Source organism: Azospirillum sp. BE72 (genome assembly GCF_031455875.1).
Classification (GTDB): Bacteria; Pseudomonadota; Alphaproteobacteria; order Azospirillales; family Azospirillaceae; genus Azospirillum.
Window position 1 is genome coordinate 113,020 of record NZ_JAVDTO010000006.1, and the last position, 56,072, is coordinate 169,091.

The 56,072-nt window shown below is 68.6% G+C and carries 52 protein-coding genes (2 of these 52 only partly in view); 15 read left to right on the forward strand and 37 right to left on the reverse strand.

Annotated elements, in window-relative coordinates; genetic code table 11:
* The 6 genes in view from J2Y49_RS17890 to J2Y49_RS17915 are tightly spaced (at most 13 nt apart) and all read left to right on the forward strand, a layout consistent with a single transcriptional unit that may run on beyond the window.
* A protein-coding gene (locus J2Y49_RS17890; protein WP_310116218.1) for a proton-conducting transporter membrane subunit crosses the window boundary here: on the forward strand, positions 1-984 show its 3' portion. 210 nt of this gene lie to the left of the window's left edge; only the last 984 of its 1,194 coding nucleotides appear in the window; the start codon falls outside the window, past its left edge; the stop codon is at positions 982-984.
* A complete protein-coding gene (locus J2Y49_RS17895) occupies positions 981-1,460 on the forward strand; it encodes an NADH-quinone oxidoreductase subunit NuoB (RefSeq protein ID WP_310116219.1) in 480 nt (159 codons plus the stop codon). Before J2Y49_RS17890 ends, J2Y49_RS17895 begins: the two co-directional genes overlap by 4 nt.
* Entirely contained in the window at positions 1,457-2,365 is a 909-nt protein-coding gene (locus tag J2Y49_RS17900) for a complex I subunit 1 family protein (protein ID WP_310116220.1), read from the forward strand. The genes J2Y49_RS17895 and J2Y49_RS17900 overlap by 4 nt, the downstream gene beginning before the upstream one ends.
* A 13-nt stretch (positions 2,366-2,378) precedes the next feature.
* Positions 2,379-2,903 (forward strand): 4Fe-4S dicluster domain-containing protein, encoded by a 525-nt coding sequence (locus J2Y49_RS17905; protein ID WP_310116221.1) that lies wholly within the window; start codon positions 2,379-2,381, stop codon positions 2,901-2,903.
* The gene (locus J2Y49_RS17910; RefSeq protein ID WP_310116222.1) at positions 2,893-3,390 is read left to right on the forward strand and encodes an NADH-quinone oxidoreductase subunit C; all 498 of its coding nucleotides are present in this window, start codon (positions 2,893-2,895) and stop codon (positions 3,388-3,390) included. The genes J2Y49_RS17905 and J2Y49_RS17910 overlap by 11 nt, the downstream gene beginning before the upstream one ends.
* Before the next feature lie 12 nt (positions 3,391-3,402).
* The gene (locus tag J2Y49_RS17915; RefSeq protein WP_310116223.1) at positions 3,403-4,482 is read left to right on the forward strand and encodes a nickel-dependent hydrogenase large subunit; all 1,080 of its coding nucleotides are present in this window, start codon (positions 3,403-3,405) and stop codon (positions 4,480-4,482) included.
* Positions 4,483-4,547: 65 nt separating this feature from the next.
* Here J2Y49_RS17915 and J2Y49_RS17920 read toward each other — a convergent pair whose 3' ends face one another.
* The 3 genes from J2Y49_RS17920 to J2Y49_RS17930 form a co-directional block, all read right to left on the reverse strand.
* A complete protein-coding gene (locus tag J2Y49_RS17920) occupies positions 4,548-5,003 on the reverse strand; it encodes a hypothetical protein (protein WP_310116224.1) in 456 nt (151 codons plus the stop codon).
* Between the two features lie 143 nt (positions 5,004-5,146).
* The gene (locus tag J2Y49_RS17925; protein ID WP_310116225.1) at positions 5,147-5,923 is read right to left on the reverse strand and encodes a class I SAM-dependent methyltransferase; all 777 of its coding nucleotides are present in this window, start codon (positions 5,921-5,923) and stop codon (positions 5,147-5,149) included.
* Positions 5,924-5,955: 32 nt separating this feature from the next.
* Positions 5,956-6,828 carry a MipA/OmpV family protein gene (locus J2Y49_RS17930; RefSeq protein WP_310116226.1) on the reverse strand — a complete coding sequence of 291 codons (873 nt, stop codon included), beginning with the start codon at positions 6,826-6,828 and terminating at the stop codon, positions 5,956-5,958.
* Between the two features lie 427 nt (positions 6,829-7,255).
* On the opposite strand from J2Y49_RS17930, the gene J2Y49_RS17935 reads away from it, so the two are divergent.
* From J2Y49_RS17935 to J2Y49_RS17945, 3 genes are read left to right on the forward strand one after another with little or no spacing between them, the layout of a single operon-like run.
* Positions 7,256-8,566: an NAD(P)/FAD-dependent oxidoreductase gene (locus J2Y49_RS17935; protein WP_310116227.1), complete on the forward strand. Its 1,311-nt coding sequence runs from the start codon at positions 7,256-7,258 to the stop codon at positions 8,564-8,566.
* Entirely contained in the window at positions 8,515-9,297 is a 783-nt protein-coding gene (locus J2Y49_RS17940; protein WP_310116228.1) for a lysophospholipid acyltransferase family protein, read from the forward strand. The genes J2Y49_RS17935 and J2Y49_RS17940 overlap by 52 nt, the downstream gene beginning before the upstream one ends.
* Positions 9,294-10,079, forward strand: coding sequence for a glycosyltransferase family 2 protein (locus J2Y49_RS17945; RefSeq protein WP_310116229.1), 786 nt, complete (start codon positions 9,294-9,296; stop codon positions 10,077-10,079). Before J2Y49_RS17940 ends, J2Y49_RS17945 begins: the two co-directional genes overlap by 4 nt.
* Here the strand turns inward: J2Y49_RS17945 and fabG are convergent.
* The 15 genes from fabG to ccoG form a co-directional block, all read right to left on the reverse strand.
* The gene (fabG, locus tag J2Y49_RS17950) at positions 10,060-10,779 is read right to left on the reverse strand and encodes a 3-oxoacyl-ACP reductase FabG (RefSeq protein ID WP_310116230.1); all 720 of its coding nucleotides are present in this window, start codon (positions 10,777-10,779) and stop codon (positions 10,060-10,062) included. The genes J2Y49_RS17945 and fabG overlap by 20 nt on opposite strands.
* The gene (locus J2Y49_RS17955) at positions 10,776-11,225 is read right to left on the reverse strand and encodes a phosphotransferase (protein ID WP_310116231.1); all 450 of its coding nucleotides are present in this window, start codon (positions 11,223-11,225) and stop codon (positions 10,776-10,778) included. The genes fabG and J2Y49_RS17955 overlap by 4 nt, the downstream gene beginning before the upstream one ends.
* Positions 11,219-12,028, reverse strand: a complete 810-nt coding sequence (locus tag J2Y49_RS17960) for a beta-ketoacyl synthase chain length factor (protein WP_310116232.1) — start codon at positions 12,026-12,028, stop codon at positions 11,219-11,221. Before J2Y49_RS17960 ends, J2Y49_RS17955 begins: the two co-directional genes overlap by 7 nt.
* Positions 12,028-13,221, reverse strand: a complete 1,194-nt coding sequence (locus J2Y49_RS17965) for a beta-ketoacyl-[acyl-carrier-protein] synthase family protein (RefSeq protein ID WP_310116233.1) — start codon at positions 13,219-13,221, stop codon at positions 12,028-12,030. The genes J2Y49_RS17960 and J2Y49_RS17965 overlap by 1 nt, the downstream gene beginning before the upstream one ends.
* A 40-nt stretch (positions 13,222-13,261) precedes the next feature.
* Complete coding sequence (locus J2Y49_RS17970; RefSeq protein WP_310116234.1) at positions 13,262-14,041, reverse strand: class I SAM-dependent methyltransferase; 780 nt, start codon at positions 14,039-14,041, stop codon at positions 13,262-13,264.
* Positions 14,034-14,858: a polysaccharide deacetylase family protein gene (locus tag J2Y49_RS17975; protein ID WP_310116235.1), complete on the reverse strand. Its 825-nt coding sequence runs from the start codon at positions 14,856-14,858 to the stop codon at positions 14,034-14,036. The genes J2Y49_RS17970 and J2Y49_RS17975 overlap by 8 nt, the downstream gene beginning before the upstream one ends.
* The gene (locus J2Y49_RS17980; RefSeq protein WP_310116236.1) at positions 14,851-17,223 is read right to left on the reverse strand and encodes an MMPL family transporter; all 2,373 of its coding nucleotides are present in this window, start codon (positions 17,221-17,223) and stop codon (positions 14,851-14,853) included. Before J2Y49_RS17980 ends, J2Y49_RS17975 begins: the two co-directional genes overlap by 8 nt.
* Positions 17,220-17,834: a LolA-related protein gene (locus tag J2Y49_RS17985; RefSeq protein ID WP_310116237.1), complete on the reverse strand. Its 615-nt coding sequence runs from the start codon at positions 17,832-17,834 to the stop codon at positions 17,220-17,222. Before J2Y49_RS17985 ends, J2Y49_RS17980 begins: the two co-directional genes overlap by 4 nt.
* On the reverse strand, positions 17,818-18,780 hold the full coding sequence (locus tag J2Y49_RS17990) for a hypothetical protein (RefSeq protein ID WP_310116238.1): 963 nt from the start codon (positions 18,778-18,780) through the stop codon (positions 17,818-17,820). Before J2Y49_RS17990 ends, J2Y49_RS17985 begins: the two co-directional genes overlap by 17 nt.
* On the reverse strand, positions 18,777-19,070 hold the full coding sequence (locus J2Y49_RS17995; protein ID WP_310116239.1) for a hypothetical protein: 294 nt from the start codon (positions 19,068-19,070) through the stop codon (positions 18,777-18,779). The genes J2Y49_RS17990 and J2Y49_RS17995 overlap by 4 nt, the downstream gene beginning before the upstream one ends.
* 11 nt (positions 19,071-19,081) lie before the next feature.
* The gene (locus tag J2Y49_RS18000) at positions 19,082-20,446 is read right to left on the reverse strand and encodes an AMP-binding protein (RefSeq protein ID WP_310116240.1); all 1,365 of its coding nucleotides are present in this window, start codon (positions 20,444-20,446) and stop codon (positions 19,082-19,084) included.
* Between the two features lie 25 nt (positions 20,447-20,471).
* Positions 20,472-21,128, reverse strand: coding sequence for a hypothetical protein (locus J2Y49_RS18005; RefSeq protein WP_310116241.1), 657 nt, complete (start codon positions 21,126-21,128; stop codon positions 20,472-20,474).
* Positions 21,128-21,403, reverse strand: coding sequence for a phosphopantetheine-binding protein (locus tag J2Y49_RS18010; protein ID WP_149224164.1), 276 nt, complete (start codon positions 21,401-21,403; stop codon positions 21,128-21,130). The genes J2Y49_RS18005 and J2Y49_RS18010 overlap by 1 nt, the downstream gene beginning before the upstream one ends.
* A 450-nt stretch (positions 21,404-21,853) precedes the next feature.
* Positions 21,854-23,350 carry a PLP-dependent aminotransferase family protein gene (locus tag J2Y49_RS18015; RefSeq protein WP_310116242.1) on the reverse strand — a complete coding sequence of 499 codons (1,497 nt, stop codon included), beginning with the start codon at positions 23,348-23,350 and terminating at the stop codon, positions 21,854-21,856.
* A gap of 271 nt (positions 23,351-23,621) precedes the next feature.
* On the reverse strand, positions 23,622-25,112 hold the full coding sequence (gene ccoG, locus J2Y49_RS18020) for a cytochrome c oxidase accessory protein CcoG (RefSeq protein WP_310116243.1): 1,491 nt from the start codon (positions 25,110-25,112) through the stop codon (positions 23,622-23,624).
* 325 nt (positions 25,113-25,437) lie between these two features.
* Between ccoG and J2Y49_RS18025 the strand changes: the two genes are divergently transcribed.
* Positions 25,438-25,785 (forward strand): DUF1289 domain-containing protein, encoded by a 348-nt coding sequence (locus J2Y49_RS18025; protein ID WP_310116244.1) that lies wholly within the window; start codon positions 25,438-25,440, stop codon positions 25,783-25,785.
* Between the two features lie 39 nt (positions 25,786-25,824).
* Here J2Y49_RS18025 and J2Y49_RS18030 read toward each other — a convergent pair whose 3' ends face one another.
* From J2Y49_RS18030 to J2Y49_RS18040, 3 genes are all read right to left on the reverse strand, one after another.
* A complete protein-coding gene (locus tag J2Y49_RS18030) occupies positions 25,825-26,628 on the reverse strand; it encodes an alpha/beta hydrolase (RefSeq protein ID WP_310116245.1) in 804 nt (267 codons plus the stop codon).
* Positions 26,629-26,662: 34 nt separating this feature from the next.
* Complete coding sequence (locus J2Y49_RS18035; RefSeq protein WP_310116247.1) at positions 26,663-27,517, reverse strand: transporter substrate-binding domain-containing protein; 855 nt, start codon at positions 27,515-27,517, stop codon at positions 26,663-26,665.
* A gap of 180 nt (positions 27,518-27,697) precedes the next feature.
* Positions 27,698-28,141 carry an Lrp/AsnC family transcriptional regulator gene (locus J2Y49_RS18040; RefSeq protein WP_014189061.1) on the reverse strand — a complete coding sequence of 148 codons (444 nt, stop codon included), beginning with the start codon at positions 28,139-28,141 and terminating at the stop codon, positions 27,698-27,700.
* Between the two features lie 138 nt (positions 28,142-28,279).
* Here J2Y49_RS18040 and rocF point away from each other — a divergent pair, with 138 nt between their 5' ends.
* Together rocF and J2Y49_RS18050 are read left to right on the forward strand one after the other, a co-directional pair.
* Positions 28,280-29,230: an arginase gene (gene rocF / locus J2Y49_RS18045; RefSeq protein WP_310116250.1), complete on the forward strand. Its 951-nt coding sequence runs from the start codon at positions 28,280-28,282 to the stop codon at positions 29,228-29,230.
* 19 nt (positions 29,231-29,249) lie between these two features.
* Positions 29,250-30,314 (forward strand): ornithine cyclodeaminase, encoded by a 1,065-nt coding sequence (locus J2Y49_RS18050; protein WP_136701796.1) that lies wholly within the window; start codon positions 29,250-29,252, stop codon positions 30,312-30,314.
* Positions 30,315-30,321: 7 nt separating this feature from the next.
* Here the strand turns inward: J2Y49_RS18050 and J2Y49_RS18055 are convergent, their stop codons facing one another.
* The 7 genes from J2Y49_RS18055 to J2Y49_RS18085 form a co-directional block, all read right to left on the reverse strand.
* Positions 30,322-31,035, reverse strand: coding sequence for a response regulator transcription factor (locus J2Y49_RS18055; protein ID WP_310116253.1), 714 nt, complete (start codon positions 31,033-31,035; stop codon positions 30,322-30,324).
* Positions 31,032-33,785: a sensor histidine kinase KdpD gene (locus tag J2Y49_RS18060; RefSeq protein ID WP_310116255.1), complete on the reverse strand. Its 2,754-nt coding sequence runs from the start codon at positions 33,783-33,785 to the stop codon at positions 31,032-31,034. The genes J2Y49_RS18055 and J2Y49_RS18060 overlap by 4 nt, the downstream gene beginning before the upstream one ends.
* Before the next feature lie 31 nt (positions 33,786-33,816).
* Positions 33,817-34,392, reverse strand: a complete 576-nt coding sequence (gene kdpC / locus J2Y49_RS18065; RefSeq protein ID WP_310116256.1) for a potassium-transporting ATPase subunit KdpC — start codon at positions 34,390-34,392, stop codon at positions 33,817-33,819.
* 13 nt (positions 34,393-34,405) lie between these two features.
* Complete coding sequence (gene kdpB, locus J2Y49_RS18070; protein WP_310116258.1) at positions 34,406-36,526, reverse strand: potassium-transporting ATPase subunit KdpB; 2,121 nt, start codon at positions 36,524-36,526, stop codon at positions 34,406-34,408.
* A 14-nt stretch (positions 36,527-36,540) separates the two neighbouring features.
* Entirely contained in the window at positions 36,541-38,250 is a 1,710-nt protein-coding gene (gene kdpA / locus J2Y49_RS18075; RefSeq protein ID WP_310116260.1) for a potassium-transporting ATPase subunit KdpA, read from the reverse strand.
* 12 nt (positions 38,251-38,262) lie between these two features.
* On the reverse strand, positions 38,263-38,352 hold the full coding sequence (locus J2Y49_RS18080) for a K(+)-transporting ATPase subunit F (RefSeq protein ID WP_310116261.1): 90 nt from the start codon (positions 38,350-38,352) through the stop codon (positions 38,263-38,265).
* Between the two features lie 325 nt (positions 38,353-38,677).
* Positions 38,678-38,887 carry a hypothetical protein gene (locus J2Y49_RS18085; protein WP_310116263.1) on the reverse strand — a complete coding sequence of 70 codons (210 nt, stop codon included), beginning with the start codon at positions 38,885-38,887 and terminating at the stop codon, positions 38,678-38,680.
* 511 nt (positions 38,888-39,398) lie between these two features.
* Between J2Y49_RS18085 and J2Y49_RS18090 the strand changes: the two genes are divergently transcribed.
* Positions 39,399-41,069 carry a cache domain-containing protein gene (locus J2Y49_RS18090; RefSeq protein ID WP_310116264.1) on the forward strand — a complete coding sequence of 557 codons (1,671 nt, stop codon included), beginning with the start codon at positions 39,399-39,401 and terminating at the stop codon, positions 41,067-41,069.
* A 10-nt stretch (positions 41,070-41,079) separates the two neighbouring features.
* Here J2Y49_RS18090 and J2Y49_RS18095 read toward each other — a convergent pair whose 3' ends face one another.
* From J2Y49_RS18095 to J2Y49_RS18125, 7 genes are all read right to left on the reverse strand, one after another.
* Positions 41,080-43,059, reverse strand: a complete 1,980-nt coding sequence (locus J2Y49_RS18095) for a BCCT family transporter (RefSeq protein WP_310116265.1) — start codon at positions 43,057-43,059, stop codon at positions 41,080-41,082.
* Between the two features lie 310 nt (positions 43,060-43,369).
* Positions 43,370-45,046, reverse strand: coding sequence for an ABC transporter ATP-binding protein (locus tag J2Y49_RS18100; RefSeq protein WP_310116266.1), 1,677 nt, complete (start codon positions 45,044-45,046; stop codon positions 43,370-43,372).
* 55 nt (positions 45,047-45,101) lie between these two features.
* Entirely contained in the window at positions 45,102-47,096 is a 1,995-nt protein-coding gene (gene fhuB, locus J2Y49_RS18105; protein ID WP_310116267.1) for a Fe(3+)-hydroxamate ABC transporter permease FhuB, read from the reverse strand.
* Complete coding sequence (locus J2Y49_RS18110) at positions 47,089-47,916, reverse strand: iron-siderophore ABC transporter substrate-binding protein (RefSeq protein ID WP_310116268.1); 828 nt, start codon at positions 47,914-47,916, stop codon at positions 47,089-47,091. The genes fhuB and J2Y49_RS18110 overlap by 8 nt, the downstream gene beginning before the upstream one ends.
* A gap of 62 nt (positions 47,917-47,978) precedes the next feature.
* On the reverse strand, positions 47,979-48,773 hold the full coding sequence (locus J2Y49_RS18115; protein WP_310116269.1) for an ATP-binding cassette domain-containing protein: 795 nt from the start codon (positions 48,771-48,773) through the stop codon (positions 47,979-47,981).
* A 4-nt stretch (positions 48,774-48,777) separates the two neighbouring features.
* A complete protein-coding gene (locus J2Y49_RS18120) occupies positions 48,778-50,913 on the reverse strand; it encodes a TonB-dependent siderophore receptor (RefSeq protein ID WP_310116270.1) in 2,136 nt (711 codons plus the stop codon).
* Between the two features lie 191 nt (positions 50,914-51,104).
* On the reverse strand, positions 51,105-51,971 hold the full coding sequence (locus tag J2Y49_RS18125) for an AraC family transcriptional regulator (protein WP_310116271.1): 867 nt from the start codon (positions 51,969-51,971) through the stop codon (positions 51,105-51,107).
* A gap of 158 nt (positions 51,972-52,129) precedes the next feature.
* On the opposite strand from J2Y49_RS18125, the gene J2Y49_RS18130 reads away from it, so the two are divergent.
* A complete protein-coding gene (locus J2Y49_RS18130) occupies positions 52,130-52,867 on the forward strand; it encodes a siderophore-interacting protein (protein ID WP_310116273.1) in 738 nt (245 codons plus the stop codon).
* A gap of 27 nt (positions 52,868-52,894) precedes the next feature.
* Here the strand turns inward: J2Y49_RS18130 and J2Y49_RS18135 are convergent, their stop codons facing one another.
* On the reverse strand, positions 52,895-53,707 hold the full coding sequence (locus tag J2Y49_RS18135) for a class I SAM-dependent methyltransferase (protein ID WP_310116274.1): 813 nt from the start codon (positions 53,705-53,707) through the stop codon (positions 52,895-52,897).
* A 226-nt stretch (positions 53,708-53,933) separates the two neighbouring features.
* Here J2Y49_RS18135 and J2Y49_RS18140 point away from each other — a divergent pair, with 226 nt between their 5' ends.
* Positions 53,934-55,952, forward strand: coding sequence for a BTAD domain-containing putative transcriptional regulator (locus J2Y49_RS18140; RefSeq protein WP_310116275.1), 2,019 nt, complete (start codon positions 53,934-53,936; stop codon positions 55,950-55,952).
* Here J2Y49_RS18140 and J2Y49_RS18145 read toward each other — a convergent pair whose 3' ends face one another.
* A protein-coding gene (locus J2Y49_RS18145) for an FAD-binding oxidoreductase (RefSeq protein WP_310116276.1) crosses the window boundary here: on the reverse strand, positions 55,953-56,072 show its final stretch. The gene runs 1,314 nt beyond the window's last position; 120 of the gene's 1,434 nt are visible here — the last part of the coding sequence; the start codon falls outside the window, past its right edge — the gene reads right to left on this strand; it ends in the stop codon at positions 55,953-55,955. It abuts the gene before it with no gap.

The following is a 56,072-nucleotide window of genomic DNA, read 5'->3' on the forward strand; positions in this document are numbered from 1 at the left end:
GGCGGGACGCCTGAGGCCCGCGCCGCCGCCCGCAAATACCTGACCGCGGTCGCTCTCGCCGCCTTGTGCGGCTGGACGGCGCTGGCGTTGATCCAACTTGGCGCGTCGCGCCCGGCCGCGCCGTGGGACAGGCTGGCGGTGGCTCTGCTGCTGGTCAGCGTGGCGCTGAAGCTTGGTCTGGTGCCGGTCTATTTCTGGCTGCCGGCGGTCGCCCGCGCCTCTTCGGCGATGACGACGGCGCTGATCGTCGCGGTGGTCGATGTCGGCGCCTTCTGCGAGCTGCTGGCCCTGCGTGACGCGGCGCCGTGGATCTTCGTGGATTTCGCGCCGCTGTGGATCGGGCTGGCGGTGCTGTCGTTGCTGGGGGCGGCGCTGCTGGCGCTGGCCCAGCGGGAACTGAAGCCGATGCTGGCCTTCTCCTCCATCGACGACATGGGCTATCTGCTGTTCGGGCTGGTGGCCGGCGGGGCCGACGGCATGGCCGGGGCGTGGTTCGGCATCCTGGGCCACGCGATGGGCAAGATCGTGCTGTTCGGCGCTGTGGGGGCGGCGGAGTGGCATCTCGGCCGGGCGGTGACGCTGGACGACCGAGGCCTGTCCACCCCGCTGCCGGTGGCGAGCGCCGCCTTCATGCTGGGGGCGCTGGGCTTCATCGGCATCCCGCCGACGCTGGGCTTCATCGGGCATTGGCGGCTTTATCTGGCAGGGGCGGAGTTGGGCGGGCCGCTGCTGCTGGCCGTGCTCTATGCGTCGTCCGCAATGGCGCTGCTCTGCTATGTCCGCGCCATCCACCGGGTGTGGCTGGGGCCGGTGGAGTCTCCCGTCGCCGGGCGGCCGCTGCCGCGTGCCGCAGCTTTGGTGCTGCTGTCCTTCGCCATCGCCCCGGTGCTGTTCGGGTTGGCCCCCAACGGGCTTCGTCCGGCGGCTGAGCCGCATCCCCATGTCGCCGCACTGCCGACTGAAACGGCGGAAGGTGTGAAATGAACCTGATCGAACGGGTCATCGCGATCTCGCGCCGCCGGTCGCCCTGGATCTGCCGCCTGAACGCCGGGTCCTGCAACGGCTGCGACATCGAGATCACGCCCCTGCTGAGCCCGCGCTACGACGCCGAACAGCTGGGAGTCGAACTGCACGGCACGCCCAAGCATGCGGACATCGTGCTGATCTCGGGCACGCTGACGCTGCGGTCTCGCGAGGCCATCCTCGACATCTATGCGCAGGTTCCGAACCCGAAGGCGGTGGTGGCGCTGGGGTCCTGCCCGGCGTCGGGCAACGTCTTCGCCGGCAGTCCGCTGGTGCTGAGCGAATCCCTCGACAGCATCGTTCCGGTCGACGTCTGGGTGCCCGGCTGCCCGCCGCGGCCTCAGGCCATCCTGGACGGCATCGCCCGCGCCGCCAAGCTGCTGGAGGACGGCGCCACCAAAAGCCAGCTGGAGTGCCGGCGGGGGAGGCTGTCATGAACGCCGTCTGGTCCTATCTGATCGCCTTCGCCGTCTGGCCGGGACTGCTGCTCGCCGCCCCGCTGGGATGGCTGGAGCTGTGGTTCATGCGCAAGCTGGTGGCGCGGCTGCAGGGGCGGCAGGGACCGCCCTTCTTCCAGCCCTTCTTCGACTTCATGAAGCTGCTGGGCAAGGAGACGGTGATCCCCCGCGGCGTCAACCGCGGCATCTTCCTGGCCTTGCCGGTGGTGTCGGTGGCGGCGGTGACGGCTGCGCTCGCCATCGTGCCGCTGCCCGGCAACCCGGCGCCGTCGCTGCCGGGCGACGTCGTGCTGCTGCTGTACCTGATGGAGGTGCCGATCCTGTGCGAAGTGCTGGCCGGCTATGTCAGCCGCTCCATCTACGGGCAGGTCGCGGCGATGCGCGAGGCGCTGCTGTCGCTGGCCTACAACCTTCCCTTCCTGGTCGCCATCATCGCAATGGCGCAGGAGGCCGGAAGCTTCCAGATGAGCGCGCTGCAGGCCGCGCCCTATGGGATCGTCCATCTGCTGGCGGCGGTGACCTTCCTGCTGGCGCTGCCGGCGCGGATGAAGCTGAACCCCTTCTCCATCGCCAATGCCGAGCATGAGATCGTCGCCGACAGCCACATCGAATACAGCGGTCCGCCGCTGGCCCTGTTCAAGCTGTCCCATGCCGTCGAGTTGGTCCTGCTGACCGAGCTGTTCGCCGTGGTCTTCATTCCGGCCACGCCCTGGCCGCTGGTCAACCTGCTGGTCTATCTGGCGGCGGGCGTCGCGGTGCTGGGCGGGGTGACGCTGCTGGCGACGGCGACGGCACGGTTGCGGCTGACGCAGGCCTTCCGCTTCTACTGGGTCTGGGGCGGGCTGGCGTCGGCCGTCACCATGGCCGCGACGCTGGTCCGTTGAGGGAGGATGCGCCATGGCCATGCTGAAAACCATCCTCGGCAACCTGTTGCGCCCCTCGCGCACGCGGGAACCTGCCGACATGCCGGAGGTGCCGCCGGTCTATCGCGGCGCGCTGGCCCATGATGCCGCCCGCTGCACCGCCTGCGGCACCTGCGCCTTCGTCTGCGCGCCGAAGGCCATCACCTTCACCCAGGATCCCGGCGTGTCGGTGTCCTGGCACTTCTTCATCGGCCAGTGCTCCTTCTGCGGGCTGTGCGCGCAGAACTGCCCGATGCAAGCGATCAGCCTGCAGGCCGACGCGCCCGTTGCGACGAACAGCGCGGCGGGCGATGGACTGCGGCTTGAAAGCGTCATCCGGCTGCAGCCCTGTACCCGCTGCGGTGCCGCCCATGTGCCGCTGCCCGATGCGACCATCGAGGCACTGTGGGGCGTGGAGGAGGCCGAGCGCGGCTATTGCCCGGAGTGCCGGCGCCGGGCGGCGAGCGAGAAGCTGCGCGCCGCCTTCGTGCCGGCGGAGGAGGCCCATCATGACCGCTGACCGCACCCCCCGCCGGCTTGCTGATGCGCTGCAGGCGATCCCCGGCGTCCGCAGCGTCGCCGAACGCAACGGCGCCCTGTGGGTGGATGCCCCGCTGCTGGAAGTGGAGGCGATGGCCGCCGCCATGGCGGACCTCGGCATCCGGCTCGGCACCGTCACCGCCATCCCGCATGCCGAGGATGCCGAATCGACGGTGATCTACCACTACATCGACGAGCATCGCGTCATCAACATGAAGACCTGCACCCGCAACGGTGCGCTTGCCTCGCTGGCGCCGGCCGTCCGCGCGGCGTCCTGGGCGGAGCGGGAGATCCGCGACCTGTTCGCGGTGGAGTTCCCCGGCCATCCCAACCCGGTGCCGCTGATCCGGCCCGAAGGCATCGACACGGCCACCCTGCGCGCGGCGATGTGCCGCCCGGCGGAAGTCCCGCGCAAGCCTGTTTCCCCGCTGGCCTCGCCCTCGGCCACCGATCCGGCCCGTTCCTAGGAGTTTCCGGCCATGCCCTACAGCTTTCCGCTCGGCCCCTATCACCCGGCGCTGGAAGAGCCCTTCAAGGTCAAGGTCCAGTGCCGCGGCGAGGTCATCGACAGCGCCACCGTCGAGGTCGGATTCAGCTTCCGCGGCATCGAGCTGCTGGCGCAGAAGCGCAACTGGGTGGAGGTCATCACCCTGATCGAGCGTGTCTGCGGCATCTGTTCCAACACCCATGCCATGACCTTCTGCATGGCGGCGGAGACCATCGCCGGGATCGAGGTGCCCAAACGCGCCGCCCACATCCGCACCATCATTGCCGAACTGGAGCGGCTGCACTCCCATCTGCTGTGGGCCGGGGTGGGGGCGGAAGACATCGGCTTCCATTCCCTGTTCATGGAGGTCTTCACGCTTCGCGAACTGGTGATGGACACGCTGGAGGCGATCAGCGGCAACCGGGTCAATTACGGCATGAACTGCATCGGCGGAGTCCATCGCGACATTCCCGATCCGACGCGGTATCTGCCGGCGCTCGACACCCTGTCCAAGGGGCTGGCGGAAATCGTCATTCCGACCTTCACCGAAAATCCGACGGCGCTCGCCCGGACCCGCGGTGTCGGCCGGCTGAGCCGGGAGCAGGCGGTGGAATGGGCGGTGGTCGGACCGGTCGCCCGCGCCTCCGGCCTCGACATCGACGTGCGCAAGGACCAGCCCTACCTGTCCTATGCCGACCTCGGCTTTGAAAGCGTCGTCCGGCCGGAGGGCGACGTGCTGGCGCGGGTGGTGGTGCGGGCGCTGGAGATGGTGGAGAGCATCCGCCTGATCCGCGAGGCGCTGCTGTCCCTGCCCGCCGGGCCGTTGCGGGCGACGCAGGGATTGCCGGAAATTCCGGCCGGCGAGGCCACCATCCGCACCGAGGCGCCGCGCGGCGAGGCCTTCTACTATGTCGCGTCGGAAGGCGGGGCCACCCCGGCGCGGGTCAAGATCCGTACGCCGTCCTTCGTGAACATCCCGGCCATCGAAGCGATGGTGGCGGGGCAGCCGCTGGCCGACCTGTCGATCATCCAGGCCTCCGTCGATCCTTGCATCTCCTGCACCGACAGGTAGCGGGAGAGAAGCCGGAACCACCCTTCGAGAGCCTCAGTCGAGATGGTTCCGGCCGACCGGCGTTATCAGGTATCGAGGCAGCCACCCTGGGGTGAGACGGTGATGCGGATCAGTTCGGCACTGCCGCCGCCGAAGACGTTGCCGCCGGTGTAGGTCAGGCAGCCTTCGTTGCGGTAGATGACCTGCAGACGCTGGGCGTCGTTGCCGAAATAGAAGGGGATCCAGCGCTTGCCGGTCTCGTGCCGGATCATGTTGTCCGGCGCGCCGATCAAGGTGGATACCTCTTCCATCGTCATGCCGATCTGCAGCTTGGCGAAGCGGCTGCCGGGGGCGGGCGTGCCGATCAGCTCACCCTCATAGCGGCCGTCACGCGATTTCACCATTCGCCCGCCCGGCGTCGACGGCGCCGCCGATGCCGTCGCGGCCGTGCCGTTGCCGGTGGTCGACGCCTGCTGCTGGCCGGCGCAGCCGATCAGCAGCGCCACCGCCGACAATGCCGCCCAAGTCGCTTTTCCCGCCATGTCTGTCCCTGCCTGTTCTGTTCCGGTCGATTCCCTCTGCCCGCGACTATGGGTCCGATAACCCCATGACGGCATCGGCAAAGGCGGATGAAGAACGCCAAAGAGGGGTAATATCAACAGGCAATCCGCCTGCTTCCCTGCTTTCAGGTTGCGGGGTCGGACTGCCGCCGGCCGGTGTAGTTCTTGAACAGGTCGTAGTCGGTGTCGCAGCGGACCTGCGCCAGCCCGGCGGCGGCCATCGCCGTGGTGATGACCTCCGGTTCGACGCATTGGTCGATCGTTTCCCAGTAGTAGCGCATCAGCGTACGGCCCTCCTCCCCACCGCCGCTGAGGCGCGAGACCGCCGGCACCACCATGCCGAGATAGGCGTTCATCAGATGCCGGGTGACCGGGCGCCGGGGGCGGCCGATCTCCATCACCAGCACCGTGCCGCCGGGGCGGAGCACGCGGCGGAACTCCCGGAAGGTGGCGGTGAGGTCACCGACATGGCGGAGCGCGTAGCCCATGGTGATCAGGTCGACGCAGGAATCGGCGAGCGGCAGCGCGTCCGCCACGCCCTGGATCAGCGGGATGGACAGGCTGCGCCGCGCCTCCGCCAGCATCGCTTCGCTCAGGTCCAGACCGATGACATCGTCGGGACTGCCGCAGAGTGCCACCGCCTCCCGCGCGACCAGTCCGGTGCCGATGGCGACGTCGAGCACCCGCATTCCCGGCCGCAGACCCGCCCGGCGCAGGCATTGCGCCCGATACCAGGAGCCGGAGCCGAGCGCGAAGATCGTGTTGATGCGGTCGTAATGATGGGCGGTCCGGTTGAACAGTCCACGGACAAAGCGCAGCCGCTGCGTCTTGTCGCGATAGTAGGCGTCCAGCACCGGATGCGGTTCAACGGCGCCGACGCGCGGGGTGGGTTCGGTCGGCACGGCGGTGTCTCCTTCGCGTTGTGGCCCAAGCGTCAGTCGAAGATGTCGCTCACCGCGCTGACCCGGCTGTCCGACCGGTAGAGCGAGACGGTGAAGCCGGCTCCGACCGACAGGTTCACGGCGCGCTTGTAGAGCGGGCTGTCGTCATTGGCCGCGCCGGAGAACAGCTCTCCCCGCACCGCGCCGAAGGCGGAGATGCGGTCCGTTACCGGCACGACCAGGGAACTGTGCAGGCGCAGGCCCAGATAGCCGGCGCGCGCGTCGTAGGCGTCGCGTCCGGGGCGGGCATATTGCGGGTCGACCTGATAGAAATAATCCATCAGATGGCTGGACGCGAAGATCGGCCCCAGGCCGAGGCGGAACTGGTCGTCGCCCGACATCAGCCCGGCCTTACTGTAGGCGACGTCGGGCGCGAAGACGAGCCCGCGGTACTTGATGCGGCTGAAGTCGGTGGAGAAGACGCTGCGCACCGGCAGGGTCAGGTCGATCCGCTCGCGCTTGTCCCTGTCGCGGTGCAGGTTGATCTTCAGCGCCGGCCCGACCTCCCCCAACAGATCGATGTCCGGCATGCCCTGCCGCGCGCGGTTGTCGTCGGCCGAGGAGCCGAGCGCCCCTTCCAGGCTGACTTCGAAGGTCACGCGGTCGGAGCGGTAGAGCCGTCCCTGGATGCCGTTCCGGTCGGCGCGGAACACGTCGCCGCGATAGATGACGTAGGGCAGGGCGGCGGCCTGGACATGGTTCTGGTCGGCCGCCGGATAGTCGGGGATGTAGCCGACACCGCCGCCAATGCCGACCTCGAACAGCGGCTTGCCGTTCTCAGTCCCCGATTCCTGGGCAAGGGCTGGCCCCGTTGCGCAGAGGATCGCCGGCAGGGCGCAGGCGGCAACGGCAAGCGTCGTTGTCAACACACGTACCATGCATCCCCGATCGAGTTCGCCGCCTTCCGGCCGTGCGGCATCTTGTAAGCGCCGGGCACGGCAGGCAAGTAGCATTGCAAATCGCGAAATGGGTAACCAATCAAGCTAGTTGCGCTTTCCCAAGTGCAATGGCGGAAATCCACGAGCAATGCGTGGAGGTGGTGCAATCGATCCGTAATATTGCCGCTGCGGCGTCTTCAAACAGGAGATGCTGATACCGGGAAGCTGCGGATATATCATTTTGGGTATGCCCCGGATAAAGGGCATGTCGGGCTTTTGTCCCTGGAACGCCCGTGACGGGGTCTGATAAAAACAAGGGCATGACCTCCTGGTCGCATTGCCGGAAACGGGTATCGGGAATCGAACAACCCAAAGCAGAACTACCGGGGGAGCGGCAACGGCCGCAAAGGCGATGATGTCGAACGGTTCCGATTACGATTGCGATGTTATGGTGGTGGGCGGCGGTCCGGCCGGATCGACCGCGGCGGCTCTTCTGGCCGGCAAGGGCCATCGGGTGATTCTGCTGGAGAAGGACCATCACCCGCGTTTCCACATCGGCGAATCCCTGCTTCCCTGCAATCTGCCCCTGCTGGAGCGGTTGGGCGTGCTGGAGGAGGTGGAGCGGATCGGCATGCTGAAATACGGAGCGGAGTTCGTGTCGCCCTACCATGGCAAGGCCGTCACCTTCGACTTCGCCAACGCCTGGGACAAGACCAAGCCCTATGCCTTCCAGGTCCGCCGGTCGGAATTCGACCACATCCTGATCCGCAACGCCGCCGCCAAGGGGGCGACTGTCATCGAAGGCTGCAAGGTGACCGATGTCGACATCCGCGGGACGGAGGGCACCATCGCCACCGCCCGGCAGGACGACGGCACCGTCCGCAGCCTGCGCACGCGCTTCCTGGTCGACGCGTCGGGCCGCGATACGCTGCTGGCCTCGCGCTTCGGCATCAAGCGGCGCAACGCCAAGCACAACAGCGCGGCGATGTTTGGCCATTTCACCGGCGCCAGGCGGCTGCCGGGCAAGGCCGAGGGCAACATCACCGTCTTCTGGTTCGACCATGGCTGGTTCTGGTTCATTCCGCTGGCGGACGGCACCACCAGCGTCGGCGCGGTCTGCTGGCCCTATTACTTCAAGACGCGCAAGACAGACCAGACCCGCTTCTTCCTGGACACGGTGGCGCTGTGCCCGGCGCTGGCGGAACGGCTGGAGGGGGCGGAACTGACCGGCCCGGTGACGGGGACCGGCAACTTCTCCTATCAGGCGGACCGAATGTCGGGGCCGGGATACGTCATGCTGGGCGACGCCTTCGCCTTCATCGACCCGGTCTTTTCCACCGGAGTCTATCTGGCGATGACCAGCGCCTTCGAAGGGGCCGAGGCGGTCGATGCCTGCCTGCGCGAACCGGCGCGGCAGAGCCAAGTGCTGAAGCATTTCGAACAGACCGTCCGGCAGGGCATCGGCACCTTCTCTTGGTACATCTACAGGGTGACGACGCCGGCCCTACGGAACCTGTTCATGGGGCCGCGCAACGTCTTCCGGGTGGAGGAGGCGCTGCTGTCGCTTCTGGCCGGCGACGTCTTCCGTCCGTCGCCGATCAAGGCCCGGCTGAAGATATTCAAGGCGATCTACTACATGAACGCCCTGCTGGACTTGAAAAGGAACTACATGGCATGGCGGAAACGGCGACAGAACGTGCGGACGCCCCTGGGCGACGCCGTCTGACCTTTGTCGGCGCAGTCCGGCAGGTCTGGGAACATGTCCTGTTCTATGGCCTGCTGTTCCTGTTCGGGCTGATGTCACTGGCCTGGAGCCTGACGGCGGCGCTGATCGGCCCGCTGCTGCCGCGCCGCATCGCCGGTCCGCTCGGCCGGCTGGCGATCAAAACCGGCTTCCGCCTCTATCTAGGCACGTTGCGGGCCTGCGGGGTACTGAGAACCGATCTGTCGGCGCTGGACGGGTTGAAGGGCGACAGCGGGTTGCTGATCTGCCCTAATCATCCGTCGATCCTTGATGCCGTGCTGCTGATCTCGCGGCTGCCGGACGTGGTCTGCATCGCCAAGGCCAAGATCTATGACAACCTCTTCCTCGGTGGCGGGGCGCGGATGGCCGGCTACATCCGCAACGACGCGCCCAATTCGCTGGTCAAGATGGCGGCGCAGGAGGTTCGCGCCGGCCACCACCTGCTGATTTTCCCTGAGGGAACCCGCACCGAGCGTGCACCGGTCAATGCGCTGAAGGGCGGCTTCGCGCTGATCGCCAAGACGGCGGGGGCGCCGGTGCAGACCGTCTTCATCGACAGCAACACCAATTTCCTTGGCAAGGGATGGCCGCTGTTCCGCAAACCCGACTTCCCGCTGGTCTACACCGTCCGTCTCGGCCGCCGGTTCGATCCGGTTACGGACGTGCGCGGCCTCGTCGCCGAACTGGAACACCACTACAGGTCCGAATTGTGATCACCGACGCGTCATCCAGCCATCTCGTCCTGATTCCCAGCTACAACACCGGGCCGAAACTGTTCGAGACGGTACGGGCCGCGCGCCTGCATTGGGCCCCGGTCTGGGTGGTGGTGGACGGCAGCACCGACGGTACGGTGGAGGAATTGCGGGCCATGGCCGCCGACGACCCGCATCTGCGCGTGCTGGAACTGCCGGCAAACCGTGGCAAGGGGGCAGCCGTGCTGCATGGGCTGGAGGAGGCGGAGCGCTGCGGCTTCACCCATGCGCTGACCATGGATGCCGACGGCCAGCATCCGGCCGACCGCATTCCGCAGTTCCAGGGCGTTTCGCTGGCAAACCCCGATACCCTGGTGCTGGGCAAGCCGGTGTTCGATGCCGCCGCCCCGCGGCTGCGGGTGGGTGGGCGCAAGATCTCCAACTGGTGGGCCAATCTGGAGACGCTGTGGGGCGGGATCGGTGATTCGCTGTTCGGCTTCCGCGTCTATCCGATCAAGCCGCTGAGGGCGGTGATGCGGCGCAATCCCTGGATGCGCCGGTTCGACTTCGATCCGGAGGCGGCGGTGCGGCTGTGCTGGCTCGGTGTTCCCACCATCAACGTGGCGGCACCCGTCCGCTACTTCAAACCGGAGGAAGGCGGGGTTTCCCACTTCAAGTATGTCCGGGACAACGCCCTGCTGACCTGGATGCACACGCGGCTTGTGCTGGGCTTCATCGGCCGGCTGCCGATGCTGACGATCCGCCGGCTCCGCTCCCGGCCTCTCAGATCATCCCTCCGTTGATCGAGATGATCTGGCCGGAGATGTAGGCGGCGCGGTCGGACGCCAGGAAGGCGACGAGATCCGCCACCTCCTCCGGCCGGCCGGCACGCTTCATCGGCACCATCCGCTTTACGGTTTCGACGTCGAAGGCGGCATCGGCCATTGGCGAGGCGATGATGCCCGGCGCCACCGCGTTGACGGTGATGCCACGCGGCGCCAGTTCCAACGCCAGCGACTTCGTCGCGCCATGCAGCCCGGCCTTGGCGGCGGCATAGTTGGTCTGGCCACGGTTGCCGGCGATGGCCGCCACCGATGACAGCGTGACGATACGGCCCCAGCGCGTGCCGATCATCGGCATCAGCAGCGGTTGCGTCACGTTGAAGAAGCCGTTGAGCGACACGTCCACCACGCGGTTCCACTGCTCCCGCCGCATGGCCGGCATCACGGCATCGTCATGGATACCGGCATTGTTGACCAGAACCTGGATGGGGCCGGCCTCCAGCACGCGCTCCAGTGCGGCGGCGGTGGCATCGGCGTCGGTGACGTCGAAGGCCAGCGGCTCCGCCGAGCCGCCGGCCGCGGTGATCTCCGCCGCCAACGCCGCGGCGCGGTCGGCGGCGCCGTTGGCGTGGACCAGCACATGGCAGCCGTCCGCCGCCAGCGCCCTGCAGATCGCAGCCCCCAGAGCCCCGCTGCCGCCGGTGACGAGTGCGCGTCTCATGCCGCCCCCAATTCCGCGATTCCGGCGTCGATCACCACCGCCGCCCGGCCCTTCAGCAATTCGCGGCCGCCCGCCGAGATGGTGAAGGCGTAGATCACGCGGCTGCCTTCGCCGGTCAGGTTCTCGGCATCGATGATCAGGTCGTCGGCCACATCGTCCAGCCGTTCGACGTGGCAGGCGAGGTCGCGCAGGCTGGCAAGGTATCCCGCCGCCGGGCGCGCTCCTCCCCCCGTCAGCCCGCCATGCACCGCCATCGCCTGGGAGGCGTATTCCACCCCGCACAGGGCGGCGAGCCGCCCGGTATGACGCAATGGATTGTCCGGATCGCGATGGCTGCGGGCGATGCAGCGGATGCGGCTGTCGTCCCAGGACAGCACGCCGTCCAGCAGGCACATGGCGCCGGCGTGGGGAATGAGGGCCGCCAACGCCTCGCGCGTCATCAGCATGGAGAACCCACCCGGATCACCACCCGTCCGCCGGGCGGCAGGTCCAGCACCACCGTCTCGGGGCCGCCGCCCGCACAGACGCGCGCCAGCGCCGACAGCAGCGGCAGGGCGCGGGCGGTCGGGTTGCCGGTCCGCAGCGCCTCCAGCCCGATGTCGGCCATGCGGGTGACCGGTTCGTCCTCCCGCACGATGTCGATGTCCAGGCAGGCAAGGCAGCGGTCGGTCGGCGTACGCGTCAGGACCAGCGCGGTGCCGAAGCTCCCGGCGATAGGGCGGGCCCTGTTCAGCGGCTCCGGATAGGGCAGGTCGTAGGTGATCAGCCCGACGGTCCAGCCGTCGGCCACCACCTCCGCCGCCGCCTCCAGCAAGCCGGCCTGGAAGCTCTCGTCATGGGCCGACAGGCTGGTGGAGGGCTCGCGCGAGCGGGTGGCGATGCTCCAATAGCCGGCCGGGGCATTGTGGACGGAGTTGTGGAAGCGCGTCGGCGAGATGTCGCGCTCCTCCGTCGCCAGCGTTTCCAGAATCTGGTGCAGGGTGTCGGGATCGCCGCTGGAGGAGGCGAAGACGGTGGCGACGGTCGCGGGATCGCGGCCTGCCTGCTCCATCGCCTCCGCGCCCACCGCCATGGCGAGCTTGACGGTTGGCACGCTGCGCCGCCGCTCGGCCGGGGGCAGGAGGGGGCTGGCACTCAGTATGGTCGGCGTCGCCACATAGGGGCTGTCGCCGGTGAGGATGGCGCGCGAAGCCGCCCAGCCGGCCAAGCCGGGGCCGAGCAGGCCGATGCCTTCGACATGGACCCGCATCAGGCGGCCCACCCGAAGATCAGGCTGCTGTTGCTGCCGCCGAAACCAAAGGAATTGGTCATCACGCGGTCCATCCGTCCGGTTTCGTTGGCCTGGAGGTAGCGGCTGCGCAGGGCGGGATCGAGAGTGCGGGTCTGCGGACTGCCGGGGATCATCCCGGTGCGCAGGGCCAGAATGCTGACGATCGCCTCGACGATGCCGGCGGCACCCAGCGTGTGGCCGGTGTAGCCCTTGGTCGAACTGACCGGGGTGCGGGTGCCGAGCAACTCCGTGATCGCGCGATCTTCCGCCGCGTCGCCATAGGTGGTCGCGGTACCGTGCAGGTTGACGTAGTCGATGTCCCCCGGCTGCAAGCCGGCATCGGCCAGCGCCCGCTCCATCGCCAGCCGCGCGCCCAGCCCTTCCGGGTGCGGGGTGGACATGTGGTGGGCGTCGTTGCTTTCGCCGGCCCCCAGCAGATGGACGCTTCCCGGCGCCGGATTGGAGGACGCGCGCTCCAGCAGGGCGAAGCCGGCGCCTTCACCCAGCGAGACGCCGCTGCGCTGCGCGTCGAACGGCCGGCAGGGGGTGGGGGAGACCAACTCCAGCGAATGGAAACCATAGAGCGTGGTCAGGCACAGGCTGTCGGCCCCGCCGACCACCGCCGCGTCGCACAGGCCGGCCGCGATCATGCGGGCGGCATTGGCGAAGACCTTCGACGTGGTCGCACAGGCCGATGAGACGACGAAGGCCGGTCCCTCCAGCCCCAGGCGGCGGCGGACGAAGTCGGCGAGCGAGCCGGTGCTGTGGGTGGTGGCGAAGCTGAAGTCGGCGGGCAGGGCCCCGGTCTGCGGATCGCGCGCCCGGAAGGCCAACTCCGCCGACAGGATCCCGGAGGTGCTGGTGCCGAGGAAGACGCCGATCCTGTCCGCGCCATAGCGGTCCCGTGCCGCGGCAACCGCTTCGGCGAAGCCGTCCTGCCACAATGCCATGTCGGCCAGCCGGTTGTTTCGGCACTCATAGCCGGCAAGCTCGGCCGGCAGGCGGAGATCGTCCAGTCCCTCCACCTCGCCGATGTGCGTGTCGAGCGTGACCGTTTCAAAACTGCAAGGCTTCAGGCCGCCACGACCGTTGCGCAGAGCATCCAGGGTGGCATCCTGCCCAGCGCCAAGGCTGCTGACGATGCTCATATGGCTTACGGCAAGTGGCTGCACGATGTTTTTCTTATGAATGTTGGACGGGTCTATGGTCGGTCTACGGTTTCATTGTCCGCCGAATGCTAGCACCCGCAATTTCATGCGAGGAAGGGCAAAAATGGACTGGATCACTGCTTCGGCGGGCTATGAACAAGGTGTTGGCGAAGGGCGTACCCTGGCTCATCGGCAGGGCAGTGGCGGTCAGGCCCAGCCCGTTCAGCAGGAATAGCCAGTCGGCCGAAGGGCGGTAAGTCAGGGTTTGCCGCCATTGGCCACGTGCGGCGCAGGCCGCCTGCTCGGCCCATCGGGTGATCTGGAATGGCAGGCCGCCGCCGGAATCCGCCTCACGCAGCAGCAGAACGCCGCCCGGCGCCAGCGCCTCGGTGCAGCGGGCCAGCACCGCCGCCTGCTCCTCCGGGTTCAGATAGAGAAGGACGTCCAGGATGACGATGGCGTCGCTGGGCGGCAGCTCGGCCTTGCGGATGTCACCGTGGCTGACGGCATCCGCGCCCAGCGCCGTCCGGGCGATCCGGACCCGCCGGGCCGACAGTTCCACCCCCCGGGTGGCGAGGTCGGTGGGCGGGGCCGGCCAGTTCGCCGGCCAGTCACCGGAGGCGTGCCGTTCGGCCGCCGCGCGCAGCAGCGCGGTCAGCACGCCCTGCCCGCAGCCGAGGTCGAGCAGACGGCCGCGGGCGGGAAGCAGCGGCTGGCTCAGCAGGTGGCGGAAGACGGGGTCGCCGGCGAGCTTGCCCTTGGCGAAATGCCAAGCGTAGCGGCCGCAGGGGCGGTAGGGCCGGGCGGCGGCGGTCACCAGTTCCCGGAAGACGGCCTCAGACATCTTCCTCTCCATCGGGGACCACTCCCTCCAGCGATACGCCTGTCAGTCCACGGGCGGCCAGCCTGTCGAGCAGGCGCGGCAGCACCGCCAAAACCACCGGCCGACCGTCGGCGTCGCGGGCGGCGGAACCGTCATGCAGCATCAGCAGGTCCCCGGAGCCGAGCCCGCGGAGCAGGCGCCGCTCGACTGCCATCGGGTCGCGCCGCACCGCATCGAAGCCGCGCCGGGTCCAGGTCGCCAGACGCAGGCCGAGTCCGGCGAGGACGGGATCGAGCAGGGGATTGCGCAATCCCGCCGGCGGCTTGAAGAAGCTTGGCGGCCGGCCGGCGAGATCGGTGAGGATCGTTTGCGCTTCCCCCACCTCGCGCCGGATCGCGCGGATGCCCATGGCGGCGAAACGGTGGGGATGGTGCCAGCTGTGGTTCTCCACCGTGTGGCCGCGACGGACGATGGCCTCGACCAGGGCGGGATGGCGGGCGGCGCGGTCGGCGATGCAGAAGAAGCTGGCGCGGGCGCCCGTGCGGTCGAGCAGGTCGAGGACGGCGGGCGTCACTTGCGGATCGGGGCCGTCGTCGAAGCAGAGGCCGACCTGACCAAGCCGGGCATTGGCCTCCGGCAGGCGCCGCAGGTTGGGGCCGAGCAGGCTGCTGCGCGGCCAAAGCCCGATGGCGCCCAGCAGGGCGTGGTTGCCCGCCACCGCTCCCAGCGCCCAGGGCCAGGATGCCGGCGACGCCGCGACGCCCGCCGCGGCGGCCACGTGCAGAAGGGCGGATGCCCGCAGCAAGGGGGCCGGGCGCCAGCGCATCGGGTCAGGCATGCCCCTCCACCTCCCGTGCCGTGGCGGTGTCCTGCCGGCTTAGCACCGCGGCGAAGGCGAGGCTGAGGAAGGCGCCGATGGCGACGGTCATGCCGATGCCGCGCAGCACCGGGATGCCGGAAAAGGCTAGCGTGCCGAAGCCGATGACCGTGCAGAGGTTGGCGATGGCGACCGACGCGACCGTGCGCTCGCGCAAGGCCACGGACGGCTCCGGCCGCTCGAACAGCAGCGAATAGTTGGACCCCACTCCGACCACCAGCAGCAGCCCCACCAGATGGAAGATCGACAGCGCCTGTCCCAGCGCCGTCAGCAGCGCCATGGTGACGACCACCGCCGCCGCCAGCGGCATCACCGCCACCGCCAGCGACCGCAGGGATCGCAGCGCCGCCGCCAGCAGCAGCGTGATGGCGACCGCACCCAGCAAGGCCAGCGTCAGCGCCTCCTGCCGGTAGGTGCGGTAGAGGTGGTCGGATTCCTCCTTCAGGTTCAGCAGGACGGCTCCGCGCGCCTCCTCGCCGGTCATCCGGGCGGCAACGGCCAGCGGGTCGGTCACGCCGCGCAACGGCAGCATGGCGGTCCAGCCGTCCCCATTGCGGACCAGCAGCGAGTCGAGCTTCAGCTTCAGGCCGGTGCCGTCCAGGCTGGCCGGGGTCAGCAGCGGCATGGTCCGGGCCTTTTCCGCATCGGCCAGGAAGGGGGCGAAGGCATCGGGACGGAAGGGTAGGCCCTGCAGCGCTTCGTTCAGCGCCGCGCGCAGAGTGTCGGGCGGCGGCAGGGCGGCTTGGCGCGCGCGCTGGGTCGCCTGACTCGGCAGCGTCAGGGCGGGGGTGTCGTAGCCGGCGATCAGGCGGGCGCGGACCAGCGCTTCCAGCGGGGCGGCCAGCCGTTCGGCGGCGGCCAGAGCCTCGTCCGCCGTGGCGGCGCCGGTGACCAGCAGATGGCTGGCGTCCGGCGCGCCGAGATCGCGGCGCAGCGCCTCGTCCAGCGTCTGGTCGGCCTCCGCGATGGGGCTCAGGCTCGACAGCTCCACCGACCAGACGGCCGGCCCCTGATGGACCAGCCATGCCAGCGATAGCAGCGTCGCGGCGGCGAGCGGCAGGCGCAAGGCCGGGGCCGCACCGGTCAGGGCGGTCAGCACCGGTGCCAGCCGTGCCGGCCGCTCCGTCGAGTATCCCTCCGGCAACAGGGTCGGCAGCACCCAGCGGGTGACGGCCAACGCCACCAGCAGCCCGGTGATGGAGAAGAGACCGAGCTGTGCCAGCCCGCTGAAGCTGGAGACCAGCATCGCTCCGAAACCGACGATGGAGGTCGCGACCCCCAGCAGAAGCGTCGGCCAGATGCGCAGCAACGTCCGCCGTGCCGGGTAGCCCGGCTGGGTCTGGGTGAAGAGATAGATGGCGTAATCGACGCTCTCGCCCAGCAGGGTCACGCCGAAGCCCAGCGTGATGCCTTGCACCGTGCCGAAGCCGAGCCCGACCGCCGCCACGCCGGCCAGCGCGCCGCTTGCCGCCGGCAGCAGCGACAGCGCAAGGACGCGCAAGGATCGGTAGACCAGCAGCAGAATTCCGGCCACCAGCAGGGTCGCGACGATGGAGGCGCGGGTCGCATCCGCTTCGATCCGGTCTCGCGTCTGGACGGAGAAGACCGCCGGCCCGGTCATCACCAGCCGCGCGGTTCCCTCCGCCCCACGAACCTGATCGAACGCGCTGCGCATGAAATCCAGCGTCTTCTGTTGGGCGTCGAGATCGAAGCCGGGGGCGGTCGTCTGCACCAGCAGCAGCGCCCGTGCCCCGTCGGCCGAAACCCATACCCCGTCACGGCTGGCCGGGCCGCCGGTGCCCTCCAGCATCCGGTCGGTCAGGCGCAGGATTTCGGCGGTGGGATCTGCCGGCAATGCCTGTTTCAGGAACATCCCTGCCGGAGACTGCAGAAGGCGCAGGTCGTTCTGCAAGGCCTGCCGCAGCCCGTCGGCGGTGAAGCGGTCGGGCGTAACGGCGGGGCTCAGCAGATAGCGGTTGGTCCAGAGATAGGCACCGTCGGCGCCACGCCCGCTCCGCTCGCCATTCTCCACCGCCGCGACCAGCGGGTTGCCGCGCAGCCGGGCGGCGAGGTCGCGGCTGAGGCCGGTCAATCGGTCCGGGGCGTCGCCCTCTATCGCAACGAGGATCAGGCGGGAGACGACGCCGTCGCGCAGCTGGTCGACCAGCAATTGCTGGGTCGGGGACGGCGAGCGGGGAAGGAAGGCGGAGAGGTCGGCGGTGACGGGAGTGCGCGCCACCAGCAGCCCGCAGGCGATCAGCCCGGCCAGCCACAGCGCGATGCCCCATCCGGCCCCCCATCCGCCCCGTCGCACCGCACCGGTCATGCGGGGTCCGGCTGGATGGTCATGATCGAGCGGTCGCCGTCGGCATGGAGAATCTCGATCCGGCGGATCGTCGCCTCCCGACCGGCGATGACGATGCGCTGCACGGTAGCGCGCGCTTCCGCGGCCCGCGGGGTCAGCTGCATGCGCCACTCCTGCACCGTGCCGTCCAGCGCAACCTCGTAGAAGCGCATGATGGCGGGCACGTCGCCGCGCAGGGTCGCGCGGATGCTCTCCACATAGGTCTGGATTTCCGGCATGGAGGACACCGACAGAGTGCGCGATGCTCCATCGGCCTGGGTCAGCGTCAGCCGGTCGCCCTCCAGCCGCAGGCTTTCCGACTGGGGTTGAAGCGTGCGCTTTTCCAGGAAATCCGGCCGCCGGTAGGTCAGCGTGCCGCTGCTCTCCATCGGCGCGTTCAGCAGGCTGACCTCGCGCATCTCGACGAAGCGGGCGTTGGAGCTGCCGATCGCGGCGAAACGGGCGAACAGGTCCTCCAGACCCCAGGGCTCCGCCGCCCTGGCCGGCACGGCACCGGCCGACAGCATGACGGCCAGCCCGGCAGCAATCAGGCGCCGGGGCAGGCGCCGGCCCGGTCTATTTCCAGAAATCATAGAAATTGAACCAGTTGTAGGGGTGGGAGCGGGCGTAATGCTCCAGCCGGTCGGCGAAGCGGCCTGCGGCCCAGCGCACCAGACCGGGACGGTCCTGCACCGGCACATCGGAGAAGTCGGCGATCCGTTCGAAATGGACGTCGTAGCGCCGACCGCCCTGATAGATCCCGACCATCAGCACCACCGGCCGCTTCAACATCGCCGCCAGCTGGAACGGACCCAACGCGAAGCCGGCCGGCTGGCCCAGGAAGGGCAGGCGGACCTCCTCCTCCCCGTCCAGGGTGCGGTCGGCCAGCATGCCGACGAAATGGCCCTGGTCCAGCCGTTCGCGCACGCGCATCATCGAATCCGGCCGGCCGAGCCCGATCACCTCCATCGACAGCAGCGGGTTGATGGCGTTGAGCACCGAATTGATCTTGCGCGCGTTCTCCTCGTACATCACCAGGCTGACGCGCAGGTCCTGCTGACGGTGGCCCAGCATGCGGATCGCCTCGAAGCTGCCCATATGGGCGCCGAGCAGCAGGCAACCCTCCCCCCGCTCCATCAGGTCGATGACGATGTCCTCGCCATGGACGCGGATGTCGAAATCGTCGGACTGGTCGTTCAGGAAGAAAACGCGGTCGAGCAGGCAGGCGGCGAAAACGTGATAGTGGCGGAACAGGTCGCCGAAGCCGGGCGCCCGGCCCAGCGCCTTGGACAGGAACAGCGCCGAGGCCACGCGCGGCTTGCGCGAGAACAGCACGAAATAGAGGCAGATCGGGTAGAGCAGCAGCCTCGCCGCCCGCCGGCCGAGCCGCAGAGCCACCCAGACGATGAACTTGATCGCCGCCGTCGTGCTGCGTTCCGGCCGGTTCATCCACTCCTTGCGGCGGCGGCGGGGCGGCGGCGGGGCGATGGGGGAGGCCGCGGCGTCCGCTGCCGGCTTCGCGCGCAGGGGAAGCTTCATGAGGTCACGCTTCCGGTCATGACGGGACGACCTGCGACGCTGCCGGTGAAGGCGATGCCGCCGGATGGTGCGCCCTGCCATTCGAGCAGCATTCGGTCACCCGGCCGCACCGGGTGCAGGAACTTGGCCGAGCGCAGGCGGCAGGGGCCGGATTGGCGCCCCTCCGCCGCGGCGATGGCGGTCAAGGCGGTGTCGAGCAGCACGGCTCCGGGAATGACCGGATTGCCGGGGAAATGCCCGGCGGCGGTGGGGTGGTCGGCGGGGAACCCGATGTCGGTCTGATGAGGCACGGCGGCGGCACCTAGTCGCGTTGGGGGATGTCGAGCATCCGCAACAACGCTTCCCGCGGCAGCTTGCCGGTCGGGTTGCGCGGCAGGGCGTCGACGAAGCGCAGCGGGCGCGGCAGGAAGATCGGGTCGATCCGCTCGCGCAAGGAGGCCAGCAGCGTCTCGGCGTTCAGACCCGGCGCCACCACCAGCGCGGCGAGGCGGGTGGTCCCGCTCTCCCCCTCATTCGGCATGAAGAAGACGCCGTCCTTCACCCCCTCCACCGAGTTCAGATGGTGGTTGAGGAAGGCGAGCGAACTGCGCTTGCCGGCGATGTTGACCTGATCGGCGGAGCGTCCGTGCAGGATGAAGCGGGTGTCGCTCTTCAGCTCGATCACGTCGGCCAGCAGGGTCTCGCCGTCCAGGAAGTCACCCGATGCCCAACTGCCCTGCTCGTCCTGGCGCAGGCGGATGCCGTCGATGCACAGCCACTCCGCCGTGGCGCTGGTGCGTCGGACGGCGACCTGACCGGTCTCCGAACAGCCGTAAATCTCGTGCAGCGGCGCGCCCAGCTTGGCCTCCGCGTCGATGGCCAGCTGCGGGGCGAGCGGGGCGGTGGCGCAGAGAATCAGGTCGAGCGGCGGCAGGGCGGTGCCGTCGCCGAGCAAAGCCTGCAGGTGGACCGGCGTGGTCACCAGGATGCGGCGGTCGGGGAAGGCGCCGAGGCAGGCGGCGATGTCGGCCGGGAACAGCGGGCGGCCGGCATGGAGCACCAGCCCATGCTGCAGGGCCAGCAGGGCGACCGATTCCAGCCCGTACATGTGCTGATGCGGCACGGTCCCGACCAGACCGGCGGAGCCCAGCCCGGCGATCCCGAGTGCGGTTCCGGCGCCATGGACGCTGCGGACCAGCGTTCCCCAGCTCTTGACCTGGGGCATCGGCCGGCCGGTGGAGCCGGAGGTGAAGGCGATGGCGGCGACCTGATCGGCCGGGAAGGCGAGATCGTCGTCGAATGGCAATGCGGCGGCGGACAGGCGGTCGAGCCCGCCCGGCGGCAGCGCTTCGATGCGGGTCATGCCGGGATAGTCGGCGCCCGCATCGGTCAGGCAGACGAGGCCGGGGTAGCTTTCCTCCAGTTGGCGCAGGGTGGCCGGCGTGTCGTTGGGTGGCAGCAGGCTGACCTGACGGCGCAGCAGCGCGGCACCCAGCCCGACGACGAAGCCCAGCCGGTCGCCGCACAGGTTCAGCACGAAGCCGCCGTCGGGCAGGCGGCGGGCCAGATCGCGCACCGCGGCGAGATAACCCCGCACCGTCACCGGCCGGCCGTCGTGCCAGGCAAACAGATCGTCGGGACTGCCGTGCCGGATCAAAGGCAGGCGGGTGGTGGACAGCATCGTCATGGCAGGACCGTCGTCGTTCTGGCCTTCATGGATTTGGCCGCTCCGAAAAGACGCGGACGACATCCGCGATGGAGCCGTGGGAGTGGTTGCGGAATTTCCGCAGCCGGCAGGCGTATTCGGCCAGGAACATCGCCGCCACCAGCGGCAGGTCCAGCACGTTGATGAAGAAGGACCACACCGTATCGGGGGCGAGGCGGAACAACAGGGCCGACATCGCCAGCTGTCCGGCGAAGAACAGGCACCAGGCGATGGTGACGCGGCGGGTGTAGACCAGCATCTCGTCGGTCAAGGTCCCGCGGATGCGTCGCGCGATCCAAGTGATCAGCGGCTCCCGCCCGGCCAGCAGGGTGCGGCCGAACAGGACCAGCAGGCCGACATAGATGGTGGCGTGGCTGACCGCAGAGGCCGCCAGAAGCCCGTCGCGGGCGGAGCGCCAGGACAGGCACAGCAGGGCGATGGCGGCGGCCAGCGCCACCCAGCGGTATCGGGGAGCGGCACGGCTGACCGCCACGCCGGTCACGGTGGCCTGGACCAGCGCCAGGGCCATGGCGGTGTCGGCATCCAGGTCGGCGACGATGGCGCCATGGACCAGCAGGGGGTAGAGGGCGAACAGCGACAGGCCGGCGCCGACCGCGAGCGCGCTTCTGCCGCCTCCCCGGGCCTGGGCCGCGACGTCCGGCATCAGGCGGCTTTGAGCTGTTGAATGTGGTCGTTCAGCGTGCGCAGCGAGGAGAAGATCCGGGTGTTGTTCTCGTCATCCGCCCGCAGCTTCACCCCGTAGGTCTTGGAGACGGCGAGCGCCACTTCCAGGATGTCGATCGAATCGAGCCCCAGCCCTTCGCCGTACAGGGCGGCGTCCGGGTCGATGTCCTCCGGGGTGGTTTCCAGCGTCAGGGTATTCACGATCAGCGTCGCCAGATCGAGTTCGGCGGGAGACATGGTCTTCAAGTCACTCATTATGCCTCGCTAAAGCAACGCCTGTGACTCTCGAACTATTCTACCCCTTTCGATATAATCCGAGGGTGTAGAAAACCGTATTTGAGTCCCAGGATTCGCAATTTCAGGAGTCACGATAGCCACGCACCCGAAGTGATGCCATCATTATTTCGGAGTGATCAATTTGTTTTGTTAAAGATTGATTTTCTTTGCAGCGATGTGTCTCGGGGCCGCTCGGTAGGGTTGCCGATACCGGGGCCGGCTGAACATTTGAAACACCGTGGAACAGTTTTCCGCCCTCTGTTCACTGTTCCATCCGGCGGCACGGCAGCATGGGCAAAGCCATGGCGACGGGGCCGGCGCAAGGCCGGGACACGGACGGAGTTGGGGGCGGACGGGGTTGTGGAGACGACGCCGAAGTCTAAGGTCGGGCGAAGCCGCTGACCACTGAAAGTTCGAAAGAGTGGCTTCTCAGATCACGATGCCGGCCAAGGCCGGGCTCTGCTCCAGCGTGTCGGCCAGGATTTCCAGCATGTGGCGGCAGTCAGCGCGTGTGACCGGGGCGCCAAGGCAGATACGCAGGGCTTCGGGGGTGGGGCCGGCGGTCAGGAAGGTGTCGCTGACGGCGGCGGCGATGCCGCGGCTGCGCAGATGGGCGGCGAACTCCCCGCGCGTCCAGGCCGGCGGCAGGCGGAGCCACAGGTGGAAACCCTCCGGGTGGGCGGTGATTGCGGATGGCGGCAGCAGATCGCGCGCCATGCGCTGGCGGACCGTCGCCTCAGCCCGGATGGCGGCGAGGAGCGCGTCGGCGGTGCCGTCGCCGATCCATTGCGTGGCGACCGCTGCGGGGATCGGCGGGGTGCCGAGCATGGTTGCCCGCTGGGCGGCGGCCAGCCGCATCGCCTGCCGGGCATCGGGTGCCGCGACATAGGTGATGCGCAGGCCCGGCGCCACGCATTTCGCCAGACCGGTGACATGGAAGGTGATGTCCGGCGCCAGCGTTGCGATGGGCGGCGGCGCATCCTGCGGCAGCACGCCGTAGATGTCGTCCTCGATGATCGGGAGACCGTGGTCGCGGGCGATGGCGGCGATGGCGGCGCGGCGATCCGCCGGCAGGGTCGCCGTCGTCGGGTTGTGCAGGGTGGGGGTGCAGTAGAGCGCCTTCGGCGCATGGACCTCCACGGCGGCGCGCAGGGCGTCGGGATCGAGCCCGTCGCCGTCCATCGCCACCCCGACCACCCGCAGCCCCAGCTGTCCGGCGATGGCCTTGAAGCCGGGATAGGTCAGCGCCTCCGTACAGACGGTGTCGCCGGGGCGCGTCAGCATGCTCAGCAGGGCCAGCAGGGCGCTTTGCGTGCCGGGACAGACGACGATCCGGCCGGCGTCCACCGCACCGAGCCGCCGGGACAGCCAATGGGCGCCCGCCGCGCGATCCTCCTCCAAACCCCCGGCCGCCGTTGCGGTGTCGGGATAGCGAAGCAGGAATTGCGGGTCGAGTCGCAGCATCGCCTGGGCCAGACCCTGGCGCACGCGGTCCAGCAACTCCGGCGCGTCGGGCAGGGGCGGCTGGTTCATCGTCATGTCGATGACCGGCGCAGCCTCCCGCCGGACGGTGGTGGGCGGCGGCGCATTCGGCGCGATGCCGGCCTGGGTGCTGATGCCGGCCTGCGCGCTGATGAAGGTGCCCTGGCCGACGCGGGCGTCGAGAAGCCCTCGGCGCCGCGCCTCGCCATAGGCCCGGCTGACCGTGGTCAGGTCCAGCCCCAGCCGGTCGGCGAGCGCGCGTTGCGGCGGCATCCGGTGCCCCGACGCCAGCCGGCCGCTGCGGACATCGTCGGCGATGGCGTCGGCGATGGCGAGATAGACCGGCTTGTTGCGGTTCGCCAGATCCGGTTGCCAGATGCCGGAGCCGGACTGCTCCGCCGGATCGGAGGCTTCGGCTATACGGGCCGGGATATCGGATTGCATGGATTTTCCTGACCGTTTCCTTGGCCCGCACCCTGCGGCGTTGTCCGCATCATATGCGCGTTCCGCTGGCCCCGCCGCAAGCGACGAGGAAAGTGCGGAGCGGAACGCGGCACTCCTAAAAAGCCCTTCTCCCCTTGTGGGGCGGGATGAGGGGGGCAGGCGCCTATAAGCCACTGGGAGTCAGAGGTTAGCTTCCCCTCACCCCAACCCCTCTCCCGCAAGGGGAGAGGGGCATTTTTTGGAAGGTTGCGCCCAAATTCGATCGCCGTGGTTAGGGAGAGAGGAACACGCTGTCGTGCCGGACCGGTTCGCCGGCAGGCTCAGGCGTCAGCGTGAAGGCGAGCGGGGTAGAGGCGCCGGCCAGGGCCGATTGCGGCACGCGGATTTGGATGCGGTAGGTCTCCACCGCGTTGCCGCGGGCCGACAGCGCCAGTTCGCCGGCCTCTCCGCTCTCGCCGGACAGGCTGAGGCTGGCTTGCGGCAGGCCGGACAGGGTCAGGCGGTAGTGACGGTCTTCCAGCGACATGTTGGCGATCTTGATGGTGTAGGCGTTCTGGATGCGCCCGTCGCTGAGCGCCACGAACAGCGGCGCCCGGTCGCGCAGCACGGCGATGTCGTTGCTGGGCTTCAGCGCCAGGGCGATGGCCATCGCGCCGCCGACCACCACCAGCATCAGGCCGTAAACGATGGTGCGCGGCCGCAGCAGGCGGTAGCGCGGCGGCGGGGCGGTGGTGGCCTTCGCCGCCTGCGCGGTGAGGGTGTCGAAACGGATCAGGTCGCCGGGGCGGCCGATGCGCGCCATCACGTCGTTGCAGGCATCGACGCACAGGCCGCAGCCGATGCACTCCATCTGGATGCCGTCGCGGATGTCGATGCCGGTCGGGCAGACCTGGACGCACTGGCCGCAATCGATGCAATCGCCGAGACCCTTGTGGGTGCGGGTGTCCCACCCCTCGCTCTTGCGCAGGGGCGCGCGTCCCTCGCCGCGCCAGTCCTGATAGGTGACGACGAGGCTGTCCTCGTCCAGCATGGCGGCCTGGATGCGCGGCCAGGGGCAGACGTAGAAGCACATCTGTTCGCGCATGAAGCCGGCCATCAGATAGGTGCAGCCGGCCATGAACAGGACGGAGCCGGCGGCGAGCGCCGGGGCGTCGAAGCGCAGCAGATCGACCGCCAGCGTCGGCGCGTCGGTCAGATAGGCGATGCCGAGGAAGCCGGTGACGCCGGAGATCGCCAGCCATGCCGCATGCTTGACCGCCTTCTTCGCCAGCCAGCGCGCGGTCCAGGACTGCTTGTCCAGCCGGATGCGGTCGGTGCGGTCGCCCTCCACCCGCCGTTCCACCCAGACGAACAGGTCGGTCCACACCGTCTGCGGGCAGGTGAAGCCGCACCAGACCCGGCCGCCCAGCGCCGTCGCCAGGAACAGGCCGATGGCGGCGATGATCATCACCCCGGTGATGTAATAGACATGCTGCGGCCACAGCTGGAGCGCGAAGATGTAGAAGCGCTGGCTGCCGAGATCGAACAGCACCGCCTGATCGGGGACGCCCGGCCCGCGGTCCCAGCGCAGGAAGGGCAGCAGGGCGAACAGCGCCAGCAGCGCCGCGCCGAGCCACGTCTTCACCCGCCGATATCGCCCGCGCACCGCCTTGGGATGGATCTTGCGGTGGGAGGCGTAGGCGGATTGCGGTTCGGCCGTGGCGGAAGAGTGGTCCTTGGAGTCGCCTGGACGGCGGGTGATGATCGGCGCATCGCTGGGCATGGGGCACCTGGCACGAAGGAACCGTCAGGCCGCCGCGTTCCAGCAAAGCGTATGGAGCGGCGGCCTCTCGGCGATGCCGTTTGTATGGATGATTGACCGGATTGCTTCAAGCGGATCGCCGGCCTCCCCTAGGCTGGAGTGGGCATCTGCGGTGGTTTGTCGCACCGAATGCGGGCGGGCAAGGCCGAAAAATCCATACAATACGCAATGCCGTGAGGCTGTATGCCTTCATTGTACGGATAACCGTTATGCCTGCGCGACCATTGCCGAACCGGCATCCCGATGCACATTGTGCTCGCAGGGAAGCGATCATGCGGCAGGCGCGATGAGCATCATCAAGTTCAAGTTGGGCGGCAGGAAAGCGAAAGACGGCGTGACGGCCAAGGACACCGGAAATCCCTGCATCGGGCTCTGCCGCTTCGGCGGGCAGGGGGCCTGCCTGGGCTGCCACCGCACCAAGGCCGAGGTGAAGGGCTGGAAACGGCTGAGCGACGCCGCCAAGGCGGCCATCAACGAGCGGATCAGGCAGGGAATGCAGGCCGTGACGGCGACGGCGGCGGACGTCAAGGCGCCGCGCAAGCGTCTGCGCAAGCTCGACCGGAAGATCGGCAAGTTGGAGACGAAGCTCGCCGCCTTGCGGGCCGAGCGCGACGCCATGGCGGGGTCGGGCTGAGGCTGCGCTCAGGGGCCGCTGTGACACTGCCGGCGAGCGTCAGCCTCGCGCAAGGAAGGCCCTGATCGCCTCGACCACCGTGTCCTCGCATTCCCGGTGCGGGACGTGGCCGATGCCGGGAAGCATATGGACCGTTCCGCGCCCGGCGGCGATGCGGGCGGGGTGTTCCTGGGAGCCATATTCGTCCCGGTCGCCATGCAGCGCCAGCACCGGGCAGCGGATTTCCGCCAGCGTGGCGTCCAGCGTCCAGCCGGCAAATTCGGGCGACAGCCACGCTCCGGTCCAGGCATCGACCGCCCAGCGGGCCTTGTCGCCCTGGTATTTCGCCAGCCGGGCGAGTTGAGCCGAATCCCGGAAGCCCTGTTCGGCGACGCGGATGCCGTCGAGCGTCCGGTCCTCGACGAAGGCCTGGGCGGCGATGGTGACCAGGGCATTGCAGCGCGACTGAAAAAATGCCGCGGTTTCCACCGCCATGCCGCCGCCGACGCTGTGGCCGCAGGCGACGAAATCGCCGACCGCGAGCCGGTCCAGCAGATCCGGCACGACGGTCCGCGCCTCCGCCGCCACGAAGTCGAGGGCGAGGCGTGCGGGATGCGGGTCGGAGCGGCCGAATCCCAGCCGGTCATAGGCGATGACCCGCCTTGCCGTCGCCGCGGCGAGCCGGGCGGGGAAGCTGCGCCACAGATCGACGCAGCCGAGGGAGTCGTGGAACAGCAGGATCGGGGGAAGGGCGGTCCCGTCCGGGGTGTCCGGCCTCCATTCCTTCACGTACAGGCGGCCGCCATCGACCTGGATGAAATCATCTTCGTCACGGACGGCGGGCTGCTGAGGCTGCGTGGTCATGTCATCCATCGGCTGCGGTCGATCGGCATCGGCGTCACTTCACCGAAACATCGTAGCCGAAATGCTGCTGGCTCAGCTTGGCGATGGTGCCGTCCTTATTTGCCTCGCCAATCGCCTTGTCGAAGCGCGCCTTCAGGTCGGCATCGGCCTTGCGCAGCCCCACGCCCATGCCTTCGCCCAGCACGCCGCGCGTCATGGTCGGCCCGACCAGCGTCATGCTGTCCTTGCCCATGCTGCGGATGATCGCCTCGATGGGAGAGCGGTCGCCGAAGATGGCGTCCACCCGGCCGGAGGACAGGTCGATGGCGGCGTTGTCGATCTTGTCGTAGCTGCGCACCGTCACGTCCGGCAGGTGCTTTTCCAGGAAATCGACCTGGATGGTCGAAACCTGCACGCCCACCGCCTTTCCTTTCAGCAGCTCCGCCAGTTTGGCGAGCGCGGCCTTGCTGCCGGCCTCGTCGGCGAGGTCGATGCGCTCGGCGCCGAAGGCTGCACCGTTCAGCTTGGAGGACTTCATCACGGCGAAGGTCGATTGTTCGGTGCCGTAGGGACCGGCGAAGGCGATGACCTTCTTGCGCTCGTCCGTGATGGTCATGCCGGCCATGATGGCGTCGATCTTGCCCTGCTGCAGCGACGGGATCATGCCGTCCCAATCCTGGGCGATCAGTTCGCACTCCGCTTCCATGCGCTTGCACAGATCCCAGGCGAGGTCGATCTCGAAGCCGACCAGCTTGCCCGACGAATCCATGCCGTTCCACGGGGCGAAGGAGCCTTCCGACGCGATGCGGATCTTCTTCGCGTCCTTGGCGGCGGCGGGGTGGTCCATGGTGACGCCGGCGGTCCCGGTCGCCAGCGCACCCAGCACCAGCGCCATAAGGATCTTCTTCATCGGCTTGTTCCTTCCATTCATTGTGCTGCCCGGCACCGGCTGTCCGCCCCCTTGCCGTCAGCGAAGCGCCCGGACTTTGGCGCAGGCCTCCGCCGGCCGTCACCCCCGCGATGGCGGGAGCCCCTGCGTTTCCATGGCGCAGCCCGTTGGAACCGCTGACTGTTCGTGGGCGGGAAAGGCCTACAGACGGGCGCGGGTGCTGCGCGGGGTGTTCAGCAGAAGGTTCGTCTCGCTGGTGGTGATGCCGGGGATCAGGCGGATGCGGCGCAGGATCGCATCGAATTCCGGCAGGCTTGCGGCGGAAAGCTCCACGATCAGGTCCCAGCGTCCGTTGGTGCTGTGGATCTCCATGATTTCGGGGAAGCCGCTGAGCGTGCGCACCACCCGGTCGGTGGCCTGCCCCTCCACCTCGATCAGCATGATGCCGCGCACCGGTGCCTCCACCGTGTCGGCGCGCAGGATGACGGTGTAGCCGATGATGATGCCGGACGCCTCCAGCCGCTCCATCCGCCCGCGCACCGTCGCCCGCGACACGCCCAGTTCGATGGCGAGGTCGGAAATGCTGCGGCGTCCGTCATGGCGCAGCAGGGTGATCAGCTTCTCGTCCAGCTGGTCCAGGGTCATATTCACCGGTTTCCGCCAGTTTGGTAAGCTTGGCTGTTCAGTTTGGTAGGCCGGATGGCGACTATTGTCAAATTGCCCTGTCCGTTCCGCCACGCGCCTGTGATTTGCTGGTGAGAGGAACAGGCAAGAGACCGAACAATGTCCTACCAGAAGACAAAGACGAAGCAGTGCCGGCTGGTCGGCGTGCCGGTGCAGGACGGAGCGGGGCGCCTCGGCTGCGAGATGGGGCCGAGCGCCTACCGGACCGCGGGCATTGCGCGGGCGCTGTCCGAGCTGGGGCACAGCGTCGCCGACCTCGGCAACGTGGCACCTGTGCCACAGAAGCCGATGGCGCATGGCAACGCGGCGCTGAAGCTGCTGCCGGAGGTGGCGGGCTGGACCGCCGCGCTGTCGAAGGTGGCGTATGAGGCGAGCGCCGGGCAGGACGCCATGCCGATCTTCATGGGCGGCGACCACAGCCTTGCCGCCGGCACCCTGACCGGGCTGGCGCAGCGTGCCGCCGAGATGCGGCGTCCGCTGTTCGTCCTGTGGCTGGACGCGCACCCGGATTTCCACACGCTGGAGACGACGGAGAGCGGCAACCTGCATGGCGTGCCGATGGCCTATGCCACCGGCCGCGCCGGCTTCGACGGCTTTTTCCCGTCGCCGCCGGCGCGGCTCGACCCCCACAATGTCTGCATGATGGGCATCCGCAGCGTGGATCCGGCCGAACGGCGGGCGCTGGAGACCTCCGGCATCACCGTGCACGATATGCGCAAGATCGACGAGCATGGGATCGTCTCCCTCCTTCGCCCGTTCCTGCAGCGGGTGGTCGAGGCGGATGGGCTGCTGCATGTCAGCCTGGACGTCGATTTCCTCGATCCCGGCATCGCCCCCGGCGTCGGCACCACGGTCCCCGGCGGCGCCACCTTCCGCGAGGCGCATCTGGTGATGGAGATGCTGCACGACACCGGCATGGTCAGCAGCGTCGATCTGGTGGAACTGAACCCCTTCCTGGACGAGCGCGGGCGCACCGCGACCTTGATGGTGGAACTGCTGGCGAGCCTGATGGGGCGCCGCGTTCTCGATTACCCGACCCGAAGCTTCTGACCGATTGGAGCGTTAGACAATGATCCCGAACCTGAACCTCGTTCCCTTCGTCAGCGTCGATCATATGATGAAGCTGGTGCTGCACATCGGCGTGGAGCGCTTCCTGACCGAGCTGTCGGCCTATGTGGAGGAGGATTTCCGCCGCTGGGAGAGCTTCGACAAGACGCCGCGCGTCGCCTCCCACAGCGCGGAGGGCGTGATCGAGCTGATGCCGACCAGCGACGGCCGCACCTATGGCTTCAAATATGTGAACGGCCATCCGAAGAACACGCGGGAGGGGCGTCAGACCGTCACCGCCTTCGGTGTGCTGGCCGATGTCGGCAACGGCTATCCGGTGCTGATGACGGAGATGACCATCTTGACGGCGCTGCGCACCGCCGCCACCTCTGCCGTCGCCGCCAAGCATCTGGCGCCGAAGGATGCGACCTGCATGGCGATCATCGGCAACGGCGCCCAGGCGGAGTTCCAGGCGCTGGCCTTCAAGGCGCTGCTGGGGATAGGCAAGCTGCGGCTCTACGACATCGATCCGGCGGCGACGCAGAAATGCGTGCGCAACCTGCGCGACCAGGGATTCGAAATCACGGCGTGCAAATCGACCGAGGAAGCGGTGGAGGGCGCGCAGATCATCACCACGGTCACGGCGGACAAGCAGTATGCGACCATCCTGACCGACAACATGGTCGGAGCCGGCGTGCACATCAACGCGGTCGGCGGCGACTGTCCCGGCAAGACGGAACTGCACCGCGACATCCTGCTGCGGTCGGACATCTTCGTGGAGTATCCGCCGCAGACGCGGATCGAGGGCGAGATCCAGCAGCTGGCCCCCGACCATCCGGTGACGGAACTGTGGACGGTGATGACCGGTCAGGCGGTCGGCCGGCGCGACGCGCGGCAGATCACCCTGTTCGATTCGGTCGGCTTCGCGACGGAGGACTTCTCCGCCCTGCGCTATGTCCGCGACAAGGTGGCGGGGACGGGGCTGTACGAGAATCTGGACATGCTGGCCGACCCGGACGAGCCGCGCGACCTGTTCGGCATGATCCTGCGCGCCGCCAAGCCGGCCCCGGTGGGGGAGGCGGCGTGACCTCCCCTCACTCCCCCGCCCGTAGCCGGTAGCCGACGCCGGTTTCGGTCAGGATATGCTGCGGGCGGTCGGGTTCGGCCTCGATCTTCTGGCGCAGCTGGCGGATGTAGATGCGCAGGTACTGGATGTCGGTCTCGCCGCCCCAGACCTCGTTCAGGATCATGCGGTGGGTCAGCACCTTGCCGGCATGGGCGACCAGCAGGCGCAGCAGGTCGTATTCGCGCGGCGACAGCTTCACCTCCGCGCCGCGGACGGTGACGATGCGGCGGACGAGGTCGACCGTCAGGTCGCCGCTGCGGAAGACCGGGCGCTCGCCCTGGCGCTGAAGGCGGTGGCGCAGGGCGGCGCGGATGCGGGCCAGCAGCTCGTCCATGCCGAAGGGCTTGGTGACGTAATCATCGGCGCCGAGGTCGAGCGCCTCCACCTTGCCGGCCTCGTCCACCCGGCTGGACAGAACGATGATCGGCAGGGCGGTGCCGGGTGAACCCGGCTCCGCGCCGCGCAGGCGGCGGATCACCTCCAGACCGTCGATGCCCGGCAGGCCGAGGTCGAGCACCAGAAGGTCCGGCGCGCGGCGGCGGATTTCCTTCAGCGCGGCATCGCCGTCCTCCGCCTCAACGATGTCGTAGCCCTGGGCCGACAGGCTGGTGCGCAGGAAGCGGCGGATCGGCGGCTCGTCGTCGACGACCAGGACGCGCAAGGGGGCGGAGGGCTGGGTCATAAGCTGCTGTCCTCCAGGGCCGGCAGGTCGGCCGCGGCGGGAATGGTCAGAGTGAAGACGGCGCCGGAGCGGTCGCGGCGGTTGCCGGCGGTGACGGTGCCCCCCATCGCCTCGACGAAGCCGCGGCAGATCGCCAGCCCCAGCCCGGTGCCGGCGCGCTGCCGGTCCTGGGCATGCACACGGTAGAACTTGTCGAAGATGCGGTCCACATCGGCGGGCGGGATGCCGTTGCCCTCATCCATCAATTGGACTTCGACCGCATCGCCCAGCCGTCTGGCCCGCACCGTCACCCGGCTGCCGACGGGGGCGTATTTGGCCGCATTGTCCAGCAGGTTGAACAGCACCTGTTCGAACAGCACGGGATCGAGATCCACCATCGGCAGGTCGGGGGCGAGGTCCACCTCCACGCTGTGGCCGGCGAGGATTCGCCCGGTGCGCTCCAGCGCGCTGCCGACCAGTTCCGACAGATCGACCGGGCCGCTGCGCGGGCGGACCGCGCCCGATTCCAGGCGCGTCATGTCCAGCAGATTGGCGATGAAGCGGTTCAGCCGTTCCGCCTCCTCCTGGATGTTGGTGGCGAGATCGAGCCTCCCGGCTTCGTCCAGCGTGGTGCCGTAACGGGTCAGGCTGGTGGCCGATCCCAGGATGGAGGCCAGCGGCGTGCGCAGGTCGTGCGAGATCGAGGTGAGCAGGGCGGAGCGCAGCCGTTCGGTCTCCGCCGCCAGCTTGGCGCGGTCGACATCCTCGGCCAGCATCACCCGTTCGATGGCAAGCGCCGCCTGATCGCCGAGGGCGTCGAGAAGCCGGCGCTGGTCGGGGGAGAGCAGGCCGCTTTTCCGGCCACGCTCGCCGCCGCCGGTATCGACCCCCACCAGCGCCACCGTGCCGCGACCGGTCCGCATCGGCAGGAACAGCCAGCGGGCGCCGGGCAGCGTGTCGGCGCCGCGGCCGGCGGGCTTGTTGTTCTGCCAGCTCCACATCGCGGCGGCGAGGTCGGCCTCCTCCAGCACATCCTCTGGCGGGTAGCCGGCGCGAACGGTCAGGCGCTCTCCCTGTTTGTCGCCGTCGGGCATGAGAAGGACGACATGCACCTTCAGCATCGCCGCGATCTGATAGGCGGTGGCCCACAGCAGGTCGTCCATCGTGACGACGCCGGCCAGCTTGCGGCTGAACTGATAGAGATCCTCGGTGGTCTTGGCGCGCTGGCGCGCGGTCAGCGCCTGGGCGCGGACGCGGGCGGTCAGGTTGCTGGCGATGGCCGCGACGACGGCGAAGACCAGCAATGCTACGATGTTCTCGGGATCGGAAATCGTGAATGTGTAGAGCGGCGGCAGGAAGAAATAGTTGAAGGCCAGCACGCTGGCGACGCAGGCATAGAGCGACGGCCCCAACCCGCCGGTGACGGCGCTGGCGAGAACGGCGGTGAGGAAGACCAGCGCGATGTTGCTGAGCCCCAGCGCCAGATGCAGCAGGTGGCCCAGTCCCAGCGCCGCCGCGACATAGCCGGTGGCCGCCAGATAGGGCAGGCCGTGGAAGGACCATCGCCCATCCGTTTCGGTGCGCACCGTCTTGGGCGGCACCACGTCGCCGGGATTGGCGCCGGGGTTGGCGGCGGCGATGACGTGGACGCTGATGTCGCCGGCCCGGCGGATCAGGCTGTGCGCCACCGATCCGTGCAGAAACTCCGACCAGCGCGGGCGGCCCGACTTGGCGATGACGAGATGGGTGATGTTGTTGGCGCGGGCATACTCCACCACCGCGTCGGCGACATCGCGGCCGGGGATCGTCACCGCCTCCCCGCCCAGCCGTTCGACAAGGCGCAACGTGTCGGCGATGCGGTCGCGCTCCGCCTCGCTCAGGCGGAGGTCGCCGCTGGTCTCGACATGGATGGCGCCCCAGCGGGCGCGCAGCCGCTCCGCCTGCCGGCGGGCGTAGCGGACCAGCGCGCCGCCGCTGGCATCCTGGTCGATGCAGACCAGCAGCCGCTCCCCCGCCGCCCAGGGGCCGGAAATGGCGTGGGCCTGCATGTGGGTGAGCAGCTGTTCGTCCACCCGGTCGGCGGTGCGGCGCAGCGCCAGCTCGCGCAGCGCAGTCAGGTTGCCGGGGGAGAAGTAATGGCGGATCGCCTGTTCCGCCGTGCGGGGGACATAGACCTTGCCCTCCTTCAGGCGCTGGATCAGGTCCTCCGGCGTGATGTCGATGACCTCGATGTCGTCGGCGCGGTCGATGACGGAATCCGGCACCGTTTCGCGCACGCGGACGCGCGTGATCTTGGCGACGACGTCGTTCAGGCTTTCGACATGCTGGATGTTCAGCGTGGAGTAGACGTCGATGCCGGCATCCAGAAGTTCCTGAACGTCGAGGTATCGCTTGGCGTGGCGGCTGCCGGGGGCGTTGGTGTGGGCCAGCTCGTCCACCAGCACGATCTTCGGCCGGCGGGCGAGGATGGCGTCCAGGTCCATTTCGGCCAGCGCATGGCCCTTGTGGCGGACGGTGCGGCGGGGGATGACCTCCAGCCCGGCGACCAGCGCCTCGGTGTCGGCGCGGCCGTGGGTTTCCACCACGCCGACGACGAGGTCGGCGCCGTCGCGCCGCTTGGCCTGGGCGGTCAACAGCATGGCGAAGGTCTTTCCCACGCCGGGGGCGGCGCCGAGGAAGATCTTCAGCCGCCCGCGCCCCTCTCGCTCCGCCTGCCGCAGCAGCGCGTCCGGCGATGGCCGCTGGTCGCGCCCGCCCTGGTCGTCGGTCATCCGGTTCCGCCTCCACCGCTCCGCCGGATCTCTAGCGGGCCGTTGCGGCCCTGTCCAAGGCTAGATTGAGCGCAAGCACGTTGACGGTCGGCTCTCCGAGGAGACCCAACGGTCGCGGCTCGGTGGTGTCGGCGACCAGCTTGCGCACGGCGTCCTCCGACAGGCCGCGGGCCTTCGCGACGCGCGGCACCTGGAAGTCGGCGGCGGCCGGCGACAGGTCGGGGTCGAGGCCGCTGCCCGAGGCCGTCACCAGATCCACCGGGACCGGCTTGCCGGGATTCTCCGCCTTCAGCCCTTCGGTCTCGGTCTGCACGCGCTCGACCAGCGCCTTGCTGGTCGGGCCGAGGTTGGAGCCGCCCGAGCTGGCGGCGTTGTAGGAGGTCTCGGCGGTCGCCGAAGGGCGCGGGTGGAAGTAGCGGTCGGCAGTGAAGTTCTGCCCGATGTGTTCGGAGCCGATCACCGTTCCGCTCCGTTCGATCAGGCTGCCGTTGGCCTGATGCGGGAAGACGGCCTGGGCAATGCCGGTGACGGCGAGCGGGTAGGCGAGGCCGGTGACGACCGCCAGCGCGGCGGTCATCACCAGGGCGGGACGCAGTTCCTTCAACATGGGTGGGGTCCTCTTACACGAGCCCGAGGGCGGTGACGGTCAGGTCGATGGCCTTGATGCCGGCGAAGGGCACCACCAGCCCGCCCAACCCGTAGATCAGCAGGTTGCGGCGGAGCAGGGAGGCGGCGCCCACCGCGCGGTAGCGCACGCCGCGCAAAGCCAGCGGGATCAGAGCGACGATGATCAGCGCGTTGAAGATGATCGCCGACAGGATGGCGCTTTCCGGGCTGTGCAGCCCCATCACGTTCAGCGCCTGGAGCTGCGGATAGAAGGCGAGGAACATGGCGGGGATGATGGCGAAATACTTCGCCACGTCGTTGGCGATGGAGAAGGTGGTCAGCGCGCCGCGGGTCATCAGCAGCTGCTTGCCGATCTCGACGATCTCGATCAGCTTGGTCGGGTCGCTGTCGAGATCGACCATGTTGCCGGCCTCGCGCGCCGCCACCGTGCCGGTGTTCATCGCCACGCCGACATCGGCCTGGGCCAGCGCCGGGGCGTCGTTGGTGCCGTCGCCGCACATGGCGACCAGTTTGCCCTTCGCCTGCTCGTCACGGATCAGCTGCAGCTTGGCTTCCGGGGTGGCCTGGGCGAGGAAGTCGTCCACCCCGGCCTCCGCGGCGATGGCGGCGGCGGTCATCGGGTTGTCGCCGGTGATCATCACCGTGCGGATGCCCATCTGGCGCAGGGCGGCGAAGCGCTCGCGGATGCCGCCCTTGACGATGTCCTTCAGGTGGATGATGCCGAGCAGCCGGCCGTCGCGCGCCACCGCCAGCGGCGTGCCGCCGGACTTGGCGACCCGTTCGGCAAGGGCGAGGAGTTCGCGCTCGGCGGCGCTGGCCCCCGGATGCAAGGTCGTCACGCCCCGACCGCCGGAGACCGCCACGCGCTGCGCTCCGTTCACATGGGCAAGCACCGCGTCGACCGCGCCCTTGCGGATCACCGTGCCGCCGGTGTCAATGCCGCTGATGCGGGTCTGGGCGGTGAAGGGAACGAAGATCGCCTGCATCTCCTCCATGGCGCGGGCGCGGATACCGTACTCCTGCTTGGCGAGCACGACGATGGAGCGGCCTTCCGGCGTCTCGTCGGCCAGCGAAGCGAGCTGGGCGGCGTCGGCCAACTCCTGCTCGCCGACACCGGCGACCGGCAGGAACTCGGCGGCCTGACGGTTGCCGAGCGTGATGGTGCCGGTCTTGTCGAGCAGCAGCGTGTCGACGTCGCCCGCCGCTTCCACCGCGCGGCCGGACATGGCGAGCACGTTGAAGCGGACCAGACGGTCCATGCCGGCGATGCCGATGGCAGACAACAGCGCGCCGATGGTGGTGGGGATCAGCGTGACGAACAGCGCCACCAGAACCAGCACGCCGACCGACCCGCCGGCATAGGCGGCGAAGCTGGGGATCGTCGCCACCGCGATGACGAAGACGATGGTCAATCCGGCCAGCAGGATGTTCAGCGCGATCTCGTTGGGCGTCTTCTGGCGCTGGGCGCCCTCCACCAGCGAGATCATGCGGTCGAGGAAGGTGGAGCCGGGGGCGGCGGTGATGCGGACCTTGATGTGGTCGGAGATCACCTGTGTGCCGCCGGTGACGGCGGAGCGGTCGCCGCCGCTTTCGCGGATGACGGGGGCGGATTCGCCGGTGATGGCGGCCTCGTTGACCGACGCGACACCCTCAACCACCTCGCCGTCGGACGGAATGATGTCGCCGGCCTCCACCAGCACGAGGTCGCCGGTCTTGAGCGCGGTGGCGGGCACGCTGTGGATCGTGCCGTTTTCCAGCTTCTTGGCGGTGGTCTCGGTGCGGGTCTTGCGCAGGCTGGCGGCCTGGGCCTTGCCGCGGCCTTCGGCCACCGCCTCGGCGAAGTTGGCGAAGACCAGGGTGAACCACAGCCAGACGACGATCTGGATTGCGAAGCCGCTCACGCCGGCCCCCGTGATCGCGTCACGCAGGACCAGCAGGGTGGTCAGCGCGGCCACCACCTCGACGCAGAACATCACCGGGTTGCGGATCATCTGGCGGGGGGCGAGCTTGGCGAAGGAACCGCCGATGGCCGGCAGCAGGATGGCGGGGTCGAGCAGCGTGCTCGCCGCCGATCTTGCTGGTGTGCGGCCGGACCGTTTGTTATTGGCGTGCATGGGATCGTTCCCGATCAGAAGAGGGTGCCGGCGCTCATCGCCAGATGCTCGACCACCGGGCCGAGGGCGAGAGCCGGGAAGAAGGTGAGGCCGCCGACGATCAGGATGACGCCGACCAGCAGCCCGACGAACAGCCCATCATGGGTGGGGAAGGTGCCGGCCGACGCCGTGGCCCGCGTCTTGGCGGCCAGCGAGCCGGCGATCGCCATCATCGGCACGATGACCAGGAAGCGGCCGACCAGCATGGCGATGGCGATGGTGACGTTGTACCAGGGCGTGTTGCCGCTGAGCCCGCCGAAGGCGCTGCCGTTGTTGGCGGCACCCGAGACATAGGCGTAGAGCGCTTCGGAGAAGCCGTGCGGGCCGGCATTGGCCATCGACGCGGTGCCGGTGTCGAGCACCACGGCGGCGGCGGTGAAGCCCAGCATCATCAGCGGCAGGCAGAGGATGGCGAGCATGGTCATCTTGACCTCCTTCGCCTCCAGCTTCTTGCCCAGATACTCCGGCGTGCGGCCGACCATCAGCCCGGCGACGAACAGCGCGACGATGGCGAACAGCAGCATGCCGTAGAGACCGGCGCCGACGCCGCCGACGATGATCTCGCCCAGCATCATGTTGATCATCGGCACCATGCCGCCCAAGGGCATGAAGCTGTCATGCATGGCGTTCACCGCGCCGCAGGAGGCGGCGGTGGTGACGGTGGCGAACAGGGCGGTCGCGGCGATGCCGAAGCGGGTCTCCTTGCCCTCCATGTTGCCGGCGCCGCCGTCGATGCCCAGCGCGGCGAAGGCCGGATTGCCCTGCGCCTCCGCCCAATAGGCGATGGAGACGCCGGCGACGAAGAGAAGCCCCATGGCGGCCAGGATCGCCCAGCCCTGCCGCTCGTCGCCGACCATGCGGCCGAACAGGTTGGTCAGGCCGGCGCCGATCGCGAAGATCGACAGCATCTCCAGCAGGTTGGTCAGGGCGTTGGGGTTCTCGAAGGGGTGGGCGGAGTTGGCGTTGAAGAAGCCGCCGCCGTTGGTGCCCAGCAACTTGATCGCCTCCTGCGAGGCGACGGGGCCGAGTGCGATGGTCTGCTTCACCCCTTCCAGCGTGGTGGCGTCCACGGATCCGGCCAGCGTCTGCGGCACGCCCTGCCACACCAGGAAGACGGCGTAGACGAGGCAGATCGGCAGCAGGACGTAGAGGGTCGCACGGGTCAGGTCGACCCAGAAATTGCCGATGGTGCGGGCCGACGCGCGGGCGAAGCCGCGGACCAGCGCAACGGCCAGCGCGATGCCGGTGGCGGCGGAGACGTAGTTGTGGAAGGTCAGACCCGCCATCTGGACCAGATGGCCCATGGTGGTCTCGCCCCCATAATTCTGCCAGTTGGTGTTGGTGGTGAAGCTGGCTGCCGTGTTGAAGGCGAGGTCGGCGGGCACCGCCGCCATGCCCTGCGGGTTCAGCGGCAGGACAAACTGCAGCCGTTGCAGGGCGTAGAGCAGCAGCATGCCGGCGGCGCTGAACAGCAGCATCGACACGGCGTAGCTCACCCAATGCTGTTCGGTGCGCTCGTCGACGCCGGCCAGCCGGTAGAGCCCGCGCTCGACGGGTCCGATGACGGGGGAGAGCAGGGTGCGCTCGCCGGTGAAGACGCGCGTCATGAAGCCGCCCAGGGGCCGCGTCACCGCGACGACCAGGGCGATGAAGACCAGGATTTGAATCCAGCCGTTGACGGTCATGGGGGAAACTCCTCAGAACCGTTCGGGGCGGACGAGGGCATAGACCAGATAGGCCAGCAGCCCGGCGGTCACGAGGCCGGCCAAGGCATAGTCGAGGGTCATGGCGCCGCTCTCCTCACAGCCGATCGCAGGCGTGGACATAGGCCACCGTCGCGGCGAAGAAGCCGACGGTGACGGCCAGGAACAGAAGGTCGAGCATGGGTTCGGGTCTCCGAAGTTGCGCTGTCCCCTGGCCCCCGGCCGTGGCACCGGGGCAAAGCCGGTGCCACGGCATGAGGCGGGAGGAACAGGGCCGGGGCATTCCTCCGCCTGTTGTGCGGCGGGGGTGGTCCGACCCTGCAAGGGTGCGCCGGAGCCGCGTATAAATTCGATGGGGGCTGGCGATGCCGGAGAATATAGAGGCCGTATATGCCGCAAGCCGCCCCGGTCAGGTGCCGCCCCAGACGGCCAGCATCTGCAGGGCCAGCGCGATCAGAAGGAAGGCGGCGATGGTGAGCGCCGCCTCGCCCAACACCTCACGGGGGGAGGGTGGGGCCTCGAAGGACAGGTCGGCCGCTTCCCGCGGTTCCCGTCCTTCCACCGGCGCCGGATAGGGCAAGGCCCGGTCCAGCAGCGTGCGGGGGAGTTTTCCTTGCATGACGGCCTCGCCAACCAGCGGCCGGCCGATGGCCGGAATCCACTGAGAAGACGGCTGCACCGCATATAAAAGCGACAGTGGACGCGACCCCCGGAAATATAGATCGGCTGTAGGCTTCGGTCTCACCGCCCGACACCGGCGACCTCGGCAGCTACACGACACTCAAAGTAATATAACTTTTTTACTATATGACGGCGGCGCGTGTCCGGTCTTTTGCCGCGAGGACGGAACTCCACGTTTTTCCGCGCATAGCAGCAAGGTTTGCAATGTACTTCGAAAAACCGGGAACAAATATGTGCCGTTGGGCCGCAAGTTGTTTCCGGCGATCGTCAGTCTTCAATCAATCCGTATGGCTGATCCAAATACCAAAAGACGAATTTGGATGTCCCAATAACGCTTCCTTAACTGTTTGGACTGTTTTCCCTAGTTCATGCGGATGCCTTTTAGGGCGGCTCCCCCAAAAACAAGAACTAGACATGGGGGTTTGGGAAAGTCGGTGGTGGGTGAGGCGATGAAGACATTCTCTCTTGCGGCCAAAACGGTGATGCTCTGCGGTGGCGGATTGCTGTTGCTTGCCTTCGCCACGTTCGGTGTCAACGAGTTGCTGCTGACCCGCTATGCCGAACGGGTGGCGATGGAGCGGCAGGAAACCAATATGCGCGTGGCCTGGGACGTGCTGAACCAGTACGGGCAGGCGTTCGATGTGCGCGACGGCAAGCTTTATGCCGGCGACCGCGCCCTGAACGACTTCCTCGAGCCGGTGGACCGGGTCAAGCGGCTGGTCGGCGGCACGGCGACCCTGTTCATGGGCGACCGGCGCGTTTCCACCAATGTGCTGAAGCCGGACGGCAGCCGCGCGGTCGGCACCACGCTGGCGAAGGGGCCGGTCCATGACGCGGTGCTGGGGCGCGGCGTGCCCTATCGCGGACAGGCGGAAATCCTCGGCACGCCTTTCTACACCGCTTACGACCCGATCAAGGCGGCGGACGGGCGCGTGGTCGGCGTGCTCTATGTCGGCATTCCGAAGGCGGAGTTCTTCGCGACCATCCGCGACACCCAGACGATGATCGCCGCCATCAGCGGCGCCGTGACCCTGCTGGTCGCCGCCTGCTGCCTGCTGCTGGCCCGGCGCATGTTCCGGCCGCTGTCGGGCATCCGCGGCGCCATGGAGGACCTGGCGCGCGGCAACCTGTCGGTTGCCATCCCTGCGCTGGGCCGCAGGGACGAGATCGGCGGCATGGCGAAGGCGCTCAGCGTGTTCAAGGACAACGCGCTGGAAGTCGCCAAGCTGCACGAGGCCCAGGCAGAGGAACGTGCCCGGTCCGTCGAGGAACGCCGCAAGGCGATGGACGCGGTGGCGCAGTCCTTCGAAGGGGCGCTGCTGAGCGTCGTCGAGGTTCTGAGCGCCACCACCACGCAGCTGCAGGCCAACGCCCAGCGCCTGCACGACATCGCCGAGACCGGCAGCGTCCGCGCCGACGCCGTCAGCAGCGCCGCGGGCGAGGCGAGCGACGACGTCCGCACCGTCGCCGGAGCTTCGGAAGAGCTGAGCATCTCCATCGGCGAAGTCAGCCGGCAGGTCGAGGAATCGGCCCGCATGGTCCGCAACGCGGTGGAGGAGGTGACGCGCACCAACCGGACGATGGACGGGCTGGCGGCGGCGGCCGGCAAGATCGGCGAGGTGGTGACCCTGATCCAGGACATCGCCGGCCAGACCAACCTGCTGGCGCTGAACGCCACCATCGAAGCCGCGCGGGCGGGGGAGGCCGGCAAGGGCTTCGCCGTGGTCGCCGGCGAGGTGAAGACGCTGGCGAACCAGACCGCGCGCGCCACCGACGACATCGCCCGGCAGGTGGCGGAAATCCAGGCGGTGACCGGCCATGCCGTGGAAGCCATCGAGGGGATCGGGCGCACCGTGTTGTCGGTCAGCGATCTGGTCGGCCGCATCGCCGTCTCCGCCGATCATCAGGGCGTCACCACCGCCGACATCGCCCGCTCGGTCCAGCGCGCCGCCGACAGGACAGCCGAGGTTACCGACAACATCCGTGAGGTCTCCCAATCCGCGCATGAGACCGGGACGATGGCGTCGGAGGTCCGCGCCGCCGCCGCCGATCTCGGCCGGCAGGCGATGGCGCTTCGCGATCAGGCGGAAGAGTTCCTGCGCCACGTGCGGGCGGCCTGAACGGCCGTCCTCACCAGCCCATCCATTTGCCGTATTCGCGGACGAAATCATGCAGGATGGCGTCGCGGTTCATCCGTTCCGGCCCAAGCGACTTGTGCAGGCCGCCCCGCAGGATGACCTCGGCCCGCGTCTGCCAGGGTTCGCTGTCCTTCTCGATGCCCGAGAAGGCGAAGCTCATCGGATGATAGGCGCGGGCGCGGATCTCGTAGGAGAACTCCTCCTGTCCGTCCCGCAGCACGGCGATTCCGGCGCTGAAGGGGCCGGTGTCGATCTCAGTGGCGCGCCCGCTCCGTTCCAGCTCCTCCGCGATGTCGCGCAGGGCCGGCAGCACCTCGTCGGCGATGAAGCGCGTCACGTTCCGCCTTGCCGCCCCGGCGCCCGGCGGAACCGCCGCCTGTCCGCTCTTGCGGCCGAGAACGGCGGAGAGCCCCTGCCGCCAGTCCCCGGCACCGGCGGCGGCGGACGGAGCGGTCGTGCCCGACGTCACGCGGGCGGTGCGTCTGCCGGGATCGACCTTCCGCTCGCTCTGAAGGCTGACGACGAGACCGACGCACATCAACACCATGACGAACGCGAAGGGCAGCGCCGTGGTGACCGCCGCGGTTTGCAGGGCCTGGAGTCCGCCGACCAGCAGGAGCACTGCCGCGACCACGCCCGACAACAGGGCCCAGAAGATGCGCGTGGCGATCGGTGGATCCTGATTGCCGCCTGAGCCGATGATGTCGATGACCATCGCGCCGGAATCGGCGGAGGTGACGAAGAAGGTGACAACCATCAGCGTGGCGATGGCGGAGGTGATGGTGCTGAGCGGCAGCCGGTCCAGCATGACGAACAGGGCGGTCGGCACGCTGTCGGCCACCGCCGCGGCCATGCCGCCGCCTTCGAACATCTCGATATGGATCGCCGTTTCGCCGAACACGATGAACCACAGCATGGTCAGGGCCACCGGCGCGAACAGCACGCCGCCGATGAATTCGCGGATGGTGCGGCCGCGCGACACGCGGGCGATGAACATGCCGACGAAGGGCGCCCAGGAGATCCACCAGCCCCAATAGAACATCGTCCAGCTCGCCTGCCACTCCGCCCCGGCATAAGGCAGCGTGCGGAAGCTGGTGTAGGGCAGCGTCCACAGGTAGCGGCCGATGCTTTCCACCAGCGTCGACAGCAGGAACACCGTCGGACCCAGCAGGAAGACGAAGGCCAGCAGCAGCACGCCCGCCAGCATGTTCAGTTCGCTCAAACGGCGGATCCCCCGCCCGACCCCGCTGGCGGCGGAGGCCGTGGCCACCACCGTGATGACGGCGATCAGGACGATCTGCTGCATCAGACCGACGTCGAGCAGGCCGAGATAGGCGAAGCCGGCATTGATCTGCATGACGCCGAGCCCCAGCGAGGTCGCGATGCCGAACAGGGTGCCGAAGATGGCGATGATGTCGACGATATGGCCCGGCCAGCCGCGGATGCGGTCGCCCAGCAGCGGATAGAGCGCCGACCGTACGGTCAGGGGCAGGTCGTGGCGGTAGGCGAAGTAACCGAGGGACAGCCCGACGACGATGTAGATCGCCCAGGCGTGCAGTCCCCAGTGGAGGAATGCGAGGTTCATCGCCTCGCGTGCGGCATCAGGAGTTCCCGCCTCGCCCACGCGCGGATTGGAGAAATGCAGCATCGGCTCGGCGACGCCGTAGAACAGCAGCCCGATGCCCATCCCGGCGCTGAACAGCATGGCGAACCAGGACGGGTAGCTGAATTCCGGTTCGTCATCGTCATGACCCAGCTTTATTGCGCCGTAAGGGCTGAAGAAGAGCCACAGGACGAACAGCAGGAAACCTGCGACCGCAAGCACATAGAACCAGCCGAAGTTGCCGACGACAAATGCCTGCATCTCCGAGACACGGGAGCCGAACGGCTCGGTAAACAACGCAGCCAGAGCAACGAACAGGAGAATCAGGCCGCCGGCTGTGAAGGAAACAGTTTTGTTTATCTGTTGCATGAAAACCCGTCATCATCGCTGGATCAGGCGGATGGTACGAAGACTTCCATGCAGGGATAAAGGGTTGCGTTGGTATGAATCCGAGAGAATTCGGATGAATCGGATGTATGGATCGTAGCCGGTCCATACGCAAATCCTGCCGGTCATTGTACCGACTAAAACCGAGGATTGATGCCTGCTGCGTGGGCTCTGTTCCAATGCAATCCAGATTTGCGCACTGGATTGGTGGATTGATGGAGATGGAGTTCCTGAATCCACGGCGACCCTGCGGGAAGGGGGGCGGCGCTCGCCCCCCTGCATTTGCGGGCTTTCAGCCGTGGGCGGCCAACTCCTCGTGGGTGATGCGCTGGATGCCGCCTTCGGCGCCGACGACATAGACCTCGTCGGCATTGCGGATGGTCGCCAGCCGGTGGGCAATGATCAGGGTCGTCCGCCCTTCCGCCAGCTCCATCAGGGATTTCTGGATTTCCCGCTCCGTCCGGGTGTCGAGCGCCGAGGTCGCCTCGTCCAGGATGAGGATCGGCGGGTTCTTCAGGAACATGCGGGCGATGGTCAGGCGCTGCTTCTGGCCGCCCGACAGCTTCACGCCGCGCTCGCCGATGATGGTGTCGAGCCCCTCCGGCAGCGAAGCGATCAGCCCGTCGAGATGGGCGCGGCGCGCCGCTTCGGTGATCTCGGCGTCCGAGGCGCCCAGCCGGCCATAGGCGATGTTCTCGCGGATCGTGCCGCCGAACAGGAAGACGTCCTGCTGGACGATGCCGATCTGCCGGCGCAGCGAGGCCAGCGTCATGCTGCGGATGTCGAGGCTGTCGATGGTGATGGTGCCGCCGGTGATCTCGTAGAAGCGCGGCAGAAGCGAGCAGATCGTCGTCTTGCCGGCGCCCGACGGGCCGATGAAGGCGACGGTGGATCCGGCCTTGATGGCGAGGTCGACGCCCTTCAGGACCGGGCGGGCGGCGTCATAGCCGAAGGACACGTCGGTGAAGCGGATGTCGCCCTTCAGCGGTGGCGCCGGGACGGCGTTGGGGGCATCCTCGATGTCGGGCTGGGTGTCGAGCAGGGCGGTGTAGCGGCGGAAGCCGGCGATGCCGCGCGGGTAGGTCTCGATGACCGCGTTGATTTTCTCGATCGGGCGGAAGAAGGTGTTGACCAGCAGCAGGAAGGCGAAGAACCCGCCCTGGGTCAGTTCCCCCACCAGGACGAAATGGGCGCCGGTCAGCATGACGACGATCAGGATCAGCCGCATGCTCATGTAGCTGAGCGTCGTCGAGGCCGCCATGATCTTGTAGGCGTCGAGCTTGGTCTTGCGGTAGCGGTCGTTGTCCTCCGCGAACAGCTTGCGCTCGTGGTCCTCGTTGGTGAAGGCCTGGACGACGCGCATGCCGCCGACATTCTCCTCGATGCGGACGTTGAAGTCGCCGACGCGGGAATAGAGCGACTGCCAATTCTTGGTCATGCGCCCGCCATAGCGGCTGGTCAGCCAGGCGATGACCGGGACGATCGCGGCGGTGATCAGCGCCAGCGGCAGATGCACCACCGCCATCAGGGCGAAGGCGCCGACGAAGGTCATCACCGCGATCAGCAGGTCTTCGGGGCCGTGGTGCGCCACCTCGCCGATCTCGTCCAGGTCGCGGGTGACGCGGCCGACGAGATGGCCGGTCTTGTTGTTGTCGTAGAAGCTGAAGGAGAGCTTCTGCAGATGGTCGAAGCTCTTCCGCCGCATCTCCGTCTCGATGTTGACGCCCAGCTTGTGGCCCCAATAGGTCACGATGGCCATCAACCCGCCATTCGCCATGTAGACCGCCAGCAGCAGCGCCGTCGCGGCGACGATCAGCGGCCAGTCCTGGGTGGGCAGCAGCCGGTCCACGAAGGCGCGCACCGCCATCGGGAAGCCCAACTCCAGCAGTCCCGACAGGATCGCGCAGGAAATGTCGAGAATCAGCAGGCCCTTGTAGGGACGGTAGTAGGCGAGGAAGCGGCGGAGCATGGCTCTTCTCATTCCGGAACTGAAAATGGGAATAGGCACGGGGGAACAGAACGGGCTAGCCGGGGCGCGAGCCGGCCCGGCTGAGCAACCAGATCAGGTAGGGGCCGGCAAGCAGCGCGGCGAACAATCCCAGCGGCAGTTGATACGGGAAGGCGACGGTTCGCGCCAGCCAATCCGACACCATCATCAGGGCAGCCCCGATCAGGACGGCCCCGATGCCCTGCTCCAATGCGCGGCCGAGACCGGCCAGCCGGGCGAGGTGCGGGGCGATCAGGCCGACGAAGCTCAAGGGCCCGACGAAGAGCGCCGCCGCCGCGGTGAGCAGGCCGGCGAACAGGACCAGAAGGATGCGGCAGCGTTGCACGGGCAGGCCGACCGACCGGGCGGTGACATCGCCGAGCGGCAGGATCTCCAGCCAGCGGGAGGCCAGCGGCAGGGCCGCCAGCAGCAGTACCGCGGCGCCCGCGCAGAACCACGCGTCGGCAGGGCCGGCGTCGTTGGTCGACCCGCTCAGCCAGCGCAGCAGGGTGAAGGCCTGGGGCGTGCCGGTGGCGATGACGGCGGTCAGGACGGCGCTGCACAGCGCGCTCATGGCGATGCCGGCCAGCAGCAGACGCTCCGGCCCGAAGCCGGCGCGCAGCGACAGCGCCAGCATGGCGGCCAGCACCAGCACCGCCCCCGCCGCGGAAGCCGCGATCTGCAGGCCGATGCCGGGGGCGGCGACCAGGAACAGCGCGGCGGTCAGCCCGACGCCCGATCCGGTGCCGACGCCGAGGATCTCCGGGCTGGCCAGCGGGTTGGCGGTGATGCGCTGCAACAGCATTCCGGCCGCCGCCAGCATGGCGCCCGCCGCCGCCGCGACTGCCACCCGCGGCCCGCGCCATGCCAGCAGCCGGTCGAAGAGGGAGCCGGTCGCCAGCGACCAGCCGTCCGGGCCGTAGCCGACGGTCAGCGCGAGGGCAATGGCGGCAAGGCCCAGCAGGGCGATCAGGCCGATCAGCAGTCGGGGACGGGGGCTGCGGCGCGAGGGAGCAGGGCGGTTGCTCAGCGACGGCCATTCGAACATGCGCAGGCGCGGCAGAAGCCACAGCAGCAGCGGGCCGCCCAGCAGGGCGGTGGCGGCGCCGGTCGGCACCCGTTCGCCGTTGGCGCCGGCCAGCAGCTGCACCAGCCCGTCGGTGACCCAGAGCAGGACGGCGCCGATCAGCGGAGCGGCGATCAGCTTGTGCGCCTGGGTGCGCGCGCCGCTGAGATGGGCCAGGGCGGGGGCGGCCAGACCGACGAAGCCGATCACGCCAACCTCCGCCGTCACGCTGGCCGCCAGCCAGACCGCGACGCCGATGACGGCGAAGCGCGTCGCGTTGAGGGCGACGCCCAGGCTGCGGGCGCTGGCATCGTCCAGGCCGAGGATCGCCAGCGGGCGCATCAGCAGCACGGCGGCGGCGATGCCGACCAGCAGGCGCAGGGCGATGGTCAGGGTGGGGCCCCAGCTCTGCTGCGCCAGTGCGCCGCCGCCCCAGATGAAGATCGAAAACAGATAGTCGCCGTTGGCGAGGATCAGCGCGGCGCTGGCCATGGTCGCGGTCAGCGCGACCATCATGCCGGCCAGGATCACGGCGACCGGCTCCAGCCCGCGCCGCCAAGTCATGGCGAGGATCAGCCCGACCACAGTCAGCCCGCCGGCCAAAGCCACGCCCTCGCGCGCCTGCTCCATCAGCGCCGGGGCGTAGAGCAGCCCGACCGTCATGGCGAGTTGGGCCCCGGCGGATACACCAAGGGTCGATGGCTCGGCCAGCGGATTGCGCAGGACGCGCTGGAGCAGAAGCCCCGACAGTCCCAGCGCCGCCCCGGCGACCAGCGAGACGGCAATGCGCGGCAGGACGCTGTGATAGAGGATGATGGCGTCGAGCCAGTTGGCGCCTGTGGTGCTGCCGCCGGGTGACGGCGGCGAGGCGAGGTGCCCCGCGACCTGGACGGTGGACAGGCAGGCGGCGACCAGGGCCAGCCCGCCCCATAGCAGGATGCGGTTCATCGGCGCGCGCTCAGCCATGGCCGTTTCCTTGCAGAAGGGCGGCGGTGGCGAGGCGTGCGAAGCGCAGGGCGGCCGGCAGACCGCCGAAATGGTTGACCGGCTCGATCACCGCCACACGGCTTTCCCGCACCATCGGCAGGGCCTGCCACAGGGCGCTGTCCGCCAGCGTCCGCACCGCGTCGGCGGGAACCGGCGGAACGACGATGACGGTGGCGTCGGGGAAGCGGGCCAGCGTCTCGATGCCGACCGGGGCGGTGGCGCTGTAGCTGGACTGCGCCGCCCAGCCATTCTCGACGCCGAGCCGGCGGAGCACGTCGCCGAACATGCTGTCGGTGCCGAAGGCGCGGAAATGGCGGGCGTCGCCGAAATTGATCGCCAGGACCGGCCGGCGGCCGATGCCGGTCAGGCTCCCGCGCAGGCGGGCGATTTCCGCTTTCGTGTCGTCGACGACGGCCTGCGCCCGTGCCTCGTGGCCGAGCAGCCGGCCGAGGGTGAGGGCGGCTTCCGCAGCGGCGGCGTAGGGCTGGACACTCGGCGTGTAGATCGACAGTGACACGGTTTCCGCCACCCGCTCCAGGCTGGCGCGCTGCCCTTCATAGTAATTGGAGGTGAGGATGAGGTCCGGTTCGGCGAGATTCAGCGCCTCGTAATTCGGTGTTCCCCGCAATCCGATGTCGGCGACGGGATCCGGCACCGCGGGCTCGACGACGGTCTTGCGGAATTGCAGAAGCTCGGTGGCGGCGACCGGGACCACGCCCAGCGCCAGCACCGTTTCCAGCAGAGCCCAGTCGATGACCGCCACCCGTTGCGGCGCACCGGCCCACGCGAGGCGAGGCATCAATGCAAGCCCGGCGGTCAGGCCCAGCGCGTGGCGCCGCGATATCGTCCTTGCCACAGCCATCACAGGACGTAGCCGATGGGGTCACCGGTGACCGGGTGCGGGACGATCCCCATGGCAAGGCGGTAGATCGCGCCCAGCGTCTCGCCGGTCATGATGGCGTCCGGCGTTCCCTGCGCGATCAGCGCGCCGCCCCGCATCGCCAGGATTTCGTCGCAGACGCGGGCGGCCATGTTGATATCGTGCAGGACGATTACCGCGCCGATGCCGCGGGCGCGGCTGAGGCGGCGCACCAGCCCCAGCATCTCGACCTGGCTGGCGATGTCGAGCGCCGAGGTCGGTTCGTCCAGCAGCAGGCAGCGCGTGTCCTGCGCCAGCATCATGGCGAGCCACACACGCTGCCGCTCGCCGCCGGACAGGCTGTCCACCAGCCGGTCGGCGAAGGCGTCGAGGTTGGTTTCGGCAATCGCCTCCGCCACCTTGGCAGCGTCCTCCGCCCCGAAGCGGCCGAGCGCGCCGTGCCAGGGGAAGCGGCCGAGCGCCACCAGCTCGCGCACCGTCATGCCCTCCGCCGGCGGGGTAAATTGCGGCATGTAGGCGACGGTGCGGGCGAAGTCGCGCTCGCCGATGCGGGCGATCTCGGTGCCGAGGCAGCGGATGCGCCCGGCCCCCGGCGGCTGCTGGCGGGCGAGCATGCGGATCAGCGTGCTCTTGCCGGAGCCGTTGGGGCCGACCAGCCCGTAGATGCGCCCCTGCTCCAGCCGGAGCGACAGGTCCGACAGGATCGGCCGGCCGGAAGCCGAAAATCCGACGGCGTCGAGTTCGTAAAGGGCGGGGGTCTGGTCCGGGCCGGGCATCGGGTTACCAGGTCATGTTGAGGGTCAGCAGGGCGGTCCGCCCCTCCGCATAGCCGCAGGAATACTGGGTCTGGCAGCTGGCGACGTATTCCTTGTCGAACAGGTTGGTGACCGACAGGTTGGCGCCCCAATTCTCGCGCTTGTAGCCGACCCGCGCGTCGAAGACGGTCGCCGCCGGGACCTTCAGCGTGTTCTCGTTGTCGGCCCAGGACGACCCGACATAGCGCACGCCGCCGCCGACCGACACCCCGTTCAGCAGGCTTTCGCGGAAGGTGTAGTCGAGGAAGGCCGAACCCTGGACCTGCGGCACGATGTAGGGCGTCTTGCCGATCAGGGCCGGGTTGGCGTCCTTCTTGATGTCGAGGTCGAGCGCGGTGAAGGAGGCGGTGGCCTTCAGGCTGGGGGTGATGTTGGCCTTGGCCTCCAGCTCGATGCCGCGGGAATTGACCTCGCCCAGCTGGGTCTCGGCGTTGAAGGCGCCGGTCACCACGTTGGTGCGGGTCAGGTCGAACAGGGCGGCGGTGAAGAGCGCGTCCATCCAGGTGGGGCGGTACTTGACGCCGACCTCGTACTGGCGGCCGCTTTCCGGCTTGAAGACGCCGACGGCGGCCGAGGAGCCGAGCACCGGGTTGAAGAAGGTGGAGGCGCTGACATAGGGGGTCAGGCCGTTGGCGAACTCATAGGCCAGACCGGCGCGGCCGCTGAACTTGCCGGTCTTGCCGTCATAGGCGGGCGTCCCGTCGGCGTCGGTCGAGGCGATGTCGTAGCGGCCGCTCAACGTCGCCAGGAAGCCCTGGCCGAAGCGCATCTGGTCCTGCAGGTAGACGCCGAGCTGACGCATCGTCAGCTCCTGGTCGATGTAGGAGAAGCGCTGGCCCTGGGGTGCGCCATAGACCGGGCTGGTGGCGCTGATCGTCGTGGCGGAGCCGGACGCCTGCACCTGTTCCATGGAGAAATACTTATAGTCGACGCCGGCCAGCGCCGTGTGTTCGACCGGACCGGTGCGCAGCTTGCCTTCCAGCTGGTTGTCGATCAGGACGCTGTTGACCCGGCTGGTGTGCTCGAAATTGATGCGCGACAGCAGGTTGTTCGGGTCGGTCGGCGTGGCCGAGAAGCCGCTGTAGCCGAACGGGTAGACCGTGACCTCGTGGACCTTGCTGTGGTTGTAGCGCGCGTTCTGGCGGAAGATCAGGTCGTTCTCGAAACGGTGTTCGAACTCGTAGCCGATGGAGGCTTGGCGGCGGCGGTAGGTGTCGATGCCGGGTTCGGTGAAATTGGCCTTGCGGTCGATGCGGCCGAAGGGCGCGTCCACCACGGTGCCTACATAGGGCAGAAAGGCGCCGCCGTTGTGCGTCTCGTCGATGTCGGTGTAGTTGGCCAGGACCGTCAGGCTGTTGGCGTCGTTCGGCGACCATTTGAAGCTGGGCGAGACGGTGCCGCGGAAGCCGTCCGCGAAGTCGGTGTAGGTGTCGCCGCCGGCGATGTGGCCGGTCAGCCGGTAGCTCAGCGTGGGATCTATAGCGCCGCCGACGTCGAGGCCGAGGAAGGCGGTGCCATGCTGGTCGATGCCGGCCTCGACCGAGCGGACGGGGGTGTCGCCCGGCCGCTTGGTGACGTAGTTCAGCAGGCCGCCGGGGTTGCTGCCGCCGTAGAGCACGGAGGAGGCGCCGCGCAGCACCTCGATCCGCTCAAGGTTATAGCTATCGACGAACTGGCCGCCGAAGCCGTAGGCGTAGAGCTGCAGCCCGTCCTGGTAGACGCCCGACTGCGTCGCCTGGAAGCCGCGGATGAAGACCCAATTGGTGTCGCTGTCACGGCCGAAGGGCTGGCTAAAGACGCCGGGGGTGTAGCGCAGCGCCTCGTCCACCTTCTGGGCGCCGCGGTCGTCCATTTCCTCGCGGCCGATCACCGAAACGGACTGCGGGATTTGCTCCAGCGGCGTGTCGGTCTTGGAACCGGTGGCCGAGCGGGCCGGCACATAGCCCTTGACCGGGCTGGTCGCCGTATCGACGGCCCTGCTGCCTTCGACGGTCACCGGACCGAGGATGGCGGGCGCGCTTGCGTCCTGCGCCTGAGCTTGCGACAGGGCCGGCATCAGCAGGGCGGCGAGCGCCGTGCCGTTCAAGAGGAAACGGGTCATTCGCTTGATCGAAAAGTGAACCATCGCAATCGGCCTCGGACTGTATGCACCACCCGCGAAGCGCCACCGGACGACCTGTCCGAAGGTGGAGCCGTTGTTGCGAATGATTAGCATATGCATGAAGGCCCGGATTGAACCGTCTTTGGACGGGTTGGACGATCTTTCGACATTCGTCGGGCATCGGTATGAACTCACGCGGACTGGTCGCGCAGCCAGGCGGCGGGCGTGGCGCCCACGATCTGGCGGAAGACGCGGGTCAGATGCGCCTGATCGGAGAAACCGGCCATCGCCGCCGCAGCCGCCAGCGTCACGTCCGAGGTGGTCAGCAGCGACTTGGCGCGCTCCACCCGTGCCCGCATCTGCCATTTGTGCGGCGGCACGCCGGTCGATGCCTTGAAGGCGGAGCAGAAATGGGCGGGTGACAGGCCGGTGAGGTCGGCCAGTTCCTGCAGGCGGATCGGCCGGCTGCAATGTTCCTCGATGAAGTCGATCACGCGCCTCAACTGGCGCGGCGGCAGTTGGCCGCGCTTGCGGTCGGTTACCGGCTCGGTCTGGACGAGGCCGATGAACAGGGCGGCCATCAGGCTTTCGCCGTAGAGGTCGTGCAGGGCGCCCGACGTCCGGCATTCCGCCGCGATCAGCCGGGCCAGGGAGAACAGCCGGTCGTCGGAGAAGTTCAGCCGCGGCCGGTCCATTTCCGCGATGTCCAGCCCCTCGGTGAAGCGGCCTTCCAGAACCGACATGTCGAAATGCAGGTCCAGATGGGTGAGGCGGCGGATGCTCTCGGTTCGCGACCAGACCTTGAGGCCGGCCGGAACGAAGCTCATGGGCTGGCGCCGGCTCAGCCGGTGGGACTTGCCGCGGTCAGGGGAGTCCATGACATGGAGGGCGCCGTCGCCGAGTTGGTCGAGCACCACGACGAGACGCGGGGCCTCCGACACATATTCGCCGCCGGCATTTCGGTCGCAGGCCACGGTCCAGATGTCGGCGATCATCCCGTTCCAGGCACGCCATTGCAGGTCGCCGAGGATGGTGATCCCTTCGGTATGGCTCTGCATTCTCGGATGAAACGGCATCGATCGACTTTCTGGCCGCAAATCGCGCGGTTCCGGCACCCTTCGTGACAATCACCTCCTATAGGGCAAAGCGCTATTGCGAACAAGTCGCATTCTTATTTAGCATGCGGCCCACCGGTGCCGACGCGGAGTGGCCTGTCTTGAGCAGCAAGTATCCCTGTGATCTTCGTTGGGTGGAGGTGGTCGCCGTTTCCGCCCTGACGCCGCGCATGCGCCGCATCGTCCTTGGCGGGCCGGCGCTGGAAGGATTCACGCTGAAGCCCGGCGTGCTGGCCCCGCACATCGGTCTGGTGGTTCCGGCGGGGGACGGCGGCGGATCTCCGCTGCGCATCTATTCGGTGCGGCGCTTCGATGCCGCCGCAGGGACGCTGGAGGTGAATTTCGTGCTTCACGGCGCCGGTGTGGCGTCTGGCTGGGCCGCCCGCGCCAAGCCGGGGGAGAAGGTGGGGATCTCGGTATCGGGTGGGATCGCGATGAAGCCGGCAGGCCGGTACGTGGTGGCCGGCGATCATGCGGCACTGCCGGCCATCGCCCATCTGCTGGAAAACCTGCCGGCGGATGCGGCGGCCGAGGTGTTCGTCGAGGTGCCGGGTGCGGCCGAGCAGCAGGAACTGGCCTCACCGGCCGCAACCTCCATCACATGGTTCCACCGGGACCGCCGGTCGGCGCCGGGCCCCTCGCCCCTGCCGGAGGCGGTGATGGAGGCGGCACCGGCCGGAGCGCAAGGACTGGCGGTGTGGAGCGGGACGGAGCATGGCACCGCCCAGCGCATCCGGGGCCATGTCCGCCAAGCCCTGCGCCTTCCCGCCGACGCCTGTTCGGTGGTCGCCTATTGGAAGGCCAGCGTCGCCCAGGGCGGCTTCGAGCATTACGGCTGAGGCCGCCCTGTCCTGGGTTGGAAGGAGCTACCGCCGCCGGCCGAGCGTGAGCAGGAAGGTGCGCGGCACATGGATGCCCTCGCCCTCGCGGAAGCGCTCGTGGAAGGCGACGAAGTCACGCTTCAGAGCGGCGCGGCGCTCCTCGTCGAGGCTGGCGGCCAGGGTGCGCGTCGGGCCGTAGCCGGTCACGAAGGTGCTCCAGGCCGCTTCGCCGCCGGTCTCGACGTAATGGCTGGTCAGTGTCGTGGCCGTCAGGTCGAAGGCGCCGCCGAGCAACTCCTCCAGCCGTTCGGGGCGGCCCCACGCGAAGGGCGATACCGCCGGCGGCGCTGCCATGTAGGGGCGCATCAGCGCGAACATCTCGGCGATGGCGCCGTCCGGCGTCCAGGTGGTCAGGGCAAGCCGGCCGCCGGGCCGGCAGACGCGGGCGAGTTCCTGCGCCGCTGCCTCCGGCTTGGCGGCGAACATGACGCCGAAGGTCGACACCACCGCGTCGAAGCTGGCGTCGGCAAAGGGCAGCGCCTCGGCGTCGCCCAGCCGGTAGTCGATGGAGAGCCCGTCGGACAGCGAGCGTGCGGCGTCCAGCAACCCGGCGGCGATGTCGATGCCAGTGACCTGCGCACCGCGCCGGGCACAGGCTCGCGCCGTGATGCCGGTGCCGGTCGCGACGTCGAGAATCCGTTCGCCCGGCTGGGGAGCGAGCCCGGCGACGGCGGCGTCGATGCCGTCGTAGACGCCGCGGATGATCTCCTCGTAATCCCGGCCGCCCGAACTCCACACGGCGGCAGCCCGCTCGTTGTGCGGCTGAATGGCGGGAGCGGTGGCGATCAGGTCGTCCATGTCGTCCTCCTTGGATCGGAAATGTGCCCGGAGACGGCGGGCTTCGGCCGCGAGGATGGCCGCGTCGCGTCAGCCGGGCGTCGGCCGATCGTCAGCGCCTGCGTCAACCGATCGTCAAAATGCCAACCCGTCCTTCAGGGGTAGCCCCCTGGGCCGACGCGTGTCTGACAGGATTCGTCCCGCCTGCTATGATCGGGGCGGTAGGCAATTTCCGTTTTGGTGCGGCATGGCCGGGCCGACGCTTAGGCTGCTGGGCGGCTTCTCGCTCGCCGATGCCGGTGGGCGTGCCCTCCCTCTGCGCGGGCGGAACGCACAGCTTCTGCTTGCCTATGTCGCGCTGACCGCACCGCGACCGATCTCCCGCGAACGGCTGGCCGCCCTGCTGTGGGAGGACTGCGAAGAGCGGCGGGCGTTGCACAGCCTGCGCCAGTGCCTGATGGAGTTGCGGCACCTCGGTGCGCAGGCCGGCCTAGACCTGATCCGCACGGACAGGAACGAGGTGTCGCTGGCCCTGCCGCCCGACTGTGTCGACGGCGTGATGGTGGAGCGGTTGGCGCGGGACGGCACGGCCGGGAGCCTGCGCGCCGCTGCCGACCTGTGCGCCGGCCCGCTGCTGTCCGATGCGGAGACCTGCAGGCAAGGGTTCAATGACTGGCTGGCCGGCGAACGCGCCCGCTTCGCCCGCTTGGCGGCCGGGATCTTCGCGCGCCTGACGGCATCGTGCGAGGCGGAGGGGGACTGGGACGGCGTGGCGTCCACGGCGGAGCGCTGGCTGGCGCTCGACCCCGCCTGCGAGGAGGCACACCGCGCGCTGATGCGGCTGCATGCACGCAACGGCCGGCGGTCGGACGCCGTGCAGCAGTATCGGGTGTGTGCCGAGGCGGTGCGCCGCTGCCTCGATGCCGACCCGGAGGAGGAGACGGTGGAACTGCTGCACGGCATCCGCGACAGCCACCCAGCCGCAACCGTGGCCGCATCCGGGGCCGCAACCATGGCGGAGCGGCCTGCCGGACTGCTGCCCGAAATCTCCCGGTCAAGCCGTCCGATGCTGCCGGACCGGCCGTCGCTGGCGGTTCTGCCCTTCGGCACGATCGGCGCAGCGTTCGAAGGCGGCGGCCTCGCCGACGGGGTGGCCGCCGACGTGCTGGTGCGGCTTTCGCGGCTGCGCTCGCTGTTCGTCATCGCCCGCGGGTCGTCCTTCCGTTTTCGCGGAACCCAGATCGACCCGTGCACGGTCGGCAGGGCGCTCGGCGTACGCTATCTGGCCAGCGGGGCGATCCGCACCGACGGGCACCGGCTTCGCCTGACCGTTGAGCTGGTGGAGGCGGAAACCGGTGTCGTGATGTGGAGCGACATCTACGACCGCCGCCTGGACGCTGTGTTCGAGGTCCAGGACGAGCTTGCCTCCCGCATCGCCGCCGCTCTCGACGACGAGATCGAAGCGGCCGAGATGCGGCGCGCCCTGGCGGTTCCGCCGTCCTCGCTGGATGGCTGGAGCGCGTATCATCGCGGCCTGTGGCACATGTACCGGTTCACCCGCGACGACAACGAGACGGCGCGCGGTCTTTTCCAACAGGCGCTTCGAACCGACCCGGCGAACGCCCGGCTGCATGCCGGCCTGTCCTTCACCCATTTCCAGGATGCCTTTCTGCATCGCACCGGACAGCGCGGCATCGAGGCGGAGCACGCCTACCGCTTCGCCGAGCAGAGCGTCGGTCTGGACGAGCGCGATCCGACCAGCCATCTTGCCCTGGGCCGGGCGCTGTGGCTGCTGGGGAGGCAGGACGATGCGGTGGAGGAACTGAGCCTTGCGGTCGGCCTCAATCCCAACTTCGCTCTCGGCCATTACTCCCTGGCCTTCGTCCAGGCGCAGGGCGGCGACGCGCGGGCCGCGCTGGGTGCCGCCGACGTCGCGCAGCGGCTGAGCCCGGTCGACCCGCTGCTGTTCGGCATGCTCGGCGCGCGGGCGCTCGCCTGTCTCAATCTGAAGGAACATGCCCAGGCGGCCCTGTGGGGCGACCGGGCGGCGCGGCGGCCGAACGCCCATGTCCACATCCAGGCCATTGCCGCATTCTCCAACGCCCTGGCCGACCGGCGGGAGGAGGCCGGGGGATATGCCCGGCGGATCAAGGAGACGGCGCCGTCCTACCGGTGCGACGATTTCCTCGCCGCCTTCCACACGCTGACACCATCCGTGGTCGACCTCATCCGACGCGTCGGGCCGAGCATCGGGCTGCCGTCCTGATCAGGGCTCGTCGGTGGCGACGACCTTGCCCGGATTCATAATGCCCTGCGGGTCGAACAGCCGCTTGATGCCGCGCATCAGCGCCATCTCCGCCGGTTCCTTGAAGGCGGCGAGCGCGTC

Coding starts and splice junctions, on each gene's coding strand:
- J2Y49_RS17895 (WP_310116219.1), top strand. CDS start 981: ATGAACCTGATCGAACGGGTCATCGCGATCTCGCGCCGCCGGTCGCCC.
- J2Y49_RS17900 (WP_310116220.1), top strand. CDS start 1,457: ATGAACGCCGTCTGGTCCTATCTGATCGCCTTCGCCGTCTGGCCGGGA.
- J2Y49_RS17905 (WP_310116221.1), top strand. CDS start 2,379: ATGGCCATGCTGAAAACCATCCTCGGCAACCTGTTGCGCCCCTCGCGC.
- J2Y49_RS17910 (WP_310116222.1), top strand. CDS start 2,893: ATGACCGCTGACCGCACCCCCCGCCGGCTTGCTGATGCGCTGCAGGCG.
- J2Y49_RS17915 (WP_310116223.1), top strand. CDS start 3,403: ATGCCCTACAGCTTTCCGCTCGGCCCCTATCACCCGGCGCTGGAAGAG.
- J2Y49_RS17920 (WP_310116224.1), bottom strand. CDS start 5,003: ATGGCGGGAAAAGCGACTTGGGCGGCATTGTCGGCGGTGGCGCTGCTG.
- J2Y49_RS17935 (WP_310116227.1), top strand. CDS start 7,256: ATGTCGAACGGTTCCGATTACGATTGCGATGTTATGGTGGTGGGCGGC.
- J2Y49_RS17940 (WP_310116228.1), top strand. CDS start 8,515: ATGGCGGAAACGGCGACAGAACGTGCGGACGCCCCTGGGCGACGCCGT.
- fabG (WP_310116230.1), bottom strand. CDS start 10,779: ATGAGACGCGCACTCGTCACCGGCGGCAGCGGGGCTCTGGGGGCTGCG.
- J2Y49_RS17955 (WP_310116231.1), bottom strand. CDS start 11,225: ATGCTGATGACGCGCGAGGCGTTGGCGGCCCTCATTCCCCACGCCGGC.
- J2Y49_RS17960 (WP_310116232.1), bottom strand. CDS start 12,028: ATGCGGGTCCATGTCGAAGGCATCGGCCTGCTCGGCCCCGGCTTGGCC.
- J2Y49_RS17970 (WP_310116234.1), bottom strand. CDS start 14,041: ATGTCTGAGGCCGTCTTCCGGGAACTGGTGACCGCCGCCGCCCGGCCC.
- J2Y49_RS17975 (WP_310116235.1), bottom strand. CDS start 14,858: ATGCCTGACCCGATGCGCTGGCGCCCGGCCCCCTTGCTGCGGGCATCC.
- J2Y49_RS17980 (WP_310116236.1), bottom strand. CDS start 17,223: ATGACCGGTGCGGTGCGACGGGGCGGATGGGGGGCCGGATGGGGCATC.
- J2Y49_RS17985 (WP_310116237.1), bottom strand. CDS start 17,834: ATGATTTCTGGAAATAGACCGGGCCGGCGCCTGCCCCGGCGCCTGATT.
- J2Y49_RS17990 (WP_310116238.1), bottom strand. CDS start 18,780: ATGAAGCTTCCCCTGCGCGCGAAGCCGGCAGCGGACGCCGCGGCCTCC.
- J2Y49_RS18000 (WP_310116240.1), bottom strand. CDS start 20,446: ATGACGATGCTGTCCACCACCCGCCTGCCTTTGATCCGGCACGGCAGT.
- J2Y49_RS18005 (WP_310116241.1), bottom strand. CDS start 21,128: ATGCCGGACGTCGCGGCCCAGGCCCGGGGAGGCGGCAGAAGCGCGCTC.
- J2Y49_RS18010 (WP_149224164.1), bottom strand. CDS start 21,403: ATGAGTGACTTGAAGACCATGTCTCCCGCCGAACTCGATCTGGCGACG.
- J2Y49_RS18015 (WP_310116242.1), bottom strand. CDS start 23,350: ATGCAATCCGATATCCCGGCCCGTATAGCCGAAGCCTCCGATCCGGCG.
- ccoG (WP_310116243.1), bottom strand. CDS start 25,112: ATGCCCAGCGATGCGCCGATCATCACCCGCCGTCCAGGCGACTCCAAG.
- J2Y49_RS18025 (WP_310116244.1), top strand. CDS start 25,438: ATGAGCATCATCAAGTTCAAGTTGGGCGGCAGGAAAGCGAAAGACGGC.
- J2Y49_RS18030 (WP_310116245.1), bottom strand. CDS start 26,628: ATGACCACGCAGCCTCAGCAGCCCGCCGTCCGTGACGAAGATGATTTC.
- J2Y49_RS18035 (WP_310116247.1), bottom strand. CDS start 27,517: ATGAAGAAGATCCTTATGGCGCTGGTGCTGGGTGCGCTGGCGACCGGG.
- J2Y49_RS18040 (WP_014189061.1), bottom strand. CDS start 28,141: ATGACCCTGGACCAGCTGGACGAGAAGCTGATCACCCTGCTGCGCCAT.
- rocF (WP_310116250.1), top strand. CDS start 28,280: ATGTCCTACCAGAAGACAAAGACGAAGCAGTGCCGGCTGGTCGGCGTG.
- J2Y49_RS18050 (WP_136701796.1), top strand. CDS start 29,250: ATGATCCCGAACCTGAACCTCGTTCCCTTCGTCAGCGTCGATCATATG.
- J2Y49_RS18055 (WP_310116253.1), bottom strand. CDS start 31,035: ATGACCCAGCCCTCCGCCCCCTTGCGCGTCCTGGTCGTCGACGACGAG.
- J2Y49_RS18060 (WP_310116255.1), bottom strand. CDS start 33,785: ATGACCGACGACCAGGGCGGGCGCGACCAGCGGCCATCGCCGGACGCG.
- kdpC (WP_310116256.1), bottom strand. CDS start 34,392: ATGTTGAAGGAACTGCGTCCCGCCCTGGTGATGACCGCCGCGCTGGCG.
- kdpB (WP_310116258.1), bottom strand. CDS start 36,526: ATGCACGCCAATAACAAACGGTCCGGCCGCACACCAGCAAGATCGGCG.
- kdpA (WP_310116260.1), bottom strand. CDS start 38,250: ATGACCGTCAACGGCTGGATTCAAATCCTGGTCTTCATCGCCCTGGTC.
- J2Y49_RS18080 (WP_310116261.1), bottom strand. CDS start 38,352: ATGACCCTCGACTATGCCTTGGCCGGCCTCGTGACCGCCGGGCTGCTG.
- J2Y49_RS18085 (WP_310116263.1), bottom strand. CDS start 38,887: ATGCAAGGAAAACTCCCCCGCACGCTGCTGGACCGGGCCTTGCCCTAT.
- J2Y49_RS18090 (WP_310116264.1), top strand. CDS start 39,399: ATGAAGACATTCTCTCTTGCGGCCAAAACGGTGATGCTCTGCGGTGGC.
- J2Y49_RS18095 (WP_310116265.1), bottom strand. CDS start 43,059: ATGCAACAGATAAACAAAACTGTTTCCTTCACAGCCGGCGGCCTGATT.
- J2Y49_RS18100 (WP_310116266.1), bottom strand. CDS start 45,046: ATGCTCCGCCGCTTCCTCGCCTACTACCGTCCCTACAAGGGCCTGCTG.
- fhuB (WP_310116267.1), bottom strand. CDS start 47,096: ATGGCTGAGCGCGCGCCGATGAACCGCATCCTGCTATGGGGCGGGCTG.
- J2Y49_RS18110 (WP_310116268.1), bottom strand. CDS start 47,916: ATGCCTCGCCTCGCGTGGGCCGGTGCGCCGCAACGGGTGGCGGTCATC.
- J2Y49_RS18115 (WP_310116269.1), bottom strand. CDS start 48,773: ATGCCCGGCCCGGACCAGACCCCCGCCCTTTACGAACTCGACGCCGTC.
- J2Y49_RS18120 (WP_310116270.1), bottom strand. CDS start 50,913: ATGACCCGTTTCCTCTTGAACGGCACGGCGCTCGCCGCCCTGCTGATG.
- J2Y49_RS18125 (WP_310116271.1), bottom strand. CDS start 51,971: ATGCAGAGCCATACCGAAGGGATCACCATCCTCGGCGACCTGCAATGG.
- J2Y49_RS18135 (WP_310116274.1), bottom strand. CDS start 53,707: ATGGACGACCTGATCGCCACCGCTCCCGCCATTCAGCCGCACAACGAG.
- J2Y49_RS18140 (WP_310116275.1), top strand. CDS start 53,934: ATGGCCGGGCCGACGCTTAGGCTGCTGGGCGGCTTCTCGCTCGCCGAT.